Consider the following 54,225-nt stretch of genomic DNA (forward strand, 5'->3'; position numbering starts at 1 on the left):
CACGCGCCATCCATGGCGCGGGGCGGCTAAACCGGCATCCCTGCCGGTTTACCCCCCAAATCCCTGTCGAATTCCGGCCAGCGTGGTTTAACGGGGCGCCTGAGATCAAGATCACAAGCAGATCAAGGTCAAGAGCTACTCGCTTCGCATCGTGGTTACCGTCTGCTGCTACAGCCCACAAAGTTGTGTAGATACCTAGGCTTATCGAGGCAAGATCAAGCCTTGTTCAGCGCCTGCGCTGCCGCCAAAACCGCATCAACATGCCCTGGCACTTTCACGCCGCGCCATTCCTGACGGAGCACACCTTGGCTGTCGATCAGGAAGGTGCTGCGATCCACGCCCAGGTATTCCTTGCCATACAGCTTCTTCAACTTGATTACATCAAACAGCTGGCAGACCGCTTCGTCCTTATCGCTGATCAGCTCGAACGGAAATTCCTGTTTGCCCTTGAAGTTCTCGTGGGACTTCACGCTGTCACGCGACACGCCGAACACTTCGGTGTTGGCGGCCTTGAACGCGGCGTACTGGTCACGAAAACCCTGGCCTTCGGTGGTGCAGCCAGGGGTGCTGTCCTTCGGGTAAAAGTAGATCACCACTTGCTTGCCCTTGAAGGCTGCAAGGCTGAAGGTCTGGCCGCTGGTGGCCTGGGCCTCGAAATCGGCCACGGGTGTGTCGATGGCTACCGGCATAGAGAAGTACTTCCTTACATGGGGTTCTGTGGGCGCCATGGCTCAATCAAGGCGTCGAGGTTCAGGGCATCGGCGAAATCCAGGAACTGGTCGCGCAGCCAACTGATCTGTACGCCGGCCGGCAAAGTCACGGTAAAGGTGGCATTGAGCATGGTGCCGCCGGTTTGTGGCGCCTGGTAGGTGTCACAGGTCAGGTTTTCCAGCTCGACGTTATGGTCGATAAAGAACTGGCACAGCTCGTTGACGATGTCCGAACGGTAGGCTGAGCTGACGTAGGCCACGTAAGGCAACGCCTGTGGGCGATTTTCCAGGGCGGCGCTGCGCACCACGTTGACGGTAAAGTCGTGTTTTTTGGCCAGGCCCGGCAGGCCGGTTTCCAGGCGCGCCAGGGCGTCCCAGGAGCCGGAAATCTGCAGGACCAGCGCGCTGCACTCGCCGTGGCGAGTCAGGCGCGAGGTCACGACCGCGCAGCGGTTCTCATGGCTGGCGCGGCACAGGACGTTGGTCAGCTCCATGGGGTTGGCGCCGAGGGCACTGATAACAAGGAATTGTTCGCGAACTGTGGGGGTGGACATGCAGCCTTCCTAAAGCGATGAGCGGTCGATACCGTGTGGGCTGTATCGATCAAAGGATCAAGGGTAGCGAAAAGCGTCGCCAAGGGCTAGGAGGTGGCGTTTTCATTGCGTGATCGGCCGGCTTCAAGCGGTGCTTTGGCCCAATGATGGCATTGCCCGACGTTTAGTTGCTCCAGAACGCATCCTCACGCGGTACTTCGCTTGTACAAGCATCTTGGCGCCAGTACCATTACGGCTCTCTTTTTCCGGCAGGAGCGGTTGCATGATTGCGGGCAGTATGGTGGCACTGGTCACACCCATGGATGCACAAGGTCGTCTCGACTGGGACAGCCTGGGCAAACTGGTGGACTTCCACCTGCAAGAGGGCACCAACGCCATCGTGGCGGTCGGCACCACAGGTGAATCGGCCACCCTCGATGTGGAAGAACACATCCAGGTGATCGAGTTCGTGGTCAAACGCGTTGCGGGCCGCATCGCCGTGATCGCCGGAACGGGCGCCAACTCCACGCGCGAAGCGATCGAGCTGACCCGCAACGCCAAAAAAGCCGGCGCCGACGCTTGCCTGCTGGTGACGCCGTACTACAACAAGCCGACCCAGGAAGGCTTGTACCAGCACTTCAAAGCCATCGCCGAAGCCGTTCAGATCCCGCAGATCCTCTATAACGTACCGGGTCGCACCGCGTGCGATATGAAGGCCGAGACCGTGATCCGCCTGTCCACCGTGCCGAACATCATCGGCATCAAGGAAGCCACCGGCGACCTGCAGCGCGCCAAGGACATCCTGGCCGGTGTGAGCAGTGACTTCCTGGTGTATTCCGGTGACGACGCCACCGCTGTCGAATTGATCCTGCTGGGTGGCAAGGGCAACATCTCCGTGACCGCCAACGTGGCTCCGCGTGCCATGAGCGACATGTGCGCCGCCGCCATCGCCGGTGATGCCGCGACGGCACGTGCAATCCACGAGAAGCTGATGCCGCTCAACAAGACACTGTTTATCGAATCCAATCCTATCCCCGTGAAATGGGCGCTGACTGAGATGGGCCTGATGCCGGACGGTATCCGTCTGCCGCTCACCCGGCTCAGCGAAGCCTGTCACGAACCGCTGCGACAGGCCCTGCGCCAGTCCGGCGTCCTGGTTTAATTGAGGAAGCACTACGCATGAAGCGATTGGCCGGACTTTCCGCACTTGCCTTGATTATCTCCAGCACCAGTGGCTGCGGTTGGGTATGGGGCCCGGAAGGCTACTTCCGTGACCGCGGCAGCGATTACCTGGAAGCACAAGCAACCAAACCGATGCAGCTGCCGCCTGATGTCAATGTCGCCAAGCGTCTTGACCCCTTGTTGCCGATCCCGCGCAACGTCGCCGACGACACCGTCAAGGGCGAGTACGTAGTACCGCGCCCGCAGCCGATCACGGCAGTGGCCGATGCCGGCGACTACAGTCTGCAAAAAAGTGGCGACAACCGCTGGATCGTCGCCCAGCGCCCACCTGCCGAAGTCTGGCCGGTGGCGGTGCAGTTCTTCCAGGACAACGGCTTCCGGATCGACCAGCAACGCCCGCAGACCGGTGAATTCACCACTGCGTGGCAGCAAGGCCGTGAGCTGTCCGCCAACATGGCCCAGCGTCTGCTGGCGGGCGGTGTAGCCGCCGACAGTGAAGCCCGTGTGCGTGTGCGCATCGAGCCGGGCGTGCAGCGCAATACCAGTGAAGTCTATGTGGTCAGCGCCGAGCGCCCTGCCGGCAGCACAGCCAACGTCGATTTCACTCCGCGTTCGGTCAACACCGGCGTAGACGCTGCGCTGGTCGACGAAATGCTCGCCAGCATGAGCCGTATCTCCGAGAAGGGCGGTTCCGTTTCCCTGCTCGCCGCCCGTGACTACGACACCCCTAACCGCGTCAGCCTCACCGAAGACGGCAGCGGTAACGTGGTGCTCAATCTGGGTGAAGACCTCGACCGTGCCTGGGCCAGTGTTGGCCGTGCGTTGGAGCAAGGTCCTTGGCGCGTTGAAGACATCAACCGCAGCCTGGGCCTGTACTACATCAACGTGGCTGAAAAGGCCGAGAAGAAAGACGACGAGCCAGGTTTCTTCGGCAAATTGTTCGGCAGCGCGCCGACCAAGGAAGAGATCGAAACCCGCGCCGAGCGTTACCAGGTTCGTTTGAGCAAGGTGGGCGAAAGCGTGCAAGTCACCGTCGAGAAGAACATCAACACCGTCGCGCCAGCTGAAACAGCGCGCAAAGTGTTGGGCGTGATTCAAGACAACCTGGGCTGATCCGATGCGTTTTGCCGTTCTCGGCAGCGGTAGCCAAGGGAACGGTACGCTGGTCGCCCACGATGACACGTATGTGCTGGTCGATTGTGGTTTCTCGTTAAGAGAAACCGAGCGACGCCTGCTGCGTCTCGGGGTCCACCCGGCGCAGTTGAGCGCGATTCTAGTGACCCACGAACATGCCGACCACGTGCATGGCGTGGGTTTACTGTCTCGGCGCTACAATCTGCCGGTGTACATGAGCCGCGGCACGCTGCGCGGGATGCGCAAACCCATCGAGCCGGCAGGTTTTCTGGCTGGTGGCGAACAACTGCAAATCGGTGCCTTGAGCATCAATGTCATCGCGGTTGCCCACGATGCCCAGGAGCCTACGCAATACGTATTCAGTGACGGCCAGCGGCGTTTCGGCGTGCTGACCGACCTGGGTTCCTACTGCGCCAGGGTGCTGGACGGTTACCGGGACCTCGATGCCTTGATGATCGAGTCCAACCACTGCAGGGATCTACTGGCACGCGGTCACTACCCTTACTTTCTCAAGCAACGGGTGGGCGGCGAGCTGGGACATTTGAACAATCACCAGGCGGCATACCTGGTGTACGAGTTGGGCTGGCAAGACCTGCAACACCTGGTCCTGGCTCACCTCAGCAGCAAGAACAACCTGCCGACGCTTGCCCGGCAATGTTTTGTCGACACCCTCGGGTGCGACCCGGACTGGCTGCAACTGGCCGATCAAGATTCAGGGCTCGACTGGCGACACATCGCCTAGCCCACCTTACTCAAAGCGGAGCCCATCATGGAAAAACGTGAAGAACTCTACCGCGGCAAAGCCAAGTCGGTGTACAAGACCGACGACGCCAACCGCCTGATCCTGCTGTTTCGCAACGACACCTCGGCGTTCGACGGCAAGCGCATCGAACAGCTGGATCGCAAAGGCATGGTGAACAACAAGTTCAACGCCTTCATTATGCAGAAGCTCGAAGCGGCCGGTATCCCGACCCAATTCGACAAACTGCTGGGCGACAACGAGTGCCTGGTCAAGAAGCTCGACATGATTCCGGTGGAATGCGTCGTGCGTAACTACGCCGCCGGCAGCCTGGTCAAGCGTCTGGGCGTGGAAGAGGGCCTCAAGCTCAACCCTTACACGTTCGAACTGTTCCTGAAGGACGACGCCAAGGGCGACCCGTTCATCAACGAATCCCACGTTGTGGCGTTCGGCTGGGGCACCGCTGAGCAACTGGCGCGCATGAAGGAGTTGTCCCTCAAGGTCAACGACGTGCTGACCAAGCTGTTCGACGACGCAGGCCTGTTGCTGGTGGACTTCAAGCTCGAATTCGGCGTATTCCACGACGGCTCCATCGTCCTGGGCGACGAATTCAGCCCCGATGGCTGCCGCCTGTGGGACAAGGACACCAAGAAGAAGATGGACAAAGACCGCTTCCGCCAAGGCCTCGGTGACGTGATCGAAGCCTACGAAGAAGTCGCCAATCGTCTCGGCGTACCGCTGTAATCGACGCAAGCATCTGATAGCACGGAAAAAAATCGCTTCGGCGCTTTGCATCCATCAATCATGCTGTTATGATGCGCGCCGTTGGAGAGATGCCAGAGTGGCCGAATGGGACGGATTCGAAATCCGTTGTACCTTCACCGGTACCTAGGGTTCGAATCCCTATCTCTCCGCCATTACATAGAAAAAGCCCCGTAGCTGAATAAGCTGCGGGGCTTTTTCGTTTCCGGCCGTTATTAATGGCTGCTTCAGGGATTTATTATAGTCCCGCCTAGCGCTGTTCAAGGCGCTCAGACGCTTTGCGATAAGCTTGATCACGCTCACGTTTATCAACGGCGACCACGAACACCGTAATTTCCTGATCGATCACTTGATACACCAGCCTGTACCCGCTACTACGCAGTTTGATCTTGTAGCAGTCAGGCAGGCTATGGAGGCGATTAGCTTCAATACGTGGGTTGTTCAGGATTTCGACTAGCTTCTTTTTGAGTTGCTGACGGAGGGTGTCTCCGAGTTTTTGCCATTCCTTCAATGCACGCGCATCAAAATCAAGGCTATAGGTCATCCAAAGAAACCCTCACGCGTTGAGGCGATGCAAGACGCTCACGTACGGTCGCCATCAAGGCTTCATCCTCTTCAGTCATCAGCACAGGCTTAAATGGCAACTGGCCGCGCTCGGCAACATATTGCAGCGCCTGGCGTATCAGTTCGGAAGGGGTGACACCGAGCTTCTCCAGTTCCAGGTAGGCGCGAGTTTTCAGGTCGTCATCGATACGGATGTTGATAGATGCCAATGGATAGCTCCTTGTGTAATGACGTTGGTCATTACATTGGGGCAATCGGGTTTCATTGGCAAGTTTGTCTGGACATACGGCAGTCGCTCTCATCTGTTGATCCTACTTTTTGGCCGTCGGCTTCGCCGGGCGCTTTTTATCGGTTTCTTTCACCGTTTCCCTTGGTCTTTTCTTCGCCTCTTGCTCGGTTACGTATTCACCTGTGACCGCATCGCGATATCTCGTTGGCATATCAGCACCCTTGACAGTATGTCGCCACGGCGGCGACTTTTTGAGACTAGCTCGCAGGCTTATGCGCACAAGGTTCCCTGTGGGTATTCTGGTTACCAAGCTTTTCCGAAACAGGTGCTTACGTTATGCGGGTTCGGCGGTTTTCGAGCAGGGTTGCGTTGGCTGGGGTAGGGCGCTAACCTTCCGCCGTCGCCCTCATGGCGATCGGTTTTGACAGGCCGAATAACGTGCGATCTCTGTGCATCCCCAAACTGGTTCCAGGCGTCTGTCTGTGCCCATTTGTTATGGCGGCTGTGCGTGGGGCATCTTCGGGTGCGCCGGGTTTCCACGTTTCCGGTCTGTCAACCCGCGTACAGCTGCCACCCAATCCTGTTTGACAGCGGGGAGTGGTAGCTTCTTTTCATAACGTGGAGTTACATCATGAAGAACAGCACCGCTGATTTTACTGAAGGGCATGCCCGCAAACTCTTTTGCGTAGCCGATGACGTCGGCACCGAAGAAGCCCTCACAAACGCCACCGAAATCCTGTCATCCGCCCTGCAAACCGCCTACCAATGCGCCGAAGATCCAGTCAGCACGCAGTCGCCCGTGATCATGGCCCTGGCTCAGTTGATTGAAAACGCGCAAGCCTTGGTGGACGCTGTCCTGGAGCGTGATTTCCCCACGGCCAAATAAATACCTGCTCCCTGAAACGAAAAAAGCCTGCTGAACTCAACGCTCAGCAGGCTTTTTTGTGGCTGCAACTCGGTCAGGCAGGCTGCGCCACCAAGCTGTTGCTCACCTTGCGGCCCAACACCAGCACGGTCGCAAACCCCAACCCCACCAACACAGTGGCCAGGCTCAACAACACCGAGCTGCCCATCTGGTCGACGATCCGTCCACCAAAGAACGAGCCCAGGGCAATGATCACCTGAAACAGCGCCACGAACAGCGGCATGCCTCGTTCCACATCCTTGGGCGCCACCACGAACATCCAGATACTGGCGCAGGCCGGGAAGGCGCCAAAGGCAAAGCCCCAGAGTGCGATCAGCACCACGGCGCCTGTCATACCGGTGGCGAAGTAGGGGAACAGGGCGGTGCTGGTCCCGATCATCAGCGCGACCAGCAGCAAGGTGTTACGCACGCTGCGGTTGGCGGCGAAGCCGGCGAACACATTGCCCAGTACGCCTGCCACGCCATACAGCAGCAACAATGAGCCAATCGTCGGCCCGTCGAAGCCGGAGCTGTGTTTGAAGAACGGCGCGACATAAGTGTACGCAGCAAAGTGCGCCAGGCCGATCAGCAGTACGGCAATCAACCCGACCCGCGCTTGTGGGTTGATAAACAGGGCTGGCAGGTCACGAACCTCAATGGCCTTTTCCGGTTTGAGGCGCGGCAGCAGGAAGACTTGCGCCAGGAGCACCGGCACACCCACCAGCGCGGTGACCAGAAAGGTCATTCGCCAGCCCATCAGGCCGCTGAGCCAGGTACCCACAGGCACGCCCAGAACGGTGGCCAGGGTCACGCCCATCATGATGATCGACGTGGCTTTCGCGACCCCAACGCCCTTGGGCGCCAGCCTGCCACTGAGGGCGATGGCCGTGGCCCAGAAACCGCCGATGCTGATGCCGAGCAATACACGGCCGAACAGCAGCAGGCTGAAATCGTTAGCTAAGGCCACCACCGAGTTGGCGATGATCATCACCAGTGTCAGGCCAATCAGCAGGTAGCGACGGTCCATGGCGCCAATGCTGACCGACAGAAACGGCGCGGCGAGGGCGGCCATGATGCCGGGCAATGTGACCATCAAACCGGCGTGGCCGGCACTGATGCCCAAGTCGCTGGCGACGTCGTTGAGCACGCCCACCGGCAGAAACTCGCTGGTCACCAGGGCAAAGGCACCCACGGCGACCGAAAGAATCGCCAGCCACTGCTGTTTGACGCTTTGTTGATTATGTTCGGGAAGGCCGCTAGGGGCCTGGCTCGCGCTTGGCATGGTGTGGGGTTCCAAGGTGAAAGTCGCCTGAAGTCAGACGCAGGAAAGGGAAGCTGGGGGCGATTATAGGAATCAGTGTCGGCAATCGTTCAGGCGCTCGTTTCGATAGTAATCATCAGAGCTATCGATGTGAGCAATCATTCGTCGGCCAACCGACTTAGAAGACACTCAATAAACACCCCTTCCGCCCGGCTCATCTTCTGCTCCCGGTTCCACAGCACGTGAATATCCACATCCGCAATGCCCTCATCCGGCGGCAGCCGCCAGAGCAGCCCGTTCTGCACATCTTCAGCCACCACATGCACCGGCAGGCATCCCAGGCCATACCCCGCAATCACCAATCGCCGCACTTCTTCCAGGCTGGATGACGACGCCACGATCCGCCCGCCGAACCCTTGCTGATCGCGAAAAATCGTCAGCGGCGAGAGCATCCCGCCGATCTGGTCGCTGGTAAAACTCACGAAGTTTTCCGACTGCAAGTCCCCTTCGACCAAGCCTGTGCGTCCGAACAATGGGTGGTGTTTCCCACAAAAAAACGCATAGCGCTGACGCAGAAACAGGTGCTGTTCCAGGCGCGGCTGTGGCCGGCGATTGAGGCTGAGCCCCAGGGTCGCGGTTTTTTCCAGCAGGGCGGCGACGATGTCGGAGCTGCGCATCACTTCGACTTCCAGCTCGACCCGTGGATGCTCGCGATGAAAACCCGCGAGAAAGTCATCGAAAGTGTCGGAATTAATCCGGCTGATCATCAGCAAGCGCACTTTGCCGATCACTTCATCCCCGGGCTTTTGCAGGGCGTTGCTCATCTGCGACACCTGGCCGTACATCTCACCGGCAATCGCGAAAATCTGTTCACCCGCCTCGGTGAGTACAAAGCGTGGGCCGCGACGCGCGATGAGTTGGCAGCCCAATTGCTCTTCCAGCCGTTTGAGCGCCTGGCTGATGGCCGGTTGCGTCAGGTGCAGGCGCGCAGCGGCGCGGCTGATGCTCAGTTCCTGGCCGATCACGCGGAAGGTGCGCAGCAGGTTCCAGTCCAGGCGGTCGTTGAGCAACGGGTGAATATCGCGGCGGGTTTCGGGCATGGCGTGGCTCGATAATAAGCACTATTTATAATCAAGATAATAAATAGAAAATTGACTAATCATAGCCCCTGGCCGAAAAATCAGGCTTAACGAGCGCCACCAGAGCGCACCGGTTTGACCTTCTCCTGCCAAAAAAATAAACAAAGGAGCCAGCCCCATGAAGCCTTCCGCTTCGCCGCAGCCTCGCCGTGCCGCGGCCGCCGCTTTTATCGGCACCATGATCGAGTGGTACGACTTTTACATCTATGCCACCGCTGCGGCGCTGGTGTTCGGTCAGCTGTTCTTCCCCTCCGATGATAAATTGTTCAGCACCATGGCCGCGTTCGGCACCTTCGCCGTGGGCTTTTTTGCGCGGCCCTTGGGCGGCATCGTGTTCGGCCATATCGGCGACCGCATCGGCCGCAAGAAATCCCTGGTGATTACCCTCGTGATGATGGGCGTGGTCACGGTGTGCATCGGCTTGTTGCCGACCTATGCCCAGATCGGCGCTGCCGCACCGGTGCTGCTGATCCTGTTGCGGGTAGTACAGGGAATTGCGGTGGGCGGTGAGTGGGGCGGGGCGGTGTTGATGGCCGGGGAACATGCGCCAAAGGGGCGTCGTAACTTCTTTGCATCCTTCGCGCAGCTGGGCAGCCCGGCGGGTTTGATCCTTTCCTTGCTGGCGTTCAGTGCCGTCACGCGTCTGCCGGAAGAAGACTTGCTCAGTTGGGGCTGGCGCCTGCCGTTCCTGGCCAGTGCCTTGCTGTTGGTCGTCGGCCTGGCGATTCGCCTGGGTGTAAATGAGTCGCCGGAGTTCCTCGAAGACAAGGCCCTGGCGGAAAAAGCCCGGGCGATCAAGAAGGACCAAGCCCCCGTGCTGGAAGTGCTGAAGACCGCTTGGCGTCCACTGTTGTTGTGCATTGGCGCCAACACCTTGGGGATTGCCGGCGTGTATTTCACCAACACCTTCATGATTGCCTACAGCACTCAGCAACTTAACCTGCCGCGCTCGTTGATTCTGGAATGCCTGTTCTTCGTCGCCATTATTCAGTTCTGCGTTCAGCCGCTGGCTGCCTGGGTGGCGGAGAAGGTCGGTGCTACGCGGTTTCTGTGCGCCATGTGCGTGCTGGCAATGGCCTCGCCGTACCCGATGTTCGTCCTGGTCAGCAGCGGCCAGGCGCCGTTGATCATCCTCGGCATAGCCCTGGCGGTGGTGTGCATGGCGTCGTTCTACGCCGTCATCGCAGGTTTTGTCAGCGGCCTGTTTGAAACCCGTGTGCGCTACACCGCGATCTCCCTGGCTTACCAGGTATGCGGCGCGCTGGCCGGCGGCCTGACACCGTTGATCGGCACCTGGCTGGCCCATCAATACCTGGGCCAGTGGTGGCCGATGGCAGTGTTTTACAGCGTGATCGCGGCGGTTTCGTTGGTATGCGTGCTGGCCTTGTCCCGCCGCCACGCCACGGCCCACCGCCTGGAAATGGCACACAGTTGAGGGAGTCAGCAATGTTGAAGATTAATGGCGAGCGCCTGTGGCGTAGCCTGATGGACATGGCCGAGATCGGCGCGACCGCACGCGGTGGCAGCTGTCGCCTGGCATTGAGCGCCGAAGACAAGGCCGGTCGCGAGCTGTTCAGTCACTGGTGTAAGGCCGCTGGCCTGACGTTGAGCGTGGATGCCATCGGCAACCTGTTCGCCCGTCGCGCGGGTGCCGACAATGACGCGGCCCCGGTGATGATCGGCAGCCACCTCGATACCCAGCCCGAAGGCGGGCGTTTCGATGGTGTGTACGGCGTATTGGCGGGCCTGGAGGTGATCCGCAGCCTCGACGACCACGGCATCCAAACGCGCAAGCCCCTGGAAATCGCGGTGTGGACCAACGAAGAAGGCGCGCGTTTCACCCCGGCGATGCTGGGCTCGGCGGTCTTTACTGGTGCCCTCGCGCTGGACAAGGCGTTGGCGACCACCGACGGTGATGGCGTCAGCGTAGCCGAGGCGTTGCGCACCACCGGCTATAACGGTGAGCGTGCATTGGGTGGGGCGGTGGATGCGTATTTCGAAGCGCATATCGAGCAAGGCCCGATCCTGGAAGACAACGCCAATAGTATCGGCGTGGTGACCGGCGGCCAGGCGATTCGCTGGCTCGATGTACGGGTCGAAGGCATGGCCGCCCATGCTGGCACCACGCCGATGGCGCTGCGCAAAGATGCTTTATACGGCGCCGCAAAAATGATCCAGGCGCTGGAAAACCTCGCTGCCGATTTTGCCCCGCATGGCCTGACTACGGTGGGTGAGTTGAGCATCGCCAAGTCGTCGCGCAACACCATTCCCGGTGTGCTCGACTTCACTGTCGATCTGCGTCATCACCGCGACGCCGATATCGACGCCATGGAGCAGCAAGTGCGCGCCCGCCTGCAGGCGATTGCCGACAACCGTGGCCTTAGCGTGACCATCACACCGCACTGGCTCAGCCCGGCCACGCCGTTCGATGCTGAGTGCGTGGCCTGTGTGCAAGCGTCGGTGGACGCGCTGGGCTACAGCCAGCAGACCATCATCAGCGGCGCCGGCCACGATGCTATCCACTTGGCGCGCTATTGCCCGACCGCGATGATCTTCATCCCCTGCGTCGGTGGCCTGAGCCACAACGAAGCCGAAGACGTCTTGCCCGAAGACGTGCGCCAGGGCACCGATGTATTGCTCAACGCCGTGTTGAAACGCGCCGGCCAGGTTCATTTCTAAAGGCTGACGCCGTGCCCATGTGGGAGCTGGCTTGCCTGCGATAGCGGTGAAGCAGGCAGTACATTGTGCTCTGACCGTGCGCAATCGCAGGCAAGCCAGCTCCCACAGGTTCTGTGTTTATCCAGGAGCATCCTATGAATACGTTTTTCCATCCCGAACAACTGCTGCATTACCCACGCAGCTACTACTCCCGTGGCCAGATGCACACACCACAGGAGGTCCCCGAGCGTGCGCGCAACCTGCTGCTGGCTGCGCAAACCCTGGGCTTTGATATCCAGCAACCGAGCGACTACGGTATGGAACCACTGCTCGCCGTGCACGGCGCTGCGTACCTGGATTTTCTTCAAGAAGCTCACCAACGCTGGAAGGAAATCCCCGAAGACTGGGGCGACGAAGTCATGTCCAACATCTTCGTACGCGAGCCCAACGCCCTGCGCGGCATTCTTGCCCAGGCGGCACGTTACCTGGCTGATGGCAGTTGCCCGATCGGTGAACTGACCTGGCGCTCGGCGTATTGGTCAGCCCAGAGCGCGGTTGCCGCTGCCAAGGCGATCCTCGATGGCGCACCTGCCGCCTACGCCTTGTGTCGGCCACCGGGGCATCACGCCCGCTTCGATGCGGCGGGCGGCTTCTGTTACATCAATAATGCGGCGGTGGCTGCGCAAGCGTTACGCCAAGGCTTCCAGCGCGTCGCGGTGCTCGATACCGACATGCACCACGGCCAAGGCATCCAGGAGATTTTCTACGACCGCAATGACGTGCTGTATGTGTCGATCCACGGCGACCCGACCAACTTCTATCCCGGCGTAACAGGCTTTGCCGAGGAAAAAGGCAACGGCGCCGGCGAAGGGTACAACCTCAACCTGCCTATGCCACATGGTGCCAGCGAAGCGGTGTTCTTCGAAAAGCTGGAGCAGGCCCTGGCAGCGGTGAAGAGCTTCTCGGCGGATGTGCTGGTGTTGTCACTGGGCTTTGATATCTACGAGCTGGACCCCCAAAGCAAAGTCTCGGTGACGCGCGAAGGCTTCGCGCGGTTAGGGCAGCGCATTCGAGGGCTGGGGCTGCCGTGCCTGATCGTGCAGGAGGGTGGTTATCACCTGGAGACCCTGGACAGTAACGCGCAGGCATTTTTCAGTACGCCAGCGGCTTGGGGGAAGCGATCAGGCGACTAAGCGCTAAAAGCCTGCTGATCAGTTTTCAGCAGGCTCTTCAAACTTCGATGAGCGTTCGTTCCCATCTCCTTGTAATAACGCTGTGTAGTCTTGCCCGCCATAAAACACGCCCACGATCGATACCGTTTTGAGATCAGGCCTCACCCTGAAAGCAATAATGGTGCTGCGACGATAGTGAGTGATGCGCAAGTGTTTCAGCAGGTCATCACGGCGCATGCCACGCAAGGGAAACAGGGCAAGGCTTTCGCAGTAGCTGACAAGATTGTCGATAAAACGCGCTGCTATAGGAGGGGAGCCGACATCGCTGATGTAGTCTTCGAGTGCATCGAGTTGGGTCAAGACCTCGGGCGAAAAAACTACAGAGTAGCTCACACTTCCCCTGTGCCTTTGCGCTGACGTCTGGCCGCCATGTGTTCGCGAACCTGTTCTGGCGATAACCCAAGCTCAGGCTTCGCCTCAAGTGCGGTCGCTGCTGGGATAACTTCGTCTCTGAGCCAATGTTCCATGGCACGATCACGCGCCAGCAACGCCCGCAGCCCGTCGCGAATCACTTCACTTTCGCTGGCATATTCGCCAGTAGCCACCTTGGCTTTGACCAGGGCAGCCATTTCAAGGGGCAAGGTGATGCTCATTTGCTGGGTTGAGCGCATGGGTGAATCCGTCAGAGGTGAGTAGGATTCAATCCTACTCGACCATTGACGTGATGCAAGAAGCAACTGATCAATGCCGATGCCCGGCACCTCGTCGTCCATCCAGAAGGGGTAGGTTTCCATGAATTGCTACGTCTCCAGTTGTGTAGGTCAGGCTCCAAGTATTGACCCGTTTTGGCGATCGCGTGGCCGTATACGGCCGATAACCTGCTGATATGTATGACTTCATATGTGTAACAGGATGATCTCGACAAACCCTCTCGGCACACGTGGCATCCCACCGGCTCCCGGACGATAATGCTCGTCACCCCGACCACTTTGGCCTGCCTCCCGTGATCATCAATTTCGACCTCAACGACCTCCAGGCCTTCCGCGCCGTGGTAGACAAGGGCAGTTTCCGCGGTGCCGCCGAGGCTATAAGAATCTCGCAACCGGCCCTCAGCCGACGCATCGAGAAGCTTGAGTCCGCCCTCGATGTGAAGCTGTTCGAGCGCACCACGCGGCGGGTCAGCCTGACCATGGTCGGGCGTGCCTTCCTGCCGCAGGTGGAGCGGATGCTCGACGATCTGGACATCGCCTTGATGGGCATCAGCAACGTCGCGTCCACACGCATGGGCAACGTCACCATCGCCTGTGTGCCCTCCACCGCGTATTACTTCATGCCCCACGTGATCTCCGAATTCCACAAGCTGTATCCGAAGATTCGCCTGCGTGTGCTGGATGCCAGTGCGGGTGAAGTGAGCAATGCAGTGGCAAGCGGTGAAGCGGATTTCGGCGTGAGCTTCAGCGGTAGCCTGGCCGACGAGGTGGAGTTCGAGCTGTTGTTGCAGGAGCGTTATGTGCTTGCCTGTCGACGTGACCACCCGTTGGCCACACGTGAGAGCGTGACCTGGACCGAAGCCTACGAACACGACTACATCAGCGTGGACAAAACCTCGGGCAACCGCTTCCTGCTCGACCAGGCGCTGCGGGGCGTGCGGGTGAAAAAGCCGAGTATCTGCGAGACCCACCACGTGACCACGATGATCGGGCTGGTGGAGGCGGGGTTGGGCGTGGCGATGGTGCCGTCGATTGCGATGCCGGCGTGTGAGCACCCAATTCTGGTGAGTGTGCCGCTGGTAGAGCCGCAGGTGATGCGCAATGTGGGCTTGATCAAGCGCCGCGGGCGGACATTGCCGCCAGCGGCGCTGGAGTTGGAGCGGTTGGTGCGGGAGATGCCGTTTCGGTCAGCGTGACACCGAGTCCAGGCCGGTGGATTGCACCTCCGGCTGGGCCTCGGGCGATGCCATGAACTGCAACAGCGCCTTGGCCCGCTCCGGGTGTTCGGCGTTCACCGGAATACCGGCGGCAAAACGGGTAACGGACTGCACGTCTTCCGGGAGCTTGCCGACAAACGTCACGCCCTTGACCGGCAGCAATTCGGCCACCTGCTGCAAGCCGACTTCGTAGTCGCCCTTGGCTACCTGCTCGCCCACCGGCACGCGTTCGATCATGGTGCCCTTGGCCGGCATACCGAGCTTCTTGAACAACTCCTTCTCGACATACACACCGCTGGCGCTGTCGGAATAGGCCACCGACTTGGCTTTGCTCAGCACAGCCTTGAGCTCGGCATCGGTATTGATCGCAGGTTTTGCCGCGCCTTCCTTCACCACCAGGCCAATGCGCGAGTCGGCCAATTCCACGCGGGAGGCGGGGTCGACCTTGCCCTGTTTGATCAGCTCATCCAGAGCGTAGCCGACCATGATCACCACGTCGGCGTGTTCTCCACGGGCCAGACGGTTGGGAATCGCTTCCGGCGCCTTGCCCATGGACGGGCCGAGAATGGTGTCGAGGGTGTCACCGCTTTGCTTGGCGTATTGCGGGCCGAGCAGTTTATAGGCAGCGGTGAAGCCACCGGAGGTCATCACCTTGAGCTGTTCGGCCTGGGCCGTCAGCGCCAGGGCACCGAGGACGACGGCCGTGAGGGATTTGAACAACGGCTTCATTGCACGGCCTCCTGCATGACTTGGCCACGGGTATTGGCGTGGCGATACAACGCCAGGGTTGAACACAAGGCACACAGCGCGGCGAACATCATCCAGTAAGCGGGGGATGCCTTGTCTTCAGTGATGTGGATGAACCAGGTGGAAATCGCCGGCGTGAAGCCACCGAAGACCGCAGTCGCCAGGCTGTAAGCCAGGGAAAAGCCTGCCACGCGCACCTCTACCGGCATGATTTCGGTCAGCGCCGGGATCATTGCGCCGTTGTACAGGCCGTAGAGGAAGGAGAACCACAACAGGGTTTCCAGCATGTGCGCAAAGCTTGGCGCGTTAACCACGTAGGACAGCGCTGGATAAGCGGTGAGAACGGTCAGCACGGTCATGGCGATCAGCACCGGTTTGCGGCCGAAGCGATCGCTGAGGATGCCGCCGATCGGCAGCCAGAAAAAGTTCGACACCGCCACCAGCAAGGTCACCAGCAGGGCATCGGAGGTGCTCAGTTGCAGCACGGTCTTGCCGAAGGTCGGTGCGTAAACGGTGATCAGGTAGAACGCGGTGGTGGTCATGGCCACCATCAACATGCCGCCGATGACCACGGTCCAGTTCTTTACCAGGGTCGCCATCACTTCACGCATGGTCGGGCGATGCTTGCGGTTGGCGAACTCTTCGGTTTCCTGCAGGTTGCGACGCAGCACAAAGATAAACGGAATGATCACGCAACCAACGGCGAAGGGAATGCGCCAGCCCCAGTCGGCAACCACCGACGGCTCCATCCACACGTTCAGGCCATAGCCCAGCGCGGCGGCGACCACGATGGAGATCTGCTGGCTGCCCGACTGCCAGCTGGTGTAGAAACCTTTGCGGCCCGGCGTGGCCATTTCAGACAGGTAAACCGACACACCGCCCAATTCAGCACCGGCCGAGAAGCCTTGCAGCAGGCGGCCCAGCAGCACCAGCAGCGGCGCCCACAGGCCAATGGTGTGATAACTGGGCACCAGCACGATCAACAGCGTACCGCTGGCCATGATCGACAACGTCACGATCAAGCCTTTGCGACGGCCCACGTCATCGATATAGGCGCCCAGAATGATTGCGCCCAGCGGTCGCATCAGGAAGCCCGCGCCGAATACGGCGAAGGTCATCATTAATGACGCAAACTCATTAGCGGCAGGGAAGAAAGCGGCGGCGATATAGGTCGCGTAGAACCCGAACAGAAAGAAGTCGAACTGTTCAAGGAAGTTGCCCGAAGTAACGCGCAATACAGCGCCTACTTTCGAGCTGGCAGCGTCAGGCCGGGAAGGGCTAGTCATGATTTTGTGTCTCCAGCGTTCTTTTTAAAGTGCTTGTTTCGCTTAAGACTTGGGATATTGGCTGACACATTTAGAAATGATAAGTGACAAATATGGATGCATTGATGCGTGTTGGCTATCAGTCAAAACGGCCACCCGATTTTTCATAGCTGTTCTATGCTTGAACCTGTATCCAATTCTTACGGATGGGAGGTGGCTATGGGCAACGAATACAAGCAGCACAATGAACCGGAACGTGAACATCCTCGGCAGCAGCCAGAGGAAGAAAAGCCGCAAACCTGGAAGCACCCCGACGACGGCACGGAGCTTTCCGAACGGGACCAGGAGCGCCCGCTGAAACCCTGACTTCAGGGCCAATACAATCTAGCTGTTGTAGGGGCGAGCTTGCTCGCGAAGAACTCATAGGCGCCGCATTCATTCAGGAGGCATGCGTTATCGTTGAGGTTTTTCGCGAGCAAGCGCGCTCCTACAGAGAACGATGTACGCTTAACTGACTGGCCCGTTCCCACAGTTGTTGTGTGAGGCTTACATAACCCTCAAGCGCTGATTAACTGCCCGATGAACAGCGCGCACATAGACGCGGCCCCGTGGCCTTTCTAAACTGCGGCTTGTCTTGGGGAAAGGGGCAGGCGCCGATGAATCGCAATGAATTACGCAAGGCCGACATCAACCTGATGGTGGTCTTCGAAGCGCTGATGCTTGAGCGCAATGTGACGCGGGTGGCGGAGAAGCTGTTTCTCGGCCAGCCGACTATCAGCTCGGCCCTCAATCGCCTGCGCACTTTGTTCAACGATCCGTTGTTCATTCGCGTCGGCCATCGCATGGAACCCACGGCACGAGCCGAGGAAATCATCCAGCACCTGTCGCCGGCCCTGGATTCCTTGTCATCGGCCCTGAGCCTGACCCATGATTTTGATCCGTCCATCAGCACCATGACCTTTCGCATCGGCCTCTCCGATGACGTTGAGTTCGGCCTGTTGCCGCCCTTGCTGCGTGCCTTGCGCCAGGAAGCGCCGCAGGTGGTGTTCGTGGTGCAGCATGTGGATTATTGGCGCATTCCCGACCTGCTGGCGTCCGGCGATATCACCGTGGGCATCACCCAGACCCGCGGCCTGCCGGCAAATGCCAAGCGCAAGCTGCTGCGGCATATCCGTCCCTGCCTGCTGCGTGCCGATGCCTCGGACACGCCGCTGACCCTCGACGAATATTGCTCACGGCCCCATGTGCTGGTATCCCACACCGCCAACGTGGCCGGTTTTGCCGATGAGTGGTTGGCCGAAGTCGGCCGCAAGCGCCATGTGGTGCTGTCGGTGCCGCAATACAGCTCGCTGCCGGCCTTGCTCGCCGGCACCGACATGATCGCCAGCCTGCCGGACTACACCGCCCAGGCCATGGCCGCCAGCGGGAACCTGTTCTGCGAGCCGTTCCCGTTTCAAACCCCGACCCTGGACTTGTCGATGGTCTGGCTCAGCCACGTCGACACCGACCCGGCGGAGCGCTGGATGCGTTCGCGGCTGGAGGCGTTCATGAGCGACAAGCTCCCGGCGCCAAGCTGAAAGCAACTGTAGAGACTGCTTGGCGCTTTCAACTTGCCGCTTGCAGCTGTTCCTCACACACCCTCACCACTTGCTCACGAAACCAAATATTGGCGCTGTCTTGCCCATTGGTTTCGTTCCAGTGCATATCCAGGGTGAACCCCGGCAAACCGTTGGGCGCTTCGCACACACCGAACCCCGGCGTCGGCGCCAGTAACTTCTGCACGCGGCGTGGCAGGGTGACGATGAAGTCGGTGCCGGCAATCATTTTCAACGCCGCGCTGTAGCTGTTGGCCCGCGCAATCACCTGGCGCTTGCGCGCCTGACGTGCGAGCCAGCCGTCGATCATATTGGTGTCCGATGTCCACGGTGTGGGGAACACGTGACGCCGCTCGATGAAGGATTGCAGGCTGAACGCCGGTTCCCTTGGGGCCGAGCGCTGGTCGCACACACAGACCAGGTCATCTTCCAGCAGCATCTGGGTCTTGAAGTCTTTATGGGTGCGATGAAAGTGCGGGCCGAAGCAGATCACCAGGTCGAGGCGGCCTTCACGCAGGTCATCGACGGGAATGTCGGCTTCCAGCTTCTGCACATTGACGATCACCGGCAGGTCGGCATGGTCGAAGTGCTTCAACAGACGCGGCAGGATCAATTGCTCGAAGTATTCCGGGGCGCACACATTGAAGGTCACCGCCTGTTGGGTCGGGTCAAAGGCCTGGCCGCCGGCGTGGCACAGGTTGATGCTTTCCAGGATCTTCTGCACATGCCCGTACATGGTGGTGGCCTTGTACGTCGGACGCATACCGGCCCGCGTGTTGATAAACAGCTCATCCTCAAAGCTGGTGCGCAACTTTTTTAGGCTGTAGCTCACCGTGGACTGGCTGACGAACAGCGTTTCGGACACATCAGTAACGCTGCTCTGGTCATAGACGGCGATAAACACCATCAAATCCTGCATATCGAGCTTTCTGAGCGAGTTACTGTTTAGCATCGGTTTCGTCCGTAAACCCTTTGTACCGAACTCAGTACAAGACTGAGCAAAATGTTAACGGAACGCTCGTACCAATAGAAAGCTCTGTAGGACCCTTCAATGTTTTGTGGGGGACAAATACTGTTTGTAATACGACGTCAGCGGATATGTCGTACGTAATGCCGGGGGTTGAAGCGCAGGACCATCAACAGCATCACCACAGTCACCGTTGTCAGCGACCACCAGGCTCCTTCAAAGCTGCCCAGTTGGTCGCGGATCACTCCGGTAATCAAGGGCGACACCCCGGCAATCAGGTAACCGATGCCCTGTACAAACGCGGTCAGGCTACCGGCGCGCCGTGGGTTGTCGAGGTGGTCCAGAGACACAATCAGGCTCATGGGAAACAGCCCGCCAATACCCAGGCCGAGCAGGCAAGGCCATAGCAGGCTCCAGTGTTGCGGGCTCAGGATCAGGCCGCAGAACCCGAGAATAATCAGCACCAGCAGCCCCGCAATCACGCCGCGTTTATCCTGGCGCCGGTTGGCGATGGCCGGGGTGACCAGGCCGGAGATGACCTCCATGGCGGTCAGCAAACCCAACAGCAATCCGGCGTTCTGCTCGCTCCAGCCCTGTTCGACGTAGTACGGCGCCAGCCACGCCAGTACACAGGTGTAGGACGCCGTGCCGAGGCCAAAAAAGATCGCCAACAGCCACGCGCGACGATTGCTGAAAAATGACTCGCGGGGGGTCGAACCGGCTTGCGGCAAGGGTGGCAAAACTGAACGCTGCGCATACCAGAACACCAGCGCCAACAGCGCCAGCGCTGCCCAGATCGCCAGGCCGATACGCCAGCTGCCGGTGCGCACTTGCACCAGAGGCGAGAGTGATGCCGCCAGCGCAGCGCCGCCCATAATCGCCGTCACATACAGGCCCATGAACAGCGAAACGTCGGAGCTGAATCGCGACTTGATCAGCGTCGGCATCAACGCCTGAATCAGCGCAATACCCACCCCTGCGGCAATTGCGCTGACGATCAGCTCCAGCGCCGAATCCAGGAACAGGCGCGATAACGTCGCCAGCCCAATCACCAGCAGCGACAGCACAATACTGCGATGCTCGCCCAGGCGCTTGGCCAGGCCCATGCCAAAAAACATCGCCAGGCCCATGGCCATGACCGGCAACATGGTCAGCAAGGCGGCGCTGCTGAAACTCAACGGCACATCCACGCGAATCGACGACAATAACGGCCCCACAGCCGCCATCGACGGGCGCAGGTTAAGGGCGACCAGCACCACGCTGATCATCAGCCATACGGCGGTGGTGGGTTTTACTTGAACGTTTTCCATGGGCCTGCCTTGATGGGACAAGGGCGAATCAGGCCATGCAGGAGCGAGTGGAGCAAATCAGAAAGTCGTTGGGGCTATCTAAAAATCACAGATAACTGACGCACCGCCGATCAAAATGTGGGAGGACAAGCCCCCCACATTTTTACCGCGCGTGTCAGTAGCCAACGGTGAAGCGCTGACGCGAGTGTTTCGGTGTTTCGACCTCGTCGATCATGGCGATGGCGTAGTCGGCAAAGCTGATCGAACTGTTACCTTCACTGCTCACCAGCAGGTCATCCTGGCCCAGGCGGAATTTGCCGGTACGCTCGGTTCCGTCGAACAGCGCCGAGGGCGACAGGAACGTCCAATCCAATTCCTGTTCCTGGCGTAGCGTTTCCAGGAACTCAGCCCCGGCACCGGCTTCGGCCTTGTACTCTGCCGGGAACCCCGGGCTGTCGATGACGCGGCTGCCGTCTGGCAGCAACAGCGAACCCGCACCACCCACCACCAGCAGGCGTTTGACCCCGGCCTTTTTCACCGGGCCGATCACGGCGCTGGCCGGCAAGGTGGCGAAGTGCGCGGCGCTGATCACCACATCGCTGCCGCTGATGGCGTGTTGCAACGCTTGTGCGTCCAGGGCGTCGACCTGTTTGGCCGTGACACCCGGGCGTACGCCCAGCTTTTCGGTATTGCGGGCGATGGCGGTGACGGTATGCCCACGGCGCAGGGCTTCTTCCAGCAGTTGGCTACCGGCACGGCCGGTAGCACCAATGATTGCGATTTTGCTCATGACGTTCTCCATCAGGGTTAGGGTTTAAAGCCAATCACCACTTCATTTCGCCCTTGGCGACTTTGGCGCTCAGTTCCAGCGAGCTTTCGTCGGCGAGGGTGGGGTAACGCTGTTTCATGGCCGCGATCAGGGCGGCGGAATCCTTGGCCTTGGCGGTTTCGATGTCGAAGGCCTTGATGTAGTCGGCGGTAAATTTCACTGAGGCCAGTGATGGGGTACCCAGGTAGTGGCCAGGGATCACGGTTTGTGGCTTCAAGCCTTCAATACGCTCAAGGGTGCTCAGCCAGTCTTTATGGGATTGCGCGCTCTGAGTGTCAGCCATCCACAGGTGAATGTTTTCGGCGACCACCACACCACCGACCACGGCTTTGATCGACGGGATCCACACAAAGCTGCGATCCGGCTGCGGGCCGCCCAGACCGATCACTTCCAGCTGTTGCCCTTCAAGGGTCAGGCTGTGGCCCTGCAGCACCTGCGGCACGACGGTCTTGGCGGGTTTGTCGGCGCCCATTTTCGGGCCCCAGAATTCCAGCTTGCCGGCGACGGTGGCGTTGATATGGTCGACCACCGGTTGCGGCGCCAGCACCTTGGCGTCGGGGAAGGCGGCGGTCAGGGTGTCGAGGCCGAAGTAGTAGTCCGGGTCGCCATGGCTGATATAGATGGTGGTCAGGTGTTTGCCGCTGGCGCGGATCTTCTGCACCAGTTGCTCGGCCTGGCCTTTGCCGAACTGGGCATCCACCAGGATCGCGTCTTTGGCACCGCTGACCAGCACCGAGCTGACGGGAAAGATCGCCGCTTCGCCTGGGTTGTACACGTCCAGTTTCAGTTCTGCGGCTGCTGCGTGCGCGGCGAAGGCCAGGGCGGCAGTGGCCAGGGTCAAGCGTTTGAGGGTCGAGAACATCGGGCAGCTCCTGCCATTGGTAAGGGGTGGATAGAGCTTAGTTGCATAAAACACCACAAAAAATGCGATGCTGGGACATAGTTTGTTTCTGAAATCGGGCAGATCATGGATCGTCTTCAAGCAATGCGCGTGTTTGTTACCGTGGTGGACCTGGGCAGCCAGTCTGCTGCCGCCGATCATCTGGACCTGTCGCGCCCGGTGGTCTCGCGCTACCTGGCCGAGCTGGAAGACTGGGTTGGCGCGCGCCTGCTGCACCGCACCACGCGCAAGCTCAGCCTCACCGCTGCCGGGAGCGAAACCCTGCCGCGCTGTCGGCAATTGCTGGAGTTATGCGGCGATATGCAGGCCGCCGTCAGCGAGCCGGATGACGCACCCCGGGGCTTGTTGCGCCTGAGCGTCAGCACCTCGTTCGGCCAGGCGCAGCTGGGCGCGGCCATTGCCGAATACGTCAAGCGCTACCCGTTGGTGACGGTGGATTTGCAGATGCTCGATCGCACGGTGAACCTGGTGGATGAACGCATCGACCTGGCGATCCGCACCAGCAATGATCTGGACCCCAACCTGATCGCCCGACGCTTGACCGTGTGCCGCTCGGTGGTATGCGCCACACCGGCCTATCTGCGAGAGCATCCGGCGCCGCAGAAAGTCGAAGACCTGGCCCGGCACAACTGCCTGACCCACTCCTACTTCGGCAAGAGCCTGTGGCATTTCGAAGAACAGGGCGAGCACGTGTCGGTGCCGGTGCACGGCAATATCACCGCCAACGAGGCCAGCACGCTATTGCGTATCACCCTGGCCGGGGCAGGGGTGGCGATGCTCCCCAGTTATCAGGCCGGTGACCTGATCCGCAGTGGTGAACTGGTGCGCTTGCTGCCCGCCGCAGAGCCCCGGCAGATGAACATCTACGCGGTGTACGCCTCGCGCAAGCACATGCCCTCGGCGCTGCGCAGCCTGCTGGATTTTCTGGTGCTGCGGTTTCCCGAAGCGCCCGCGTGGGACGTCGGGCTTTAAGGCGATATAAACGCGCTGAATGGCAGCCAATCATGGCAACTTGCGCTGACTGACCTATGCTTTAAACAGCGCCGTGTAGATCCGTTCAGAGGTCTGTGCCATGAGTATCAAAACCAGAAAGTACCTGACGATTTTCACCCTCTGCGCATTGGCGACTGCGTTGTACGGGACAGCCGCCTATCGCGTCGAACAAACACGCATGCAACCGGCGGCGTTCGCCATCAGCTGCCATCAGGACCAATGCGTTCCCCGCACCGGCAGTTTCAGCGCGCTCAGGTAGGCTGCTCGGCCTTCAATTGCTCGCGAAACGCCTTGGGTGAAAACCCGACCCTGCGCCGAAACAGGCGCGAGAAGTTGGTCGGGTCGGAAAAGCCCAGCACCTCGGACATCTCATTGATGGTCATGCTGGTGTAGGTCAACAAACGCTTGGCTTCCAGCAACTGGCGGTCATGCATGATCTGCAACGCCGGCTGCCCGCCCAACTCCCGACAAGTTCCGTTCAAGTGTGAGACCGAGATGCCCAACTTGTGGGCCAGGTCTTCAATCTTGGGGTGCTCGCGATAGTGTTGCTCGACCAGTTGAGTGAACCGGCGAAAATACTCGCGACCACGCGGCGCCCTTGGATGGCGGCGCTGAATCGCCTGGCGGCTGACCCACACCAGCAACACGCTGACCAGTGCGTGCAACATCATGTCCCGTGCCGGTTGATCATCGGCGTATTCGTCCTGCAAGCGGGCGAACAGGTTGTTCAAGTAGTCGCTGTCCTTGCCTGCCGGATAACTGCCCAGGGTTTGCAGACCGTCGACTGTGGCGCCCAGTTGCGCCTGCAAATGACTGACCAGCGGCGCCGAAAGGGTCAACACGTAACCCTGCACATCTTCGGAAAAACGAAAGCCATGCACGCACAGTGGCGGTAGCACTTGCAGGCTCGCTTCATTGAGGGTGGTACGCTGGCCTTCGATTTCCAGTTGAGCCTGGCCTTTGTGCACATACAGCAGCTGGCACAGATCCGCGTGCCGGTGGGGCTGGATTTCCCACTGGTATTCCCGACTGCGCCGGGAAATGGTTTCGCAGTGCAACAAATCGGGCGTCGGCCACTGCTGGCTTTCCCCGTAAAGCTTGAAGACCGGAATCGCGGTTTTGGTCATGGTTTCAATCCGATACTCAGGATAATGGTTCGGTAATCGCCCCGATTGGCGAAAAGCACAGGCTTTGAAGCAGTTTTCACCTTCTTATGCGGTTCGCTCAAGTGAAAAATGTCAGCCACAAGTCCACTGACAACTCTTTCACTCGATACGTTCGAGTCAAGCGTGAAGGCCATAAAAATAATGAAAACCCTGAAAACTCAAGTCGCCATTATTGGTGCCGGTCCGTCTGGATTGCTGCTCGGCCAATTGCTGCACAACGCGGGCATTCAAACCCTTGTTCTAGAGCGACAGAGCGCCGATTACGTGCAAGGGCGCATCCGCGCCGGTGTGTTGGAGCAGGGTATGGTCGAGCTCTTGCGTGAGGCCGGGGTGAGCCAACGCATGGACACTGAAGGGTTGGTGCACACCGGCTTTGATATTGCGCTTAACGGCCAACGTGTTCCCATCGATCTCAAGGCATTGACCGGTGGCCAGTCGGTGATGATCTACGGCCAGACCGAAGTCACCCGCGACCTGATGGCCGCCCGCGCAGCCGCCGGCGCTACCACCCTGTACGAAGCGTGCGATGTTCAGCCCCATGATCTGAAAACTGATCGACCCTGGCTGACGTTCAACCATCAAGGCCAAGCCTATCGCCTGGAGTGCGATTACATCGCCGGGTGCGATGGTTTCCATGGCATCGCCCGGCAATCGATTCCGGCAGAGGCGTTGAAGGTATTCGAACGGGTCTATCCCTTCGGTTGGCTGGGGGTGCTTGCCGATACGCCGCCGGTACACGCCGAGCTGGTATACGCCAAACATCCACGGGGTTTTGCCCTGTGCAGTATGCGCTCCCCGACGCGCAGCCGTTATTACCTGCAAGTGCCGCAGGACGAGGCCGTGGAGGATTGGTCGGATGATCGTTTCTGGGATGAGCTGAAAACCCGCTTGCCCGCTTCATTGGCGCAGCAGTTGGTGACCGGCCCATCGATTGAAAAAAGTATCGCGCCGCTGCGCAGCTTCGTGGTGGAGCCCATGCAGTACGGGCGCCTGTTCCTGCTTGGTGATGCCGCACATATCGTCCCGCCCACCGGCGCCAAGGGGTTGAACCTGGCGGCCAGTGACGTGAGCACGTTGTTCCGGATTTTGCTCAAGGTGTATCGCGAAGGGCGCCTGGACTTGCTGCAACAGTACTCGGCGATCTGCCTGCGCCGGGTATGGAAAGCCGAGCGGTTTTCCTGGTGGATGACCTCGATGCTGCACGAGTTTCCCCAGGCGGATGCCTTCAGCCAGCGCATTGCCGAGAGCGAGCTGGACTATTTCATTCACTCGGATGCCGGGCGCAAAACCATCGCAGAAAATTACGTCGGGCTTGCGTACGAGCCTATCGAATAGCCTGCTATCGTATCGAGCATTCCTGCGGGCGATTTTGTCCCGCGGGCCTTGCTCGAAGGTTCTGCCGTGACTCACCTCAATCAACCCGCCCCAACCGTTCCCGCCGTGCGCAGCATTCTTGCTGCGCTGATGATGGCGATCTTCCTTGGTGCCCTGGACCAGACCATTGTCGCGGTGTCCATGCCGGCCATCTCCGCGCAGTTTCATGACGTCAACCTGTTGGCCTGGGTGATCTCCGGCTATATGGTGGCGATGACCGTGGCGGTGCCGATCTACGGCAAGCTTGGCGATCTGTATGGGCGCCGGCCCATGATGCTGATCGGCATGGGCCTGTTCACCCTGGCGTCGCTGTTTTGTGGCATGGCGCAAAGCATGGAGCAATTGGTGCTGGCGCGAATTCTCCAGGGCATCGGTGCCGGCGGGATGATTTCGGTGAGTCAGGCGATCATCGGCGACATCATCCCCCCTCGCGAACGTGGGCGGTACCAGGGCTATTTCAGCAGCATGTACGCGGTGGCCAGCGTGGCCGGGCCGGTGTTGGGCGGTTACATGACCGAGTACTTGTCGTGGCGCTGGGTGTTTTTGATCAACCTGCCGCTGGGCGCCGGCGCCTGGTACGTGGCCCATCGCACCCTGGTGGGGCTGCCGGTGCCACAGCGCAAGCCGATCATTGATTACCTCGGCACGGTGCTGATGATCATCGGCCTCACCGCCTTGTTACTGGGCATCACCGAAATCGGCCAGGGCCATCATTGGCGTGACGCTCAAGTGCTGGGGTTGCTGGCCTGCGCGCTGCTGGCGTTGAGTGTGTTTGTGTGGCACGAACGCCGCGCCCGTGAGCCGTTACTGCCGATGCACCTGTTCGCCAACCGCAGTGCGGTGTTGTGCTGGTGCACGATTTTTATCACCAGCTTCCAGGCGATTTCCCTGAGCGTGCTGATGCCCCTGCGTTACCAGAGCGTGACCGGTTCAGGTGCCGACAGCGCAGCCTTGCACCTGTTGCCGCTGGCGATGGGGTTGCCGATGGGCGCTTATTTTGCCGGGCGCATGACCTCGGTGACTGGTCGTTACAAACCGATGATCTTAAGTGGCGCGTTGTTGAGCCCGCTGGCGATTCTCGGCATGGCCTACAGCGCGCCCCAGGCGTTGCTGCTCACCAGCGTATTCATGCTGTTGTGCGGCATCGCCGCCGGTATGCAGTTCCCGACCTCGCTGGTGGGTACGCAGAACTCGGTGGAACAACGGGACATCGGCGTCGCTACCAGCACCACCAATCTGTTTCGTTCCCTGGGCGGGGCGGTGGGGGTGGCCTGCATGTCGGCACTGCTGCTGGCGCTGTTGCACGACTCCAGTTTCGCCCACCTGGCCAGCGGCGCACTGGTGGCCGAAGGCAGTTCCGGCAACGTGCTGCTCGATGGTCTCAACGCAGCACCCGGCTCGGCGCAGGATGCGTTGCGCGGCGAGTTGGCGGTGACGTTTCGGCATTTGCTGATGGTGAGTGCGGCGGTGTCGCTGTTGGGGTTGGCGGCGGCGCTAGTGATGCCCAACCGGGTACTGCGCGGCCGTGAAGACAAGGCTCGATAACTGCGACCAACGGTACATCGCCCTCTGTAGGAGCGAGCTTGCTCGCGAAGAACGTCAACGATAACGCGGGCTTTCTGAGTGAACGCGGCGTCTTTGAGTTTTTCGCGAGCAAGCTCGCTCCTACAAAAAGCCAACGGATCAGGGGCTGTAATACCCGACCGCAACCATGAAATGCCCGCTTTTGCGCACATAGGCGTGTTTGTTCTCGACCTTGCCGGTCACCGGGTTTTTCCAGCGGTACTTGTATTCCCCCTGATCCTGCTCGGCCATCATCTTGAGAATCGGCTCACCCACCGGTTTGCCGTCCGGGTCCTTGATCTTGGCGAAGTCGGTATTTATCAGGCGCAAGTTGGTGCCGTGTGCCACGTAACGCCGCGTATCCAGGTCGACCACGAATACATACAGGTCATCCTGCAGGAAGCCGCCCTGCAATGAGTTGATTGCCTTGAGGGTGCCGGTTTCATCTTTCACCAGCGCATCCACCGCCTTGTTACGCAGCGCCCGTGCCTGTTCCGGCGTGGCGCGTGGCAGGTAATAACCCACCGCCAGGATGCGTTTGCCTGCCCGCTGATAAAACACATGCTTGTGTTCGACCTTGCCGTCATTCCAGTTTTGCCAGCGATAATCAGCCTGCTGGATACCCTGGCTTTCGGGGACCTTGAGTGCTTCCTTGAATGACTGACGCAAATCCGGCCCGAGCACCTCCGATACGTCGCGACCGATCAGCGCGGAGGAGGGCCCGCCACTGGCCAGCAGCACGCCCTCGGTATCGACCACGAAGACGTAGCGGTCCTGGTCGATGAATTCGCCTTGGCGACTGAAGGCCGCAAAGGCCTTGTCACCGTGTTGCTGGTAATACGCCAAGGCTTTTTCCAGCAGGGCCTTGGCGGCCTGGGCATCCGCTTCCTGAGCCGTTGCGGCATGCACCTGGCTGCAACACAACAGCAGCAGCCAGGTGAGTCGGAGCAGTGTGTTCATATACCCGTCCCTCGATCTTGTTGGTGTGACAAGAGCGTAGACGGTTGCTCGGGAATCAGAAGGGTTTGGTTGGCAGGTATTTGCCGTCCAGAGTGATGACCGCACGGGAGCCGCCGTCCGGGTCTTCGACTTTCTTGATGTCCAGCTTGAAGTTAATCGCGCTGATGATGCCGTCGCCGAATTGCTCATGCACCAGGGCTTTCAGGGTAGAGCCGTAGACCTGCAGCATTTCGTAGAAACGGTACATGGTCGGGTCAGTCGGCACACCGCTTGGGAAGCTGCCGCGCAGTGGGACGCTTTGCAGCAGGCGGCTGGCATCCTCGTCGAGGCCGAGTTTGCCGCACACGATGTCGGCCGCCTCCTTGGGCAATGGGTGCTGGCCGAGCAGGGCGGCGGTGACGAACGCCAGGCTCAGGCCGGTGCCGTCGGTGAGGTCCTGCCATGACAGATTTTTGCGCGCCTTGAGGTCGATAACGGTATCGGCCAGGGCCAGGCGTGGGGTTTGCGCGAATTGGGATTGCAACATGGTGATGTCCTCTTGGGTGGATAAGGTTCAGGCCGCGTGGGCGCGGGTGGTTGGATGCTCAAGCAGGGAGACGAAGCGCCCGCTGCGTCCGTCCAGCGCGTCGATGCCGCCGGTTTCGATGTCATATACCCAGCCGTGCAGGTTCACCCGGCCTTGTTCCAGGGCCAGGGCAACGCTGGGGTGAGTTTTGAGATTAGCCAACTGGGCGACCACGTTTTCGCGCACCAACGAATCCAGGCGTGCAGCGTCCGAGGTATGCGTACGGGAGGCATTGATCACCTTGGCCGACTCGGCATGGCGCAACCAGTTGGCCACGGCCGGCAGATGGTCCAGGCACTTGCAGGTGGAGATCGCAGTCATGGCGCCGCAGTCCGAATGCCCGCAAATCACGATGTCGCTGACCCCCAGTACCGCCACTGCATATTCGACGGTGGCCGACACACCGCCCGGCTCCGGGCCGTAGGACGGCACGATGTTGCCGGCATTGCGGATCACGAACAGATCACCGGGTTCCTGCTGGGTCAGAAGCTCCGGGACAACACGGCTGTCGGAGCAGGACACAAACAAGGTGCCGGGGTTTTGTGTGGTCGCCAGGTGCTTGAACAAGTCGCTGCGTGGGGAAAAGGCTTCACGTTGAAATTTGCGAAAGCCATCGATGAGATGCTGCATGGTGGTTCTCCTTGCGTCGCTGATGGGGCAAGGATGGAAGTTTTCGGCTATAGCGTCCAAGACCGGTTTACGATGATCTCTATAAGTCATGCCTATAGTTGGAGCATTGCCGATGCTGCTGCGTCATATCCGTTACTTGCTCGCCGTTGCCGAGCACCGCAACTTCACCCGCGCCGCCGAAGCGCTGCATGTGTCGCAGCCGACCCTGTCCCAACAAATCAGGCAGCTGGAAGAAAGCCTCGGCGCGCCACTGCTCGACCGCTCCGGGCGCAGCATCAGCCTGACCGATGCGGGGCAAGCCTACGTGCGCTTTGCGCGCCTGGCCTTGCAGGATCTGGAGGCTGGCAGCCGCGCCATGCACGATGTGCAAGACCTCAGCCGCGGGCACTTGCGCCTGGCCATGACGCCGACCTTCACCGCCTACCTGATCGGGCCATTGCTGGCCCGCTTCAACCGGCTGTATCCGGGCATTACCCTGAGCATCGAAGAATTGACCCAGGACCGCATCGAAGCCGCCCTGGGTGAGGACCTGCTGGATATCGGTATCGGGTTCACCGGCGAACATGGGCCGGACATTGAGTGTGAGGCGCTGTTTGTCGAACAACTGAGCGTAGTGGTCAGTGCCAACCATCCCGAGCTACATCGACTGGCCTGGCTCGATCACCCCCTGGTGCTGCTGAACACCGGCTTCGCCACCCGCCGCCATATCGATGACTACTGCCGCCGGCAAGGTGTGAAACCCCGCATCGCCATGCAAGCCAACTCCATCAGCGCAATCATCGAAATCGTGCGCAACACGCCACTGGCGACCGTCCTGCCCCAGGCTCTGGCCGAGGCGCAGACGGGTCTGCGCGCATTGATCATCGACCCACCGCTGCCGCAGCGTACTGCCGCACTATTGAGCCGCAAGGGCGCCTACCGCAGCGCCGCGTGCAGGGCGTTCGTCGAGTTGATCAAGGCGCAGCCAACCACTGACTGACAACACCCCCATACACACCCGTCGCCACACTCAGGTGCAACCACTGATCCACATAGCTCTTCCAGGCCACATCATCGCGGGGCAGCAGGAAGGCTTTTTCACTGTACTGCATCGGCCGCTCAGGGTTGACCGCACACAACCCAGGCTTGAGCTTCTGCTGATACCGCGCCTCGCTGGCATCGGTAATCATCACATCGGCCTTGCCCGCCAGCAGCTCATCAAAAATCGTCACGTTGTCATGCAGACGAATCTGCGTCTGGCCCAGGTGGGCACGGGCAAACACTTCATTGGTGCCACCTGCCGGCTCGATCACTCGCACCTGGGGCTGGTTGATCTGCTCAACCGTCTGATAACGCTGCACATCGGCGCAACGCACCAGCGGGATCTTGCCGTCGACCCCGAGGGATTGGCTGAAGAACGCCTTTTTCTGCCGCTCCAACGACACGGAAATCCCGCCCACGGCAATGTCGCAGCGCTGGGCGAGGAAGTCCGGCATCAACGTTTTCCAGGTGGTGGGCACCCACTTGATCGTGGCGTTGAGGCTCTTGGCCAGGGATTCGGCCATGGCAATATCAATGCCCTCATAACCGCCATCGGCGCGCAACGAGGTATAGGGCTTGTAGTCGCCCGTGGTGCAAACGGTCAGGGTGCCGCGCGGGATCACATCGTCAAGACGGGACGGGGCAGTGTCGGCCTGGGCGATGTTGGTCAGGCTTGCCAGCACGCAGAGGGCCAGAGGCGCTTTCATGGGGTCGAGTCCTTGGGGCACGGTCGGGGGGGCTTATTATTTCCAGCGTGGAGCAGGGTGGCAAGGTGCGGTTAAACGTGCCGAATATCGCCAGTTCATGGGCGAGGTCGGCGAGCAGGATTGGCGTTGGTACCTGCATCAGGCGTGACGGAGTTTACGGTGGCGGCTTTCGACCTTTTTTTCACGTTGCAGTGGTTAAGCTGTGAATCAAGGTCGTTCACTACCGTTTTACCCACATGAGCCCGTGATGTCGCCACAACCTCCATCCCCCATCGAGACTGAATTCACCGAGCGCTGTGACCGTGAGCATGCCAGGGTCTGCGGTGATCCGCGTCCGCCAAGGCTGTTGCAGCGCCTGGCCGCGTGGCGGGATGCGCGGCTGGTTCGCCATGCACTGAAGGTCGCGGGTGAGCCAGGGCTCATCCTTGACCTGGCCTGTGGTTCGGGGCGGTTCTGGCCGGTCCTGGCCGAGCACGTCAACCGGGTGATCCTGGCCTCTGACAACTCCCAGGCCATGCTCGACCACGCGCGCACCCATCACCCGGGCACGTTGCTCAAGCGTGTCAAAACCTTCCAGGGCTCGGCGTTTTCGATTGGCCTTTCAGCCAATGCGGTGGACTGCATTTTCTGCCTGGAGTTGTTTCGCCATGTGCCCAGCAGCGATGCGCGACTCCTGTTGTTGCGCGAGTTTCACCGCGTCAGCCGCGACACGGTGATTGTTTCCGTAAGCGTGGGTACGTCGGTAGAACAGGAGTTTCGTCAGGCTGGCTTCAAGATCCTGAATTACCAGGAATTCCTGCCGGGCTCCAAGTTGTGGTGTGTGTACGTCCTGCGTAAGAGAGGCTAACCCCCCATCTGTCGGACTATTCTTTATCTCCTGTCGGAGTTTTCATGATGGTGTGTGCACTGCGGATGCTCGCAAGCGCCTTTGGCGATATATACTGCGCGCCATTCTTCAAGGGAGAGCCGTGTGGCCATCGATATTCACTGGATCTGCGACAACGATAGCCTCGGCCAGCATTGCGCCCAATGGCAGCAGTTGCCATTCGTCGCCCTCGACACCGAATTCATGCGGGTCGACACCTTTTATCCCATTGCCGGGCTGATCCAGATCGGTGATGGCGTACGCGCTTACCTGATCGATCCCCTGACCATCGACAACTGGCAGCCCTTGGCCGCCTTGCTGGAGAACCCGGCGGTGATCAAGGTGGTGCACGCCTGCAGCGAAGACCTGGAAGTGCTGCTGCGCCTGACCGGCAGCCTGCCCGCGCCTTTGTTCGACACCCAGTTGGCTGCGGCTTACCTCAACCTTGGTTTTTCCATGGGTTATTCGCGCCTGGTGCAAGCCGTGCTGGATATCGAGCTGCCCAAGGGCGAAACCCGCTCGGACTGGCTGCAGCGGCCATTGTCCGAGACGCAGGTCAGCTACGCCGCCGAAGACGCGGTGCACCTGGCCGAGGTCTATATTCGCCTGCGCCCGCAGCTATCGGATGACAAATACGCCTGGGTCCTGGAAGACGGCGCCGAACTGGTGGCCAACCTGCGCCGCGAAATCGACCCTTTCGAGGTGTACCGCGACGCCAAGCTGGCGTGGAAACTGTCCCGTGCCCAACTCGCCGTGCTGCGTGAATTGTGCGCCTGGCGCGAGCAACAGGCCCGCGCTCGCGACCTGCCGCGCAACCGCATCATCCGCGAGCATTCGCTCTGGCCGTTGGCCAAATCCCAACCGGATAACCTGGCGGCGCTGGGCAAGATCGAAGACATGCACCCGCGTACCGTGCGTCAGGACGGCCAGTTTCTGCTGGACCTGATCAAGCGTGCCGGTAGCGTGCCGATGGACCAGTGGCCTCCCGCCGTTGCCGAACCGTTGCCGGTGGACGCCGCCGCGCTGATCAAGCAACTGCGCGCTCTGGGCCAGACGTTCGCCGAGCGCCTGGAGATGGCGCCGGAACTGATGCTGCGCAAGAAAACCCTCGAAGCCCTGGTCAAAAGTGGCTACCCCGATGGGCCTTACCAATTGCCAGACTCGCTGCGTGGCTGGCGCCGCGAGCTGATGGGCCAGGCGCTGCTCGACAGCCTGGCCAATGCCGGAGAACAGCCTTGAAACGTATTTGCTCCATCTACCGCAGCAAGAAAAAAGACGGCATGTACCTCTACGTGCTCAAAAGCGATGCCCTGGAGCGTGTGCCCGAGCCGCTGATGGAAGCCTTCGGCAAGGCGCATCACGCGTTTGACATGGTGCTGACGCCGGAGCGCAAGCTGTCGCGCGAAGACATCACCGTGGTCCTGGAAAACCTCGACAAGCAGGGCTACCACCTGCAAATGCCGCCGGCCGAAGACGAGTACATCGAGCACTTGCCCGAAGAGTTGCTGCGTCGCAACGACCCGATGTGATCGATCAGTGCCCGCGTCAGGGCACAGGCTTTAAATGGAATCGTATTAGACGACGGTGGCCGTAAGGATGCGGGCGGCCGTCTGCATTGTTTTTGAAAGGTTTGAACCATGCGTGTTCTGATTGCTGAACAGGATCACCCGCTCTACGCCCAACTGCTCAAGGAAGCTGCCCCCGACCTTGAGGTGCTGACCAGCGGTGACTCGGCCGAACTCTCGCGTCTGGCCGCCGATTGCCCGGTGTGGCTGGGCCAGCCCGATCTGCTGGCGACCCTGCTGCGCCAGGGCCATCATCCGCAGTGGCTGCAATCGACCTGGGCGGGCATCACGCCGCTGCTGGCCGAGGGCTTGCCCCGCGACTATCGCCTGACCCGGGCGGTGGGCATCTTTGGCCAAGTCATGGCCGAGTTTGTGCTCACCTATATGCTGGGCCATGAGCGCGAAGTACTGGCGCGCCTGGTCAGCCAGGTCGAGCGCAAGTGGGATAACCGCATGGGTCAGAGCCTGGCGGGGCGCAAGGCGCTGATTGTCGGCACCGGCGACATTGGCAAAAGCGTGGCTGATTTTTTGGTGCCCTTTGGCGTCAAGTTGTACGGCATCGCCAGTACGGCGCGGGAACAGGCGCCGTTTATCGAAGTGGCCGAGCTCGACCAGTTGGGCCGTTTGGTGGGGGAGGTCGATTATGTGATCAACCTGCTGCCCAATACGCCCAACACCCATGACGTGTACAACGCGGCGTTGTTCAAGCAATTCAAGCCGACGGCGTTGTTTATCAACGTCGGGCGCGGCGTGGCGGTAGTAGATGCCGATCTGGTCGAAGCCCTGAAAGAAGGGCACCTGGCTGGCGCGGTGATCGACGTGTGCCGTCAGGAGCCGCTGCCGCAGCGCCACCCGTTCTGGACCGCATGGGGTTTGCTGTTGACCGGGCACAGCTCGGCACCGACCTCGCCATCGATGATGGTGGAGTTGTTTGTGCAGAACCTGCGGGCGTATCAGACCAAGCAAGCGCTGCGCGGGGAAGTGGACTTCGAGCGCGGGTACTGAGCTTGCCCCATGCCCTCCTGTAGGAGCGAGCTTGCTCGCGAAGAACGTCAACGATGACGCGCACTTTCTGAATAAGCGCGGCGCCTGTGAGTTTTTCGCGAGCAAGCTCGCTCCTACAAGGGGCGGTTAACGCGCAAGGCTTAGAGGCTGAAGTCCCCCTCGCACACCAGCTCAGTCAACGACTTGCGCGGGCTTGGCGCTTCACGGCCTTGCAGGTACTCCGGCAAGCTCGACTTGTCACCCAGCTTGCCCACGGCTACGGCGGCATGTAGCGCATAACCTTGAGGAATCTTCAGCTCTTTGCGGGTCAGTTCCTGATCGAAACCCGCCATGCCGTGGGTGTGCCAGCCGCTGAGGCTGGCTTGCAGCGCCAGGTGGCCCCAGGCCGAACCGGTGTCGAAGGTATGCCACAGCGCCGGAGTTTCCTCTGTAGCACCGGGGGCGATGAAGTCGGTTTTCGACGCGATGATGACCAGGGCCGACGCGTGCTGCGCCCAATTGCGGTTGAATTCATTCAGCAGGCCCAGGAAGCGCTCCCAGTCTGGTGTGTCCCGGCGGGCATAGAGAAACCGCCACGGCTGCGAGTTGTAGGCCGAGGGTGCCCAGCGTGCGGCTTCGAAGAAACTCAGCAACGTCTCTTGCGCGATGCTCTCGCCGGTAAAGGCACGGGGCGACCAGCGTTCGGTAAATTGGGTATGGATCGGGTAATCGGCAACGCGTGGGTTATCGCTCATGGACAGATCCTGATGAAAAAAGCGGGGTTTCAAAGCTACTGCGCCGACCCAGGCCTGACAAGCCTTGCAACACCGTCAGTCGTAAGCGCTTGGCCGTAACGGGCTTGGGCACTAGACTGGCGGCCTTTTCACCTTCCGATACTGATGTAGAGCCATGGCCGCCAAAGTCGAACCTTTCTGGATACGCAAAACCCTTGAGCACCTCGATCAGGAGGAGTGGGAGTCGTTGTGCGACGGCTGCGGCCTGTGCTGCCTGCAAAAGCTTGAGGATGAAGACGACAACAGCGTCTATTACACGCGTATCGCCTGCAAACTGCTCGACCTGAAAACCTGTCAGTGCACCGATTACCCCAATCGCCGGGCCTCGGTGCCCGACTGTATCCAGCTCACCCCCGGCCAGGCCGACCAATTCAAATGGCTGCCGCCGACCTGCGGTTACCGTCTGGTCAGCGAGCGCAAGGATTTGCCGCTCTGGCACCACCTGGTCTGCGGCGACCGCGACGCGGTGCACCATGAACGCATTTCCCAGTCCGGGCGCATGCTCAGTGAAGGCAGCGTGCCCGAGGACGACTGGGAGGATTACCTGATCTTCCGTGCCGGCTGAACGAAGGAGTGCGTATGAAGGTGGCAGCCAAGTTGGCAGCGGCCCTGGTAATGCTGGCCCTGAGCGGGCCGGGCTGGTGCGCGAAGAAGGTTGACCTGGATTATCACGTCAAGCTGCTGCCTCAAAGCGAGCAGGCCGAGGTGCGCGTCAGCCTGGCCCAAGGCTCGGCGGTGCGCAGCCTGGATTTTGACCTGGGCCGCAGCGGCGATTACAGCGACTTCAAGGCCGACGGCCAGTGGCAAGTCACGGGCAGCCGTGGGGTGTGGCAACCCAGCGCCGACAAGGCCAGCCTGACCTACCGCGTGCGTTTGACCCACGCGCGCAAGCCGGGCACCTATGACACGCGAGTCACGCCCAACTGGGCCTTACTGCGCGGCGAAGACCTGGTACCGGCTGCGCGCCTGGACCAGCAGGATGGCATTGAGTTGGTCTCGCGCCTGATGTTCGAACTGCCGGCGGGCTGGAAGAGCGTCGAAACCGCCTGGCCGCGCATTGGCAAAAACAAATTCCGTATCGACAACGTATCCCGTCTGTTCGACCGGCCGACCGGCTGGATGCTCGCCGGCAACCTCGGCAGCCGCCGCCTGCGCCTGGGTGAAACCGACGTTACCGTGGCCTCGCCAAAGGGGCAGGGCATGCGCCGCATGGACGTGCTGACGCTGCTGACGTTCGTCTGGCCGCAGGTGGACGCGGCGTTCCCGCGCCATCCCGCCAAATTGTTGATCGTCGGCGCCAGTGACCCGATGCGGCGGGGCGCTTATTCATTACGCGACTCGATCTACCTCAACAGCCGCACGCCGCTGGTTGGCGAAAATGGCAGCAGCCCGTTGCTGCGCGAAGTGGTGCAGGCCATCGGGCGCTTCAACGACCACGACAGCAGTGACTGGATCAGCGAGGGCCTGGGGGAGTATTACGCGATTGAGCTGGTACGACGCGCCGGGGGCCTCACCGATGAGCGTTATGCTGCGATTCAGGCGCGGCTGGCCAAAGAAAGCAAGGCGGTTACCAGCCTGAGGGGCGAGCAAATCGGCAGCGCCGGTGTAGCGCGGGCAGTGCTGGTGCTGCAGGACCTGGACCGCGAGATCCGCGTGAAAACCCACAACAAGCGATCCCTGGATGATCTGGCGCAGGCGGTGATGCGGGTGAACAGCATCAACACCAAAGAATTCGTGCAGTTGGCCGAAAGCGTAATCGGCGAGTCGTCGGTGGTACTGGACAGCAAACTGCTGCGCTGATCCCAAGCCCTGTGCAATTCAAAATGTGGGAGGGGGCAAGACCCTCCCACATTTGAATTTCCAGCATGTCCAAGACTTGGATCAGGCTTTGGGTTTCACCGCCTTTTCAGCCGCCACTTCCGCCTTGGTTTTCAAGTTTTTCAGCTCTTCCCCGGCTCGCTCGATCTTTGTGCGCACGCTGTTCATTTCCTGGCGGCCCTGCTCCAGCTTGTCCTTGAGTGAGCTGTGCCCGGTAAAGCCACGGGCCAGTGCCACGCCGCCAATCGCTACTTGGATCAGCCCGAAAATCCCGCCGCGGCGCAGGCCTTTGCCGACCATCATCACGCCGCCCGCCACCGAGCCGATACGTTCCCAGCCATGCACGTTCTGGGTGGGCTGAGGCTTCAACGGTGCGGCTTCGATGATAGGTTTCAAAATTTTGCTGTCGCTCATGATCTGTCTCCAACAAGGGCTAGTGTTACTAGCTGACTGCGCGCAGGGGCTGGATGTTCCCGCCAAATCAGTACTTGGGGCCCGAACGGGTGTTGTTACCCTTGGCCAGGCGGTCGTAAAGCACCACATTGACGGTGGCCGCCAGGTTCATGCAGCCAGTGGTGGGGATGTACACCACGTCTTCGCACCAGTCGCGGATCTCCTTGTCCAGGGAACCGTCCTCGGGGCCGAAGATATACAGCGCGCGGTCGGGGTGGGTGTATTCAGGCAGCGGGCGGGCGCCTTCCACCAGTTCCACGGCGACCGGGATGCAGCCCAGGGGCAGGATCTTTTTCAGGTCGTCGATGCCGATCAGCGGAATGTCGTGGTGGACCTTCTTGGTGTCGGTGATGAAGTCCCGGGCACGCTCGTAGCGCACGCCGGTGTAGAACACCGAGGCCACGCCGTAGCAGCCGGCGGCACGCATCACCGAGCCGACGTTTTCGGGGGATTTGGGGTTATACAGACCGATGCAGCTGTAGCGTTTATTGCCCACGGGGAAAGGTGCCTTAAGAAAAAAGGCGATTATACGGCCTGGGGGTATGCAGTGCTTGGGCGATCGTCATCGCGGGCAAGCCCGGCTCCCACAGGGGAATGCATTCCAAATGTGGGAGCTGGCTTGCCTGCGATGAGGCCAGTACAGACAAGGACGATCTTCAGTCGTCCTTCTTCATCAACCCCGCCAACGCCGCAAACGGGTTGTGCGTCGCCTTGGCGATGCTCGGGCTGCTGGTGGAACCTTCGCCGAAATATTGCTGGTCGGTGTAGCGCGAGTGTTCGTTATCGTGGCAATACAGGCACAGCAATTCCCAGTTGGAGCCGTCCTGGGGATTGTCATCATGATTATGGTTGCGGTGGTGTACGGTCAGTTCACTCAACCGCTTGCCGGCGAATTCACGGGCGCAACGGCCGCACACGTGGGGGTACATCTTCAAGGCTTTGTCGCGGTAGCCCATTTCGCGATCGCGCTGGGCATCGGCGAGGATGCGGTCCAGCTTGGCGGTGTGGGAGGGCGGGTTGTTCGAGCTCATCATGGCTCCTGGCTATTATTGGGTGGTTCACGGACAAGGTTGATTCTAGCTGCTCCCACAGGGGATTGGCGCTATTGAATCAACCGCGATCAGCCCTTGAGCTTCTCTGCAATCCAGATGGTATGCCGCGTGCCCTTGTTGCCATGGGCAAATACCTGCACTTCTTCGGCTTTGAAGCCGGCCTTGCGCAGTTTGTCACTGAACAGCTTGTCGGCGCTGGCCGACCACACGGCCAGCACGCCCTTGGGCCGCAGGGCCTTGGCGCAGGCGGCCAGGCCACCGGCGGAATACAGCCAACTGTTGGCCTTTTGCGTAAGCCCCTCGGGACCGTTGTCGACGTCGAGCATGATGGCGTCGAAGCCCTGGGGCTCGGCCTGTAGCACCTTGGCTACATCTTCCAGGCGGACCACCGTGCGCGGGTCCAGCAACGGGCGCCCGGATTTTTCTCCCAGCGGCCCACGGTTCCATTCCACGACGCCCGGCACCAGTTCGGCCACCACCACTTCGGCACTCTTGCCCAAATGCTTGAGCGCCGCGGCCAGGGTGAAGCCCATGCCCAAACCGCCGATCAGCACCCGGGAATTCGGGCGACCGGCCACCTTGCGGCACGGAATCTCCGCCAGGGCGTCTTCGGAACCGTGCATGCGCGTGTTCATCAACTGGCCGCCGTCACCGCCCTGAATCTTGATGACGAAGTCCTCGCCGTATTCGAACAGGCACAGGGCGCCGCCGTTGTCGGGGATCGGAGTAGTGTCCAGCAGAACGAAACGTTTCATGGAAATCTCATTGGGAAGGGCATTCTTGCGCAGTTGGGAGTAGCCTTACGGCATTCCGGTCAGGCCATGGAGCCATCGATGAAGTGCAGCATTCTAACGGTCATTGTATTGAGCGCGCTCATATCCGCTGCGGCGCAGGCTCAGGAGTTGCAAACCGTACCGGTCGCGCCCACACCAACGCCTGGTGCGCCGGGCACGCCGACTCCCACGTTGTACCCGCAAGTCAGCCCGCCCGCCACGCCCAAGACCAACGGTACGCCCCCTTTGGTGCCTATCGTGTTGCCCGCGCCGCCCAAAGACCAGACCGTCCCCGGCCTGCAGCAAAACGACAGCAAGCCGAAGACGCCCGGCGGTTAAAACTGCTGAGCCAACAGTTGCCCATCGGCCATGCGTAAGCGTCTGGACAGGGCAACAGCAATGGCGCGGATGATCTTGGCCGCAACCCGGGGAGCTTCGTTGAGCATTTTTTCCAGGGCATCCTTGCCCAGGTTCAGCAGCACGCAATCACTGGCCGCGACACAACTGGCCGAGCGCCGCTCGCCATCGAGCACCGCCATTTCGCCAAACGCCCGGCCACTGCGCAGGGTGGCGATGGTCAGGCGCTGGCCGGTGTGGTTGGTTTTCTGCACGGCCACCTGGCCGCTGTGGAGGATGCACATAAACGTGCCGGCATCGCCCTCAAGAAAAATCACCTCGCCTTGGGCAATGCTGCTGATATTGAAATAGCCCGCAGCGATATGAAAATCTTCCGGCAACAGCGGGTCAAACAGGCCGCAGTCCATCAGCATGTCGCGGATTTCGTCGTTGAGTAAGGTCGGTTGTGGCATGGCTAAAATATTGGTCCGTCAATCATGTAGGGCGGTCCCGAGTTCAGACAGGACCGCTCCATTAAGTTCCTGGATCAGCCCGAGCGCCTTGAACACAAAGGCATATTCGAGCGCTACGTCACGCAATCCCTGGTAGCGCCCGCTCATGCCGCCATGGCCGGCGCCCAACTCGGTCTTGAGCAGCAACAGGTTGTCTGACGTTGCGGTGTCGCGCAGCTTGGCCACCCACTTGGCGGCTTCCCAGTACTGCACGCGGCTGTCGTTGTAGCCGGCAATCACCAGCATGGCCGGATACGCCTGGGCGCTGACGTTTTCGTACGGCGCGTAGGCCTTGATGCGCGCATACACTTCGGGTTCCTCGGGGTTGCCCCATTCATCGTACTCGGTGATGGTCAGCGGCAGTTCCGGGTCGAGCATGGTGTTGAGCACATCGACGAACGGCACCTCGGCAATCGCAGCCTGGAACAGGTCCGGGCGCTGGTTGAGCACCGCGCCAATCAACAGGCCGCCGGCACTGCCACCGCTGATCGCCAGTTGCCTGGAAGTGGTCAGGCCCTCGGCGATCAGGTGTTCGGCGCAGGCGATAAAGTCGCTGAAGGTATTCTGTTTGTGTTCCTGCTTGCCATTGCGATACCAGGCTTCCCCCAGCTCACCGCCGCCGCGCACGTGGGCGATGGCAAACGCAACCCCACGGTCCAGCAAGCTCAGGCGTGCGTGGGCGAACCACGGATCCAGGCTTGAGCCGTAGGCGCCGTAGCCGTACAGGTACAGCGGCGTGGCTTTACCCAGCTGGTCACGCTTGACCACCAGGCTGATGGGCACCTGGGTACCGTCGGCGGAGGTGGCCCACAGGCGCTGGCTGACGTAGTCGTCGGCATTGAATGTGCCGAGTACCGGGGTTTCCTTGAGCACCACCTGCGCGCCGCTCTCCAGCTCCAGCTGACGCACCTGGGCCGGGCGGTTCAGTGCCTCATAGCGCAGGCGAATCTTGTCGCTTGGAAATTCCAGGCTGTTCTGTACATAGAGGCTGTAGGCGGCGTCGGGTAATTCCACGCGATAAGCCGGTACACCCTCGGGATGCACCTCGATGATCGGCAGGCCGCCAATGCGCAGGCTCAAGGTCATGGCGTTGGCGTTCAGGCTCACGCCGTCGAGCATGACCTCGTCGCTATGGGGGATCAGGTTTTGCCAATCGGCTTCGGTAGGCGGCGTGCCGGTATCGGCGGCGACGAACAGCGCGTAGTTGATGCCGTCGCGGTTACTGCGAATAAACCAGGTCCACTCGCCATTGCGCTTGCCATGGTCGACATCGTATTCGTGGTCATCGACCCGCGGCGCCAGGCAGGTGAAGGCCAGGTGTGGCTGATCGGCGTCCAGCGCCCAGACTTCGCTGGTGGTCTTGCTGCCCAGGGCCAGCAGCAGTTGGCGCTCGGAGCTGGAGCGGTAGCAGTGCAGGAAGAAACGGCCGTCAGGCTCATGGAACACTTCCTGCGCCGCCGTACCGTCCAGACGGTAGCGATACAGCTTGTGCGGACGATGGGTCTCGTCCAGTTCGCCGAAGAACAGCGTCAGGCTGTCATTGGCCCAGGTCATGCTGCCGTCGCAGTTGTCGAACGCCAGTTCGCTGACCTTGTCGGTCGCCAACTCCTTCACGTACAGGGTGTAGATCTCTTCACCGCTGGTGTCGAGGCTGTAGGCCAGGCGCTGGTGGTCGGGGCTGATGCTGAACGCGCCGAGGGAGAAAAAGCCGCCATTGGCCAAGACGTTCGGGTCCAGCAGCAGTTCTTCGCTGCTCTCGTCCACCTGATTGCTGTCATCGGCCGGGCGGCGGCAGCGGTAGTGGCGCGCGTATTCGTCACCGGCGGTGGTGCGGGTGTAGTACAGGTACGGGCCCCAGGGGGAAGGCAGCGACAGATCGGTTTCGAGGATGCGGCCCTTGATCTCTTCAAACAGCGTCTCGCGCAGCGCCTGCTGGTCGGCGAGCTGGGCTTCCTGCCAGGCGTTTTCGGCCTTGAGGTAATCGAGCACTTCAGGGGTGTCGCGCTCTTGCAGCCAGGCGTAGGGGTCTGCGCCTGGGGCCTTGCGGGCAATCGGAGCGGTGGAAATAGGCATGGATAATTCCCTATCTGGCGGACGGTGGCCGGCATTGCAGCCGCGACACGCAAAAGCCGTTATCATAGCCGCCTCTTTGCCAGCCTTGCCATGGACACCATGACCGAGAACGACTATCTGACCGCTTGGGGCCTCTACGCCTTCGCCGCTTTGGGCTGCCTGTTAGTGTGGTGGCGCATGACCCGCTGGGTCTGGCGCTGGTTGCGCGAGCCGCTGCAACTGCTGATGGCGGTGCTGTTGCTGAGCCCGACCATCGTCGACCCGGTCAAGACCCAGTTTGCGCCGGCCGTGGCCATTACCGCCCTGGACCTGGTGCTCAAGGTCGGCAACAACGCCTGGCGGGCGATCTCCGATCTGTTTATGTACACGATGATCGTGTTTGCCCTGTACATCGTGTTTGTGCTGATCCGCTGGCCCATCGAACGCGCCGCCAACGCTCGCCGTGAGCGCAAGGCGGCTGCCGATGCCGCCTTGGCCGCCGAGCCGGAAGACGACGAACCGTTCCGTCGCCCGGCGCCTGCCGCTGGTATGCGGGTCGAGCCGCGCCTTTAAACGTTGACCGCCCTGCAGCGAGAGCCCTGGCATGTGTGAATTATTGGGCATGAGTGCCAACGTCCCCACCGATATCGTGTTCAGCTTTACCGGGCTGATGCAGCGCGGTGGGCGCACTGGCCCGCACCGCGACGGTTGGGGCATCGCCTTCTATGAAGGCCGTGGCCTGCGCCTGTTCCAGGACCCGGCTGCGAGCAGTGAGTCTGAAGTGGCGCTGCTGGTGCAGCGTTATCCGATCAAGAGCGAAGTGGTGATCGGCCATATTCGCCAGGCCAATGTGGGCAAGGTCAGCCTGGCCAATACCCATCCGTTCGTGCGCGAGCTGTGGGGGCGTAACTGGTGTTTTGCCCACAACGGCCAACTGGCGGACTTCAATCCCCGCGCCACCTTCTACCGCCCGGTGGGCGATACCGACAGCGAAGCGGCGTTCTGCGACTTGCTCAACCGTGTGCGCGAAGCCTTCCCCGAGCCGGTGGACATCGAACAGGTGCTGCCCGACCTGATCGCCGCCTGCGCCGAATACCGCAGCAAAGGCGTGTTCAACTGCCTGCTCAGCGACGGCGACTGGCTGTTTTGCTATTGCTCGACCAAACTGGCGCAAATTACCCGGCGCGCGCCGTTTGGCCCGGCACGCTTGAAAGATGTCGACGTGATCGTCGATTTTCAGGCCGAAACCACCCCCAATGATGTGGTAACGGTGATCGCCACCGAGCCTTTGACCGACAACGAAAACTGGACCCGCTACGAACCGGGCCAATGGAGCCTGTGGCGACGCGGTGAATGCGTCAGCCAGGGCGTTACCGAATAAGGAATCGACCATGTTGCTCAGCTATCTGCGGTTGGTGCTGTTTGCCATTGGCTTGTTGGTCGGCGTTCAAGTGCCGGGGTTTATCAACGATTACGCCAAGCGCGTCGAAGCCCACCTGATCGAGGCACAGACCGGTCTGCGCGGCTTTGAGTCCACGGCGCAGCAGTTCTTCAACGGTGATATGCAAGCCTTGGTGGCGCATTACCGCGCCAGCGATGACCCGGTATTCCAGAGCGACGCCAGCAGCCTGGGCGCCATGCTCGACCGCCAGCTGGAGCTGGACAAGCAATTTCAGGCCATGCAGGGCCCGTGGTACATCCGTGCCCTGCAAGTGGCCGTGGCCGCCGACCCGGATATCCGTCTGGAGACCTGGAATGGCTACAGCTACCAGATTCTGCTGACGCCCGAAGCCATGGGCTGGGGCCTGGGCGGGGCGATGCTGTTGTCGTTCGGCATCGAGTGCCTGTATCGCTTGATTGATTGGGTGGTGCTGGGTGGCCGGCGTTTGCGTCAGAGCCGGCCCATCGAAGAGCGGGACCTCAAGGGCCTGTAGGAGCGAGCTTGCTCGCGAAAAACGTCAACGATAACGCGTGCTTCCTGAGTAAACGCGGCGTCTGTGGGTTTTTCGCGAGCAAGCTCGCTCCTACAGAAGCCTTAGGGCAAGCCAGCTCCCACAGTTTTAATCGGGTTTATGCAGTTGCATGCGTTCTGCACCGACTTGCTCTGCATAGCGGGCGACGACTTTCTGGCACAACCCCACAATCTCTTCCACCAACTCCACCCCCACGCGCCATGACACCACCACCTGCAAGTTCGGCAGGCGCTGTGCCATCGGCAGCATCACCAATTCCCCTCGCTCCAGTTCTTCGCTGACCAGCACCGGCGGCAGGGCACCGATGCCGAAGCCGTCACGCAACAATCGCGTAATTGCCGACACCGAGTTCACGCAGTTCATGCGCGGCGCGGCCACGCCATTGGCCTGCATCAAACTCAATACGTCCTGATGCGGGTGGGAGTTCTTTGAGTAAGTGATGATGCGCTCCTGGGCCAGTTCGGCGAGGGAGGCGTAGTCGCGGTTGTAGATCGACTGGCTCGCCACGATCCAGGCCATGGGATGGCTGGCCAACTCCAGGCTGCGTACGGTTTCCAGGCGCAGCAGGTCGGTTTGCAGGATCAAGTCGAGAAAGCCTTTTTGCAGTTGATCGCTGAGGTTCAGCGCGGTATCGGCGACCAGCTCGATTTCCACCAGCGGGAACAGCTTCATCAATTCAGCGACCAGCGGGCTGAGCCAGGTATGGATCACCGTGTCCATCGCGCCGATCCGAATGCGCCCGACCTTGCTGCTGGTGGTCTCCAGGGACTGCTTCAAACCCTGCATGGTCACCATCATTTGCTCGGCATAATCGAGCACCTTCAAGCCTTCCGGGGTCAGGCTCACGCCTCGCGAGTCACGCAGGAACAGCTTCACGCCCAGCTCGCTTTCAAGCACGGCAATGCGGCTGGAAATCGAGGCCTGAGTGGTGAACAGCTTCTCGGCAGTCAGGCGAAAGCTCTTGAGCTTGGCCACCCAGACGAAGGTTTCGAGGAACTTCAAATTCATGGGATCAACTTTTTCTTATGCATGGATCGGTTTTTATTAGTTGGACGTCGCACCGGGCAAACGCCAAAAATCGAGCCGTTCCACGATAAGCGTCGTTGGGGTGCCAGGACAAGTTGCGAGTTCTGTGTAATAAATCCCACACTAGAAAAAAACAAAACCTACAGGAGCGACCACCGTGAGCCGCCTGCTACTGAACTGCGACATCGGCGAAAGCTTTGGCAACTGGACCATGGGTCTGGACGCCGAAGTCATGCCGTTCATTGATTGCGCCAACGTGGCCTGCGGTTTCCATGCCGGCGACCCGAGCATCATGCGCAAGACCGTCAGCCTGGCGTTCAAGCATGACGTGCAAGTGGGCGCTCATCCGGCCTATCAAGACCTGCAGGGCTTTGGCCGCCGGTCCATGAACTACACGCCGCAGGAAATCCAGGACCTGTTGCACTACCAGATCGGCGCGCTGGATGGCATCTGCCGAGTCCAGGGCGGACGCGTCAGCTACGTGAAACCCCACGGTGCGATGTACAACGACATGATGGCCAACCCCGCGCAGTTGCGTGCGGTGATCCAGGCCGTGGCCGCTTACGGCGACCTGCCGTTGATGCTGCTGGCCACCCGGGACAACAGCGCCGCCCAAGCCGTGGGCGACGAATACGGTGTGACTCTGTGGTTTGAAGCCTTTGCCGATCGCGCCTACGACAGCAAGGGCCATCTGGTTTCCCGCCAGTTGCCCGGCGCGGTGCACCACGACAGCGACACCATCGTGCAGCAGGCCCTGACCATTTCCCGTGGCGAGGCATTGGTCGCCAGCGACGGCAGCCCATTGGTCTTGCAGGCCCATACCTTGTGCGTACACGGCGACAACGCCAGCTCCGTGGCCGCGGTGCAGCGAATCCGTGAAGCGTTGCAGACAGCATGAAGCCACGCATTGAAGTAGTGGCCATCGACTGCCTGATGGTGCGTCTGTTTGACCTGATTGCCGAGGCCAACATGCCGTGGATGCTCGCTGCCACGGCGCGTCTGCGCGCAGAGTTCGGCACGGCGCTGGTGGATTTGGTGCCGTCCTACACCACCTTGATGGTGCATTACGACCTCAGGGTGCTGACTCCGGCACAGGCCCGGGAACTGATTGACCTTGCGCTGACCGACCTGCAACCCCACGCCCAGGGCAGTGGCCAGAGCCATGTGTTGCCGGTGTGGTACGACCTGAGCGTCGGCCCGGAGTTGACCCTGTTGTCCCAGCGCAGCGGGCTGACGGTGGAGGACGTAATCCGCTGCCACAGCGCCCACGAATACCAGGTATTCGCCCTTGGTTTCGCCCCCGGTTTTGCCTTTATGGGGTTGGTGGATGAAGTGCTTGCCACCCCACGCCTCAACACGCCGCGCAAACGCGTGGCCGCCGGCAGCGTCGGCATCGCCGAACGGCAAACCGCTGCGTACCCGGTGGTGTCCCCGGGCGGTTGGAACCTGATCGGCCGCACCCCGGCCAAACTGTTCGACCGTGAGCGCGACGGCTACAGCCTGATGCAACCCGGCGACACGGTGCGCTTCGCCTCGGTCAGCCACGCCGAATTTATCAACCTGGGTGGCGATGACACGCCGTTGGAGGCGCAGGCATGAGCCGCTTGATGATCGAGGCCAGTACGCCGCTGTGCCTGTTGCAGGACGCCGGGCGTTTTGGCGTGCGCCACCTGGGCGTGACCCAGGGCGGCGCACTGGATTGGGTGTCAATGTCCTGGGCCAACTGGCTGTTGGGCAATGCCCTGGATGCGCCGGTGGTGGAGATCACCCTGGGGGGCTTTACCGTACAGGCCGAGGATTACTGCCTGCTGGCCCTGGCGGGTGCGGACCTGGGCGCCTATATCGATGAGCGCGCCATAAGCCCCGGCCGCAGTTTTATCCTGCAAAAGGGCCAGCGACTGCGCTTCACCCAGCCGTTTAATGGCGCACGCGCTTATCTGGCGGCGCCCGGTGGCTTCGATGCGCCAGCGGTACTGGGCAGTTGTGCCACCGTGGTACGTGAGGAACTGGGCGGAGCGGACGGTTTCGGCAAGGCATTGTCCGAAGGCGGGCGGTTGGCGTATTCCGGTACGGGCGGTGCAATAAAGGTGCTGGCCAAGCCGGATGTGCAATCTGCTGCCTCACTGGACGTGATCATCGGCGCGCAGATAGGCCAGTTCAGCGGGCAGAGTTTGTTCGACGCCTTCAACACCGAATGGTCGCTGGACAGCCGCGCCGACCGCATGGGTATGCGCTTGCTCGGCACGCCGCTGCACTATCAAGGGCCGTCGTTGATTTCCGAAGGGATCCCATTGGGCGCGATCCAGGTGCCGCCGGATGGGCAGCCGATTGTGTTGCTCAATGATCGCCAGACCATTGGCGGCTATCCCCGGTTAGGCGCGCTGACGCCTTTATCCCTGGCGCGGCTGGCGCAGTGTCTGCCGGGGGAGAAGGTGCGGTTGGCACCGGTGGTGCAGGAAACGGCGCATCGGCAGCACACCAAGTTTTTGCAGCGCTTTGCCGATCGCTAAAAGCATCGCAGGCAAGCCAGCTCCCACATGTTGTATGCATTTCGAAGTTGGAATGCATAACCCTTGTGGGAGCTGGCTTGCCTGCGATGAGGCCGGTCAAAACACCGCCTATTTCGAGAGAAAACGCATACCTTCTTCCAACCCGCGCAGCGTCAGCGGATACATCTGATCCTCCACCAACTCCCGCACAATCCCCGTCGACGCTGTATAGCCCCAGGTATCTTTCGGGTAGGGGTTAATCCAGATCAGCTTCTTGTACTTGGCCATGAAGCGCTGCATCCACACATACCCGGGTTCCTCGTTCCAATGCTCGACGCTGCCACCGGCCTGGGTGATTTCATAGGGCGCCATGGCCGCATCGCCGATAAAAATCACTTTGTAGTCGGCGCCGTATTTGTGCAGCAGGTCCTGGGTGGAGGTGCGTTCGGAAGTACGGCGCTGGTTGTTCTTCCACACCGATTCGTACACGAAGTTGTGGAAGTAAAAATACTCCAGGTGCTTGAACTCGGTCTTGCACGCCGAGAACAGCTCTTCGCAAATCTTCACGTGGGCATCCATCGAGCCGCCGATGTCGAACAGCAGCAACAGCTTGATGGTGTTACGCCGTTCGGGGCGCATCTGGATATTCAGCAAGCCGGCATCGCGGGCGGTGTGGTCAATGGTGCCGTCGATATCCAGCTCTTCGGCCGCGCCCTGGCGGGCAAACTTGCGCAGGCGGCGCAGGGCGATCTTGATGTTGCGCGTGCCCAGTTCCACCTGATCGTCGAGGTTCTTGTACTCGCGCTGGTCCCAGACTTTCACCGCCTTGCCCTGACGCTTGCCGGCGTCACCGACGCGAATGCCTTCGGGGTTGTAGCCGCCGGAACCAAAGGGGCTGGTGCCGCCGGTGCCGATCCACTTGTTGCCACCGGCGTGGCGTTCTTTCTGTTCTTCCAGGCGCTTCTTGAACTCTTCGATCAGCTTGTCGAGGCCACCCAGGGACTGGATCTGCGCGCGTTCCTCATCACTCAAGGAACGTTCGAATTCCTTGCGCAGCCACTCTTCGGGGATCAGCGCCTGCAAATGGTCATCGAGTTTTTCCAGGCCATTGAAATAGGCACCGAAGGCGCGGTCGAACTTGTCGAAATGCCGCTCGTCCTTGACCAGGATCGCTCGGGCCAGGTAATAAAACTCGTCCATGTCGGCGAAGGTCACGCGCTGTTTCAGCGCGTTGATCAGGTCCAGCAGCTCGCGCACCGATACCGGCACCTTGGCTGCACGCATTTCGTTGAACAGGTTGAGCAGCATCAGCGATTACCGCGGCGGCTCATGAACGCCAGCCGTTCCAGCAATTGTACGTCCTGCTCGTTTTTCACCAGGGCCCCGGCCAGCGGCGGGATGGCCTTGGTCGGGTCGCGCTCGCGCAGTACCGCTTCGCCGATATTGTCGGCCATCAGCAGCTTGAGCCAGTCGACCAGTTCGGACGTGGACGGCTTCTTCTTCAAGCCAGGGACCTTGCGCACATCGAAGAACACGTCCAGCGCTTCGCTGACTAGGTCTTTCTTGATGTCGGGGTAGTGCACATCGACGATTTTTTGCAGGGTGGTGCGGTCGGGGAAGGCGATGTAGTGGAAGAAGCAGCGGCGCAGGAACGCATCCGGCAGCTCTTTCTCGTTGTTGGAGGTAATGATGATGATCGGGCGCTTCTTGGCTTTGATGGTCTCGTCGATTTCGTAGACGTAGAACTCCATCTTGTCGAGTTCCTGCAACAGGTCGTTGGGGAACTCGATGTCGGCCTTGTCGATTTCATCGATCAGCAGGATCACCCGCTCTTCGGACTCGAAGGCTTCCCAGAGTTTGCCCTTCTTCAGGTAGTTGCGCACGTCGTGGACCTTGTCCACGCCCAGTTGCGAGTCACGCAAGCGGCTCACCGCGTCGTACTCGTAGAGGCCCTGATGCGCCTTGGTGGTGGACTTGATGTGCCAGGTGATCAGCTTGGCGCCGAAGGATTCGGCCAGTTGCTCGGCAAGCATGGTCTTGCCGGTGCCCGGTTCGCCCTTGACCAGCAATGGCCGTTCCAGGGTGATGGCGGCGTTGACGGCCAGCTTCAGGTCATCGGTAGCCACATAGGCCTGGGTGCCTTCGAACTTCATCGGTCATTCCTCGAATTCATCAATACCCCGACTATACCCCGCAGCCCCGGCGACTGTGAACGCAGACGGGTTATTCAGTCTCTGAATGGCGGGTCACATCAGCCCTCATGCCGAACTGTAGGAGCGAGCTTGCTCGCGAAAAACTCCCAGGCGCCACGTTCCTTCAACATGCACGCGCTATCGTTGACGTTTTTCGCGAGCAAGCTCGCTCCTACAGAAGGTTATGACGGTTAATCAGCGCTGGGCTTGGGTTGTTCATAGCGGGCATTGAATGCCTGGATAAACCCATTGCGCAGAATCGCGATCACCGCAGAAAACGCACTGATATTCTGTTGATGCACACTACCGCTGAGCTCCACACGGGTGGCGAACTGGTTTTTACGCTGGTTTTTCAGCACCGTCTCGCTGGCACCGACCACGGCCTCCCAGATTGAGCGGAAGATGTTCTTGTCCTGGTTTTCGACGTCCTGTTGCCAGTCAAACACTTCAACATCGCGCAGCAGCGGCTTGATGTAGCCGGTGAGCCGGCCATTTTCAGCCTGGGCTTCGATCACCACGTCGCCCGTGCCGGCCTTGAAGTCAAACTTGCCATAGGCCGAGGCAAAGTCATTCATGCGCTTGAGTTGCAGGTCGCGGGCGCGGAAGCGGAACTCGAATTCTTCGAAATCGCTCAGCGGATCAAAGGTGGCATTGGCTTCCAGAGGCGCCTGGCCTTGCAGCAGTGCCTTGCCTTCGAAGCGGGCGTCGCGCTTGCCTTTGACGTCCACCACATTGGTCAGGTTGTAGAAGCTGGCGTTGACCGCAGTGGCGTTGATATTCACCTGAGGCTTGGAGGTGAAGTTATGGAAGGCAATCTCGCCGTCTTCGATGCGCACTTCGTTGAGGGTGATCGGTAGCAACTTGCGCAGTTGTTCCTGCCAGTCGGTGCCTTTACCCGTCTGGGACGCCTGCTTGTTGGCACCGCCATCGACGAAGTTGATCTGCGGACGCACAAAATGCCCCTCGGCCACGACGGCGTGGTCGTACCAGAGTGAATGCCAGTTGACTGCAAACTCGATCAACGGCGCCTTCACGAACGGCACTGGGACCTTACCGTCCACCTTGACGATTTGCAGGCCGTTGATCCGGTAGGCGCCGCGCCACAGGGCCAGGTCCACATCGGCGATTTCGCCGCGGTAATCGCCCATATTGGCGAGTTTATCGTTCAGGTAGTTGCGCACCAGATAGGGCAGCGCGATGTTCAAGGCAATCAGGACCAGCACCAGAGCGGCGATTGTCCCTAACGGCCAACTGTAACGACGTTTCATGGGGCAGTTCTCCTTGCTTGTAGGAGATTGACTGTTCTGATGAGCGCAACGTTCCACCGTCTGGACGCCTCGCCGCACGAGGCATACCCTTGGGGCCTTCTTCAAAGTCGCCAACAGGATCGCTCATGAGCCGTATCTTTGCAGACAACGCGCATTCCATCGGTAACACGCCCCTGGTTCAGATCAACCGCATCGCACCGCGTGGGGTGACGATCCTGGCCAAGATCGAAGGGCGTAACCCGGGCTATTCGGTGAAGTGCCGCATTGGCGCAAGCATGATCTGGGATGCCGAAAGCAGCGGCAAGCTCAAGCCGGGCATGACCATTGTCGAACCGACTTCCGGCAACACCGGGATTGGCCTGGCCTTTGTCGCCGCGGCCCGTGGCTATAAATTGCTGCTGACCATGCCGTCGTCCATGAGCCTTGAGCGCCGTAAAGTGCTCAAGGCCCTGGGTGCAGAACTGGTGCTGACCGAGCCGGCCAAAGGCATGAAGGGCGCCATCGAAAAGGCCGGAGAAATCGTCGCCGGCGACCCGACCACCTACTTTATGCCGGCCCAGTTTGAAAACCCGGCCAACCCTGCGATCCACGAGAAAACCACCGGCCCGGAGATCTGGAACGACACCGACGGCGCCGTAGATGTGCTGGTGGCGGGCGTGGGCACCGGCGGCACCATCACGGGGGTGTCGCGCTATATCAAGAACACCGCGGGCAAGCCGATCCTGTCGGTGGCCGTGGAGCCCATGGTTTCACCGGTGATCACCCAGGCCTTGGCGGGTGAAGAGATCAAACCCAGCCCGCACAAGATCCAGGGCATCGGCGCCGGTTTTGTGCCGAAAAACCTCGACCTGTCGATGGTCGACCGCGTGGAGCTGGCAACCGACGAAGAGTCCAAGGCCATGGCTCTGCGCTTGATGCAGGAAGAAGGCATTTTGTGCGGTATCTCGTGCGGGGCCGCCATGGCAGTGGCGGTACGCCTGGCCGAGAAGCCGGAAATGCAGGGCAAGACCATCGTGGTGATTTTGCCGGACTCCGGTGAGCGCTACCTGTCGAGCATGTTGTTCAGCGATGTGTTTACCGAGCAGGAAACCCAGGCCTGAATCGACGGTAGGAGCGAGCTTGCTCGCGAAGAACCTGAGAGCGCCACGTTGTGTCAGTAAGCCCGCGTTATCGTTGACGTTCTTCGCGAGCAAGCTCGCTCCTACAGGAGGGCAGGGGTGTTGATGCAGGTCAGTCTGTTTTCCTGGGCCTTCTGCATAATGGCTCAAGTGTTTATCATGGCCGGCTGTTACGTCTGGTTTCCCGTTGACGCAAGTTTGCCGGCCAGACGCTTATTTCCAGGAGTTGCTGCATGACCTTTTCTTTGGCCGCCAAACTGTCGGTGTTGCTGCTGTTTATCGGCAGCACGCTGTACGTGCACCTGCGTGGCAAGGCCCGTTTGCCGATGCTGCGCCAGTTCGTCAACCATTCGGCGCTGTTCGCCCCCTATAACGCCTTGATGTACCTGTTTTCCGCGGTACCGTCCAAGCCGTACCTGGACCGCAGCAAGTTCCCGGAACTGGATGTGCTCAAGGACAACTGGGAAGTGATCCGCGAAGAGGCCATGCACCTGTTCGATGAGGGTTACATCCGCGCTGCCGAAAAGAACAACGACGCCGGTTTCGGTTCGTTCTTCAAGAAGGGCTGGAAGCGTTTCTACCTCAAGTGGTACGACAAGCCGTTGCCATCGGCCGAGGCGCTGTGCCCCAAGACCGTGGCGTTGGTGAGCAGCATCCCTAACGTCAAGGGCGCGATGTTTGCGCTGTTGCCGGGCGGCAGCCACCTGAACCCGCACCGCGACCCGTTCGCCGGTTCCCTGCGTTATCACCTGGGGCTGTCCACGCCGAACTCCGACGATTGCCGCATTTTCGTTGACGGCCAGGTCTACGCCTGGCGCGACGGTGAAGACGTGATGTTCGACGAAACCTACGTGCATTGGGTCAAGAACGAAACCGAGCAGACCCGTGTGATCCTGTTCTGCGACATCGAACGGCCATTGAGCAACCGCGTGATGACCCGCGTCAACCGCTGGGTCAGCAAGCAACTGGGTCGCGCCACTGCACCGCAGAACCTCGATGACGAGCGCGTGGGCGGCATCAACCAGGCGTATGCCTGGAGCAAGACCTTCAGCGACAAGTTCAGCGGCCAGGTCAAACAGTGGAAGCGCAAGCATCCCAAGGCCTACCGCATTGCACGGCCGGTGCTGGCGGTAGTCGTCCTGGTACTGCTGTGGAAGTGGCTGTTCGGCTAAACCGCACACCATAAAAAAGGCGCTGTATTGAAAGATGCAGCGCCTTTTTTATGCCTGGAATGTGATCAAAACTGTGGGAGCTGGCTTGCCTGCGATGGTCATAAGTATCTATACAACTTTGGTGCGAGGCCGGACCTGTGGGAGGGGGCTTGCCCCCGATGGCGGCCTAAGAGCCGACCTGGATGCTGGGCTTTGATCGAGTACATATCCGTTATTTGGGTAACGGCTGCTATTGGTTCCGCTTTTACAGCGGGTCACTTTGGAAAAGAGCCCCAAAGTAACCAAAGGGCTCTTGCCC

Annotated in this window: 61 protein-coding genes, 1 tRNA gene and 2 pseudogenes; 33 read left to right on the top strand and 31 right to left on the bottom strand. The window is 60.4% G+C overall.

The window, feature by feature from the left end; translation table 11 throughout:
* Positions 1–215 precede the first annotated feature (215 nt).
* A complete protein-coding gene (locus JFT63_RS23345) occupies positions 216–689 on the bottom strand; it encodes a peroxiredoxin (RefSeq protein WP_014717367.1) in 474 nt (157 codons plus the stop codon).
* A gap of 14 nt (positions 690–703) precedes the next feature.
* On the bottom strand, positions 704–1,264 hold the full coding sequence (locus JFT63_RS23350; protein ID WP_003189463.1) for a glycine cleavage system protein R: 561 nt from the start codon (positions 1,262–1,264) through the stop codon (positions 704–706).
* Positions 1,265–1,526: 262 nt separating this feature from the next.
* Between JFT63_RS23350 and dapA the strand changes: the two genes are divergently transcribed.
* The 5 genes from dapA (at position 1,527) to JFT63_RS23375 (ending at position 5,215) form a co-directional block, all read left to right on the top strand.
* Positions 1,527–2,405: a 4-hydroxy-tetrahydrodipicolinate synthase gene (dapA, locus tag JFT63_RS23355; protein ID WP_057701164.1), complete on the top strand. Its 879-nt coding sequence runs from the start codon at positions 1,527–1,529 to the stop codon at positions 2,403–2,405.
* A gap of 17 nt (positions 2,406–2,422) precedes the next feature.
* On the top strand, positions 2,423–3,538 hold the full coding sequence (gene bamC / locus JFT63_RS23360) for an outer membrane protein assembly factor BamC (protein ID WP_198844882.1): 1,116 nt from the start codon (positions 2,423–2,425) through the stop codon (positions 3,536–3,538).
* A 4-nt stretch (positions 3,539–3,542) separates the two neighbouring features.
* Positions 3,543–4,301, top strand: a complete 759-nt coding sequence (locus JFT63_RS23365) for an MBL fold metallo-hydrolase (protein ID WP_057701162.1) — start codon at positions 3,543–3,545, stop codon at positions 4,299–4,301.
* A 27-nt stretch (positions 4,302–4,328) separates the two neighbouring features.
* Positions 4,329–5,042 carry a phosphoribosylaminoimidazolesuccinocarboxamide synthase gene (gene purC, locus JFT63_RS23370; protein WP_005786030.1) on the top strand — a complete coding sequence of 238 codons (714 nt, stop codon included), beginning with the start codon at positions 4,329–4,331 and terminating at the stop codon, positions 5,040–5,042.
* Positions 5,043–5,125: 83 nt separating this feature from the next.
* A tRNA-Ser gene (locus JFT63_RS23375) sits at positions 5,126–5,215 on the top strand.
* Between the two features lie 95 nt (positions 5,216–5,310).
* Here the strand turns inward: JFT63_RS23375 and JFT63_RS23380 are convergent.
* Complete coding sequence (locus JFT63_RS23380) at positions 5,311–5,604, bottom strand: type II toxin-antitoxin system RelE family toxin (protein ID WP_032892910.1); 294 nt, start codon at positions 5,602–5,604, stop codon at positions 5,311–5,313.
* Positions 5,594–5,833, bottom strand: a complete 240-nt coding sequence (locus JFT63_RS23385) for a type II toxin-antitoxin system RelB/DinJ family antitoxin (protein WP_020301039.1) — start codon at positions 5,831–5,833, stop codon at positions 5,594–5,596. Before JFT63_RS23385 ends, JFT63_RS23380 begins: the two co-directional genes overlap by 11 nt.
* 651 nt (positions 5,834–6,484) lie before the next feature.
* Here JFT63_RS23385 and JFT63_RS23390 point away from each other — a divergent pair.
* Positions 6,485–6,739 (top strand): DUF6124 family protein, encoded by a 255-nt coding sequence (locus JFT63_RS23390; RefSeq protein WP_003189534.1) that lies wholly within the window; start codon positions 6,485–6,487, stop codon positions 6,737–6,739.
* A gap of 73 nt (positions 6,740–6,812) precedes the next feature.
* On the opposite strand, the gene JFT63_RS23395 is transcribed toward JFT63_RS23390, so the two are convergent.
* Together JFT63_RS23395 and JFT63_RS23400 are read right to left on the bottom strand one after the other, a co-directional pair.
* Complete coding sequence (locus tag JFT63_RS23395) at positions 6,813–8,039, bottom strand: MFS transporter (protein WP_198844883.1); 1,227 nt, start codon at positions 8,037–8,039, stop codon at positions 6,813–6,815.
* A gap of 137 nt (positions 8,040–8,176) precedes the next feature.
* The gene (locus JFT63_RS23400; RefSeq protein ID WP_198844884.1) at positions 8,177–9,118 is read right to left on the bottom strand and encodes a LysR family transcriptional regulator; all 942 of its coding nucleotides are present in this window, start codon (positions 9,116–9,118) and stop codon (positions 8,177–8,179) included.
* A 157-nt stretch (positions 9,119–9,275) separates the two neighbouring features.
* On the opposite strand from JFT63_RS23400, the gene JFT63_RS23405 reads away from it, so the two are divergent.
* The 3 genes from JFT63_RS23405 to JFT63_RS23415 all read left to right on the top strand — a co-directional run bounded on the left by JFT63_RS23405 (position 9,276) and on the right by JFT63_RS23415 (position 13,008).
* Positions 9,276–10,592 carry an MFS transporter gene (locus JFT63_RS23405; protein WP_078820591.1) on the top strand — a complete coding sequence of 439 codons (1,317 nt, stop codon included), beginning with the start codon at positions 9,276–9,278 and terminating at the stop codon, positions 10,590–10,592.
* A gap of 11 nt (positions 10,593–10,603) precedes the next feature.
* Positions 10,604–11,836, top strand: a complete 1,233-nt coding sequence (locus tag JFT63_RS23410) for a Zn-dependent hydrolase (protein WP_198844885.1) — start codon at positions 10,604–10,606, stop codon at positions 11,834–11,836.
* 134 nt (positions 11,837–11,970) lie between these two features.
* The gene (locus JFT63_RS23415; protein WP_198844886.1) at positions 11,971–13,008 is read left to right on the top strand and encodes a histone deacetylase family protein; all 1,038 of its coding nucleotides are present in this window, start codon (positions 11,971–11,973) and stop codon (positions 13,006–13,008) included.
* 18 nt (positions 13,009–13,026) lie between these two features.
* Here the strand turns inward: JFT63_RS23415 and JFT63_RS23420 are convergent, their stop codons facing one another.
* Together JFT63_RS23420 and JFT63_RS23425 are read right to left on the bottom strand one after the other, a co-directional pair.
* Positions 13,027–13,380, bottom strand: coding sequence for a type II toxin-antitoxin system RelE/ParE family toxin (locus tag JFT63_RS23420; protein ID WP_198844887.1), 354 nt, complete (start codon positions 13,378–13,380; stop codon positions 13,027–13,029).
* The gene (locus tag JFT63_RS23425) at positions 13,377–13,781 is read right to left on the bottom strand and encodes a ribbon-helix-helix domain-containing protein (protein WP_198844888.1); all 405 of its coding nucleotides are present in this window, start codon (positions 13,779–13,781) and stop codon (positions 13,377–13,379) included. The genes JFT63_RS23420 and JFT63_RS23425 overlap by 4 nt, the downstream gene beginning before the upstream one ends.
* Before the next feature lie 209 nt (positions 13,782–13,990).
* On the opposite strand from JFT63_RS23425, the gene JFT63_RS23430 reads away from it, so the two are divergent.
* A complete protein-coding gene (locus tag JFT63_RS23430) occupies positions 13,991–14,893 on the top strand; it encodes a LysR family transcriptional regulator (RefSeq protein ID WP_057701145.1) in 903 nt (300 codons plus the stop codon).
* Here JFT63_RS23430 and JFT63_RS23435 read toward each other — a convergent pair.
* Positions 14,885–15,643, bottom strand: coding sequence for a substrate-binding domain-containing protein (locus tag JFT63_RS23435; protein ID WP_198844889.1), 759 nt, complete (start codon positions 15,641–15,643; stop codon positions 14,885–14,887). The two genes, JFT63_RS23430 and JFT63_RS23435, sit on opposite strands and share 9 nt — an antisense overlap.
* Positions 15,640–16,947: an MFS transporter gene (locus JFT63_RS23440; protein WP_057701143.1), complete on the bottom strand. Its 1,308-nt coding sequence runs from the start codon at positions 16,945–16,947 to the stop codon at positions 15,640–15,642. The genes JFT63_RS23435 and JFT63_RS23440 overlap by 4 nt, the downstream gene beginning before the upstream one ends.
* A gap of 198 nt (positions 16,948–17,145) precedes the next feature.
* Here JFT63_RS23440 and JFT63_RS23445 point away from each other — a divergent pair, with 198 nt between their 5' ends.
* Together JFT63_RS23445 and JFT63_RS23450 are read left to right on the top strand one after the other, a co-directional pair.
* The gene (locus JFT63_RS23445) at positions 17,146–17,292 is read left to right on the top strand and encodes a hypothetical protein (RefSeq protein ID WP_167346920.1); all 147 of its coding nucleotides are present in this window, start codon (positions 17,146–17,148) and stop codon (positions 17,290–17,292) included.
* A gap of 290 nt (positions 17,293–17,582) precedes the next feature.
* On the top strand, positions 17,583–18,503 hold the full coding sequence (locus JFT63_RS23450; RefSeq protein ID WP_057704585.1) for a LysR substrate-binding domain-containing protein: 921 nt from the start codon (positions 17,583–17,585) through the stop codon (positions 18,501–18,503).
* 28 nt (positions 18,504–18,531) lie between these two features.
* Here the strand turns inward: JFT63_RS23450 and JFT63_RS23455 are convergent, their stop codons facing one another.
* The 4 genes from JFT63_RS23455 to JFT63_RS23470 form a co-directional block, all read right to left on the bottom strand.
* Positions 18,532–19,473 (bottom strand): LysR family transcriptional regulator, encoded by a 942-nt coding sequence (locus JFT63_RS23455; protein ID WP_186561199.1) that lies wholly within the window; start codon positions 19,471–19,473, stop codon positions 18,532–18,534.
* Between the two features lie 137 nt (positions 19,474–19,610).
* Positions 19,611–20,798: a cyanate transporter gene (locus tag JFT63_RS23460; protein WP_198844890.1), complete on the bottom strand. Its 1,188-nt coding sequence runs from the start codon at positions 20,796–20,798 to the stop codon at positions 19,611–19,613.
* A gap of 154 nt (positions 20,799–20,952) precedes the next feature.
* Positions 20,953–21,567, bottom strand: a complete 615-nt coding sequence (locus JFT63_RS23465) for an NAD(P)-dependent oxidoreductase (protein WP_198708011.1) — start codon at positions 21,565–21,567, stop codon at positions 20,953–20,955.
* Between the two features lie 34 nt (positions 21,568–21,601).
* Entirely contained in the window at positions 21,602–22,468 is an 867-nt protein-coding gene (locus JFT63_RS23470; protein ID WP_198844891.1) for an MBL fold metallo-hydrolase, read from the bottom strand.
* Between the two features lie 105 nt (positions 22,469–22,573).
* Between JFT63_RS23470 and JFT63_RS23475 the strand changes: the two genes are divergently transcribed.
* Both JFT63_RS23475 and JFT63_RS23480 read left to right on the top strand, forming a co-directional pair.
* A complete protein-coding gene (locus JFT63_RS23475; RefSeq protein ID WP_057704590.1) occupies positions 22,574–23,479 on the top strand; it encodes a LysR family transcriptional regulator in 906 nt (301 codons plus the stop codon).
* A gap of 100 nt (positions 23,480–23,579) precedes the next feature.
* The gene (locus JFT63_RS23480; RefSeq protein ID WP_003189580.1) at positions 23,580–23,759 is read left to right on the top strand and encodes a hypothetical protein; all 180 of its coding nucleotides are present in this window, start codon (positions 23,580–23,582) and stop codon (positions 23,757–23,759) included.
* Here JFT63_RS23480 and JFT63_RS23485 read toward each other — a convergent pair.
* Positions 23,752–24,627, bottom strand: a complete 876-nt coding sequence (locus JFT63_RS23485; protein WP_057704591.1) for a helix-turn-helix domain-containing protein — start codon at positions 24,625–24,627, stop codon at positions 23,752–23,754. The genes JFT63_RS23480 and JFT63_RS23485 overlap by 8 nt on opposite strands.
* 189 nt (positions 24,628–24,816) lie before the next feature.
* Here JFT63_RS23485 and pobA point away from each other — a divergent pair, with 189 nt between their 5' ends.
* Positions 24,817–26,001, top strand: a complete 1,185-nt coding sequence (gene pobA / locus JFT63_RS23490; RefSeq protein ID WP_198844915.1) for a 4-hydroxybenzoate 3-monooxygenase — start codon at positions 24,817–24,819, stop codon at positions 25,999–26,001.
* A gap of 66 nt (positions 26,002–26,067) precedes the next feature.
* Positions 26,068–27,585, top strand: coding sequence for an MDR family MFS transporter (locus JFT63_RS23495; RefSeq protein ID WP_057704629.1), 1,518 nt, complete (start codon positions 26,068–26,070; stop codon positions 27,583–27,585).
* A 138-nt stretch (positions 27,586–27,723) separates the two neighbouring features.
* Here JFT63_RS23495 and JFT63_RS23500 read toward each other — a convergent pair whose 3' ends face one another.
* The 3 genes from JFT63_RS23500 to JFT63_RS23510 are packed head-to-tail and all read right to left on the bottom strand — an operon-like array spanning position 27,724 to position 29,758.
* Positions 27,724–28,563: a cache domain-containing protein gene (locus JFT63_RS23500; protein ID WP_198707525.1), complete on the bottom strand. Its 840-nt coding sequence runs from the start codon at positions 28,561–28,563 to the stop codon at positions 27,724–27,726.
* Between the two features lie 55 nt (positions 28,564–28,618).
* A complete protein-coding gene (gene cynS, locus JFT63_RS23505) occupies positions 28,619–29,089 on the bottom strand; it encodes a cyanase (protein WP_014717475.1) in 471 nt (156 codons plus the stop codon).
* Positions 29,090–29,116: 27 nt separating this feature from the next.
* On the bottom strand, positions 29,117–29,758 hold the full coding sequence (locus JFT63_RS23510) for a carbonic anhydrase (RefSeq protein WP_057704594.1): 642 nt from the start codon (positions 29,756–29,758) through the stop codon (positions 29,117–29,119).
* A gap of 112 nt (positions 29,759–29,870) precedes the next feature.
* On the opposite strand from JFT63_RS23510, the gene cynR reads away from it, so the two are divergent.
* Positions 29,871–30,737 carry a transcriptional regulator CynR gene (cynR, locus tag JFT63_RS23515; protein ID WP_198844892.1) on the top strand — a complete coding sequence of 289 codons (867 nt, stop codon included), beginning with the start codon at positions 29,871–29,873 and terminating at the stop codon, positions 30,735–30,737.
* On the opposite strand, the gene JFT63_RS23520 is transcribed toward cynR, so the two are convergent.
* A complete protein-coding gene (locus tag JFT63_RS23520; protein ID WP_198844893.1) occupies positions 30,712–31,485 on the bottom strand; it encodes a transporter substrate-binding domain-containing protein in 774 nt (257 codons plus the stop codon). The genes cynR and JFT63_RS23520 overlap by 26 nt on opposite strands.
* 67 nt (positions 31,486–31,552) lie before the next feature.
* On the opposite strand from JFT63_RS23520, the pseudogene JFT63_RS29745 reads away from it, so the two are divergent.
* The 5 genes and pseudogenes from JFT63_RS29745 to JFT63_RS23545 all read left to right on the top strand — a co-directional run.
* Positions 31,553–31,633, top strand: a pseudogene (locus JFT63_RS29745) (hypothetical protein); the annotation flags it as partial.
* A 99-nt stretch (positions 31,634–31,732) separates the two neighbouring features.
* Entirely contained in the window at positions 31,733–32,332 is a 600-nt protein-coding gene (locus tag JFT63_RS23530; protein ID WP_057704597.1) for a class I SAM-dependent methyltransferase, read from the top strand.
* Between the two features lie 123 nt (positions 32,333–32,455).
* Positions 32,456–33,589: a ribonuclease D gene (rnd, locus tag JFT63_RS23535; RefSeq protein ID WP_032877242.1), complete on the top strand. Its 1,134-nt coding sequence runs from the start codon at positions 32,456–32,458 to the stop codon at positions 33,587–33,589.
* Complete coding sequence (locus JFT63_RS23540) at positions 33,586–33,879, top strand: YcgL domain-containing protein (RefSeq protein ID WP_014717482.1); 294 nt, start codon at positions 33,586–33,588, stop codon at positions 33,877–33,879. Before rnd ends, JFT63_RS23540 begins: the two co-directional genes overlap by 4 nt.
* A gap of 108 nt (positions 33,880–33,987) precedes the next feature.
* Positions 33,988–34,920, top strand: a complete 933-nt coding sequence (locus JFT63_RS23545; protein WP_057704598.1) for a D-2-hydroxyacid dehydrogenase — start codon at positions 33,988–33,990, stop codon at positions 34,918–34,920.
* Positions 34,921–35,060: 140 nt separating this feature from the next.
* Here the strand turns inward: JFT63_RS23545 and JFT63_RS23550 are convergent, their stop codons facing one another.
* Entirely contained in the window at positions 35,061–35,654 is a 594-nt protein-coding gene (locus tag JFT63_RS23550) for a nitroreductase family protein (RefSeq protein WP_198844894.1), read from the bottom strand.
* A 154-nt stretch (positions 35,655–35,808) separates the two neighbouring features.
* Between JFT63_RS23550 and JFT63_RS23555 the strand changes: the two genes are divergently transcribed.
* A complete protein-coding gene (locus tag JFT63_RS23555) occupies positions 35,809–36,258 on the top strand; it encodes a YcgN family cysteine cluster protein (protein ID WP_003172524.1) in 450 nt (149 codons plus the stop codon).
* A gap of 14 nt (positions 36,259–36,272) precedes the next feature.
* A complete protein-coding gene (locus JFT63_RS23560) occupies positions 36,273–37,493 on the top strand; it encodes a hypothetical protein (protein ID WP_198844895.1) in 1,221 nt (406 codons plus the stop codon).
* Between the two features lie 81 nt (positions 37,494–37,574).
* On the opposite strand, the gene JFT63_RS23565 is transcribed toward JFT63_RS23560, so the two are convergent.
* The 4 genes from JFT63_RS23565 to JFT63_RS23580 all read right to left on the bottom strand — a co-directional run bounded on the left by JFT63_RS23565 (position 37,575) and on the right by JFT63_RS23580 (position 39,771).
* Positions 37,575–37,925 carry a YgaP family membrane protein gene (locus JFT63_RS23565; RefSeq protein WP_198844896.1) on the bottom strand — a complete coding sequence of 117 codons (351 nt, stop codon included), beginning with the start codon at positions 37,923–37,925 and terminating at the stop codon, positions 37,575–37,577.
* A gap of 67 nt (positions 37,926–37,992) precedes the next feature.
* Positions 37,993–38,460 (bottom strand): RNA methyltransferase, encoded by a 468-nt coding sequence (locus tag JFT63_RS23570; protein WP_003189607.1) that lies wholly within the window; start codon positions 38,458–38,460, stop codon positions 37,993–37,995.
* A 160-nt stretch (positions 38,461–38,620) separates the two neighbouring features.
* Positions 38,621–38,995, bottom strand: coding sequence for a YajD family HNH nuclease (locus JFT63_RS23575; RefSeq protein ID WP_014717487.1), 375 nt, complete (start codon positions 38,993–38,995; stop codon positions 38,621–38,623).
* Positions 38,996–39,084: 89 nt separating this feature from the next.
* On the bottom strand, positions 39,085–39,771 hold the full coding sequence (locus tag JFT63_RS23580) for a spermidine synthase (protein WP_057704602.1): 687 nt from the start codon (positions 39,769–39,771) through the stop codon (positions 39,085–39,087).
* Positions 39,772–39,849: 78 nt separating this feature from the next.
* Between JFT63_RS23580 and JFT63_RS23585 the strand changes: the two genes are divergently transcribed.
* A complete protein-coding gene (locus tag JFT63_RS23585) occupies positions 39,850–40,128 on the top strand; it encodes a hypothetical protein (protein ID WP_057704603.1) in 279 nt (92 codons plus the stop codon).
* Here the strand turns inward: JFT63_RS23585 and JFT63_RS23590 are convergent.
* The gene (locus tag JFT63_RS23590; protein WP_057704604.1) at positions 40,125–40,598 is read right to left on the bottom strand and encodes a Crp/Fnr family transcriptional regulator; all 474 of its coding nucleotides are present in this window, start codon (positions 40,596–40,598) and stop codon (positions 40,125–40,127) included. The two genes, JFT63_RS23585 and JFT63_RS23590, sit on opposite strands and share 4 nt — an antisense overlap.
* Before the next feature lie 18 nt (positions 40,599–40,616).
* Positions 40,617–42,710: a S9 family peptidase gene (locus tag JFT63_RS23595; protein ID WP_198844897.1), complete on the bottom strand. Its 2,094-nt coding sequence runs from the start codon at positions 42,708–42,710 to the stop codon at positions 40,617–40,619.
* A 24-nt stretch (positions 42,711–42,734) separates the two neighbouring features.
* On the opposite strand from JFT63_RS23595, the gene JFT63_RS23600 reads away from it, so the two are divergent.
* Genes JFT63_RS23600 through JFT63_RS23610 form a run of 3 tightly spaced genes read left to right on the top strand, consistent with a single transcriptional unit; the run spans position 42,735 to position 44,623 of the window.
* Positions 42,735–43,262: an MFS transporter gene (locus JFT63_RS23600; RefSeq protein ID WP_198707532.1), complete on the top strand. Its 528-nt coding sequence runs from the start codon at positions 42,735–42,737 to the stop codon at positions 43,260–43,262.
* 31 nt (positions 43,263–43,293) lie between these two features.
* Entirely contained in the window at positions 43,294–44,070 is a 777-nt protein-coding gene (locus JFT63_RS23605) for a class II glutamine amidotransferase (RefSeq protein WP_003189615.1), read from the top strand.
* Between the two features lie 10 nt (positions 44,071–44,080).
* Entirely contained in the window at positions 44,081–44,623 is a 543-nt protein-coding gene (locus JFT63_RS23610) for a DUF2937 family protein (RefSeq protein WP_005786113.1), read from the top strand.
* A gap of 126 nt (positions 44,624–44,749) precedes the next feature.
* Here the strand turns inward: JFT63_RS23610 and JFT63_RS23615 are convergent, their stop codons facing one another.
* Positions 44,750–45,670: a LysR family transcriptional regulator gene (locus tag JFT63_RS23615; protein ID WP_057704607.1), complete on the bottom strand. Its 921-nt coding sequence runs from the start codon at positions 45,668–45,670 to the stop codon at positions 44,750–44,752.
* Positions 45,671–45,845: 175 nt separating this feature from the next.
* Here JFT63_RS23615 and JFT63_RS23620 point away from each other — a divergent pair, with 175 nt between their 5' ends.
* Genes JFT63_RS23620 through JFT63_RS23630 form a run of 3 tightly spaced genes read left to right on the top strand, consistent with a single transcriptional unit; the run spans position 45,846 to position 48,198 of the window.
* Positions 45,846–46,586, top strand: coding sequence for a 5-oxoprolinase subunit PxpA (locus JFT63_RS23620; RefSeq protein ID WP_186562826.1), 741 nt, complete (start codon positions 45,846–45,848; stop codon positions 46,584–46,586).
* Positions 46,583–47,287, top strand: coding sequence for a 5-oxoprolinase subunit B family protein (locus JFT63_RS23625; protein ID WP_186562824.1), 705 nt, complete (start codon positions 46,583–46,585; stop codon positions 47,285–47,287). The genes JFT63_RS23620 and JFT63_RS23625 overlap by 4 nt, the downstream gene beginning before the upstream one ends.
* Positions 47,284–48,198 (top strand): biotin-dependent carboxyltransferase family protein, encoded by a 915-nt coding sequence (locus JFT63_RS23630; protein WP_198844898.1) that lies wholly within the window; start codon positions 47,284–47,286, stop codon positions 48,196–48,198. The genes JFT63_RS23625 and JFT63_RS23630 overlap by 4 nt, the downstream gene beginning before the upstream one ends.
* A gap of 108 nt (positions 48,199–48,306) precedes the next feature.
* Here JFT63_RS23630 and JFT63_RS23635 read toward each other — a convergent pair whose 3' ends face one another.
* From JFT63_RS23635 to JFT63_RS23645, 3 genes are all read right to left on the bottom strand, one after another.
* Complete coding sequence (locus JFT63_RS23635) at positions 48,307–49,485, bottom strand: vWA domain-containing protein (protein ID WP_003189625.1); 1,179 nt, start codon at positions 49,483–49,485, stop codon at positions 48,307–48,309.
* Positions 49,485–50,330 carry an AAA family ATPase gene (locus JFT63_RS23640; protein ID WP_003210690.1) on the bottom strand — a complete coding sequence of 282 codons (846 nt, stop codon included), beginning with the start codon at positions 50,328–50,330 and terminating at the stop codon, positions 49,485–49,487. The genes JFT63_RS23635 and JFT63_RS23640 overlap by 1 nt, the downstream gene beginning before the upstream one ends.
* Positions 50,331–50,560: 230 nt before the next feature.
* Positions 50,561–51,637 carry a DUF748 domain-containing protein gene (locus tag JFT63_RS23645; protein WP_198844899.1) on the bottom strand — a complete coding sequence of 359 codons (1,077 nt, stop codon included), beginning with the start codon at positions 51,635–51,637 and terminating at the stop codon, positions 50,561–50,563.
* 125 nt (positions 51,638–51,762) lie between these two features.
* Here JFT63_RS23645 and cysK point away from each other — a divergent pair, with 125 nt between their 5' ends.
* Positions 51,763–52,737 carry a cysteine synthase A gene (gene cysK / locus JFT63_RS23650; RefSeq protein WP_057704623.1) on the top strand — a complete coding sequence of 325 codons (975 nt, stop codon included), beginning with the start codon at positions 51,763–51,765 and terminating at the stop codon, positions 52,735–52,737.
* Here cysK and JFT63_RS29750 read toward each other — a convergent pair.
* A pseudogene (locus tag JFT63_RS29750) lies at positions 52,737–52,866 on the bottom strand (outer membrane lipoprotein carrier protein LolA); the annotation flags it as partial. The gene cysK and the pseudogene JFT63_RS29750 sit on opposite strands and share 1 nt — an antisense overlap.
* Before the next feature lie 122 nt (positions 52,867–52,988).
* Here JFT63_RS29750 and JFT63_RS23655 point away from each other — a divergent pair.
* Positions 52,989–53,927, top strand: a complete 939-nt coding sequence (locus tag JFT63_RS23655; RefSeq protein WP_032877227.1) for an aspartyl/asparaginyl beta-hydroxylase domain-containing protein — start codon at positions 52,989–52,991, stop codon at positions 53,925–53,927.
* The last annotated feature ends 298 nt before the right edge of the window (positions 53,928–54,225 follow it).

This window comes from Pseudomonas sp. MF7453, assembly GCF_016405455.1.
Classification (GTDB): domain Bacteria; phylum Pseudomonadota; class Gammaproteobacteria; order Pseudomonadales; family Pseudomonadaceae; genus Aquipseudomonas; species Aquipseudomonas paralactis.

Coding starts and splice junctions, on each gene's coding strand:
- JFT63_RS23530 (WP_057704597.1), top strand. CDS start 31,733: ATGTCGCCACAACCTCCATCCCCCATCGAGACTGAATTCACCGAGCGC.
- JFT63_RS23580 (WP_057704602.1), bottom strand. CDS start 39,771: ATGAAACGTTTCGTTCTGCTGGACACTACTCCGATCCCCGACAACGGC.
- JFT63_RS23500 (WP_198707525.1), bottom strand. CDS start 28,563: ATGAACACACTGCTCCGACTCACCTGGCTGCTGCTGTTGTGTTGCAGC.
- dapA (WP_057701164.1), top strand. CDS start 1,527: ATGATTGCGGGCAGTATGGTGGCACTGGTCACACCCATGGATGCACAA.
- JFT63_RS23405 (WP_078820591.1), top strand. CDS start 9,276: ATGAAGCCTTCCGCTTCGCCGCAGCCTCGCCGTGCCGCGGCCGCCGCT.
- JFT63_RS23395 (WP_198844883.1), bottom strand. CDS start 8,039: ATGCCAAGCGCGAGCCAGGCCCCTAGCGGCCTTCCCGAACATAATCAA.
- JFT63_RS23470 (WP_198844891.1), bottom strand. CDS start 22,468: ATGTTCTCGACCCTCAAACGCTTGACCCTGGCCACTGCCGCCCTGGCC.
- purC (WP_005786030.1), top strand. CDS start 4,329: ATGGAAAAACGTGAAGAACTCTACCGCGGCAAAGCCAAGTCGGTGTAC.
- JFT63_RS23460 (WP_198844890.1), bottom strand. CDS start 20,798: ATGGAAAACGTTCAAGTAAAACCCACCACCGCCGTATGGCTGATGATC.
- JFT63_RS23555 (WP_003172524.1), top strand. CDS start 35,809: ATGGCCGCCAAAGTCGAACCTTTCTGGATACGCAAAACCCTTGAGCAC.
- JFT63_RS23425 (WP_198844888.1), bottom strand. CDS start 13,781: ATGGAAACCTACCCCTTCTGGATGGACGACGAGGTGCCGGGCATCGGC.
- JFT63_RS23445 (WP_167346920.1), top strand. CDS start 17,146: ATGGGCAACGAATACAAGCAGCACAATGAACCGGAACGTGAACATCCT.
- JFT63_RS23630 (WP_198844898.1), top strand. CDS start 47,284: ATGAGCCGCTTGATGATCGAGGCCAGTACGCCGCTGTGCCTGTTGCAG.
- JFT63_RS23575 (WP_014717487.1), bottom strand. CDS start 38,995: ATGAGCTCGAACAACCCGCCCTCCCACACCGCCAAGCTGGACCGCATC.
- JFT63_RS23610 (WP_005786113.1), top strand. CDS start 44,081: ATGTTGCTCAGCTATCTGCGGTTGGTGCTGTTTGCCATTGGCTTGTTG.
- JFT63_RS23380 (WP_032892910.1), bottom strand. CDS start 5,604: ATGACCTATAGCCTTGATTTTGATGCGCGTGCATTGAAGGAATGGCAA.
- JFT63_RS23635 (WP_003189625.1), bottom strand. CDS start 49,485: ATGCTGCTCAACCTGTTCAACGAAATGCGTGCAGCCAAGGTGCCGGTA.
- JFT63_RS23345 (WP_014717367.1), bottom strand. CDS start 689: ATGCCGGTAGCCATCGACACACCCGTGGCCGATTTCGAGGCCCAGGCC.
- JFT63_RS23415 (WP_198844886.1), top strand. CDS start 11,971: ATGAATACGTTTTTCCATCCCGAACAACTGCTGCATTACCCACGCAGC.
- JFT63_RS23435 (WP_198844889.1), bottom strand. CDS start 15,643: ATGAAGCCGTTGTTCAAATCCCTCACGGCCGTCGTCCTCGGTGCCCTG.
- JFT63_RS23655 (WP_032877227.1), top strand. CDS start 52,989: ATGACCTTTTCTTTGGCCGCCAAACTGTCGGTGTTGCTGCTGTTTATC.
- JFT63_RS23605 (WP_003189615.1), top strand. CDS start 43,294: ATGTGTGAATTATTGGGCATGAGTGCCAACGTCCCCACCGATATCGTG.
- cynS (WP_014717475.1), bottom strand. CDS start 29,089: ATGTTGCAATCCCAATTCGCGCAAACCCCACGCCTGGCCCTGGCCGAT.
- JFT63_RS23585 (WP_057704603.1), top strand. CDS start 39,850: ATGAAGTGCAGCATTCTAACGGTCATTGTATTGAGCGCGCTCATATCC.
- JFT63_RS23455 (WP_186561199.1), bottom strand. CDS start 19,473: ATGCTAAACAGTAACTCGCTCAGAAAGCTCGATATGCAGGATTTGATG.
- JFT63_RS23510 (WP_057704594.1), bottom strand. CDS start 29,758: ATGCAGCATCTCATCGATGGCTTTCGCAAATTTCAACGTGAAGCCTTT.
- JFT63_RS23390 (WP_003189534.1), top strand. CDS start 6,485: ATGAAGAACAGCACCGCTGATTTTACTGAAGGGCATGCCCGCAAACTC.
- JFT63_RS23400 (WP_198844884.1), bottom strand. CDS start 9,118: ATGCCCGAAACCCGCCGCGATATTCACCCGTTGCTCAACGACCGCCTG.
- JFT63_RS23410 (WP_198844885.1), top strand. CDS start 10,604: ATGTTGAAGATTAATGGCGAGCGCCTGTGGCGTAGCCTGATGGACATG.
- JFT63_RS23625 (WP_186562824.1), top strand. CDS start 46,583: ATGAAGCCACGCATTGAAGTAGTGGCCATCGACTGCCTGATGGTGCGT.
- JFT63_RS23365 (WP_057701162.1), top strand. CDS start 3,543: ATGCGTTTTGCCGTTCTCGGCAGCGGTAGCCAAGGGAACGGTACGCTG.
- JFT63_RS23350 (WP_003189463.1), bottom strand. CDS start 1,264: ATGTCCACCCCCACAGTTCGCGAACAATTCCTTGTTATCAGTGCCCTC.
- cynR (WP_198844892.1), top strand. CDS start 29,871: ATGCTGCTGCGTCATATCCGTTACTTGCTCGCCGTTGCCGAGCACCGC.
- JFT63_RS23485 (WP_057704591.1), bottom strand. CDS start 24,627: ATGACCAAAACCGCGATTCCGGTCTTCAAGCTTTACGGGGAAAGCCAG.
- JFT63_RS23565 (WP_198844896.1), bottom strand. CDS start 37,925: ATGAGCGACAGCAAAATTTTGAAACCTATCATCGAAGCCGCACCGTTG.
- JFT63_RS23615 (WP_057704607.1), bottom strand. CDS start 45,670: ATGAATTTGAAGTTCCTCGAAACCTTCGTCTGGGTGGCCAAGCTCAAG.
- JFT63_RS23595 (WP_198844897.1), bottom strand. CDS start 42,710: ATGCCTATTTCCACCGCTCCGATTGCCCGCAAGGCCCCAGGCGCAGAC.
- JFT63_RS23545 (WP_057704598.1), top strand. CDS start 33,988: ATGCGTGTTCTGATTGCTGAACAGGATCACCCGCTCTACGCCCAACTG.
- JFT63_RS23640 (WP_003210690.1), bottom strand. CDS start 50,330: ATGAAGTTCGAAGGCACCCAGGCCTATGTGGCTACCGATGACCTGAAG.
- JFT63_RS23550 (WP_198844894.1), bottom strand. CDS start 35,654: ATGAGCGATAACCCACGCGTTGCCGATTACCCGATCCATACCCAATTT.
- JFT63_RS23560 (WP_198844895.1), top strand. CDS start 36,273: ATGAAGGTGGCAGCCAAGTTGGCAGCGGCCCTGGTAATGCTGGCCCTG.
- JFT63_RS23520 (WP_198844893.1), bottom strand. CDS start 31,485: ATGAAAGCGCCTCTGGCCCTCTGCGTGCTGGCAAGCCTGACCAACATC.
- JFT63_RS23475 (WP_057704590.1), top strand. CDS start 22,574: ATGGATCGTCTTCAAGCAATGCGCGTGTTTGTTACCGTGGTGGACCTG.
- JFT63_RS23645 (WP_198844899.1), bottom strand. CDS start 51,637: ATGAAACGTCGTTACAGTTGGCCGTTAGGGACAATCGCCGCTCTGGTG.
- cysK (WP_057704623.1), top strand. CDS start 51,763: ATGAGCCGTATCTTTGCAGACAACGCGCATTCCATCGGTAACACGCCC.
- JFT63_RS23465 (WP_198708011.1), bottom strand. CDS start 21,567: ATGAGCAAAATCGCAATCATTGGTGCTACCGGCCGTGCCGGTAGCCAA.
- JFT63_RS23590 (WP_057704604.1), bottom strand. CDS start 40,598: ATGCCACAACCGACCTTACTCAACGACGAAATCCGCGACATGCTGATG.
- JFT63_RS23480 (WP_003189580.1), top strand. CDS start 23,580: ATGAGTATCAAAACCAGAAAGTACCTGACGATTTTCACCCTCTGCGCA.
- bamC (WP_198844882.1), top strand. CDS start 2,423: ATGAAGCGATTGGCCGGACTTTCCGCACTTGCCTTGATTATCTCCAGC.
- JFT63_RS23440 (WP_057701143.1), bottom strand. CDS start 16,947: ATGACTAGCCCTTCCCGGCCTGACGCTGCCAGCTCGAAAGTAGGCGCT.
- JFT63_RS23450 (WP_057704585.1), top strand. CDS start 17,583: ATGAATCGCAATGAATTACGCAAGGCCGACATCAACCTGATGGTGGTC.